This is a genomic window from Cellulosimicrobium sp. SL-1 (genome assembly GCF_011033075.1).
In the GTDB taxonomy this organism is placed as follows: Bacteria; Actinomycetota; Actinomycetes; order Actinomycetales; family Cellulomonadaceae; genus Cellulosimicrobium; species Cellulosimicrobium funkei.
This window is the reverse complement of record NZ_JAACJC010000003.1, coordinates 1-57,671: the sequence shown is the minus strand read 5'-3', so window position 1 is coordinate 57,671 and position 57,671 is coordinate 1. Positions and strand designations below refer to the sequence as shown.

The 57,671-nt window shown below is 73.7% G+C and carries 46 protein-coding genes (1 of these 46 running past the window's edge); 23 read left to right on the top strand and 23 right to left on the bottom strand.

What is annotated here, in order from left to right; genetic code table 11:
- Nucleotides 1-123: the 5' portion of a sugar ABC transporter permease gene (locus GWJ10_RS04955; RefSeq protein ID WP_061266633.1), read on the bottom strand. Its footprint begins 816 nt before the window's first position; the window shows 123 of its 939 coding nt (coding positions 1-123); it begins with the start codon at nt 121-123; its stop codon lies beyond the left edge, outside the window.
- A 174-nt stretch (nt 124-297) separates the two neighbouring features.
- Here GWJ10_RS04955 and GWJ10_RS04950 point away from each other — a divergent pair, with 174 nt between their 5' ends.
- Nucleotides 298-1,365 carry a LacI family DNA-binding transcriptional regulator gene (locus GWJ10_RS04950; RefSeq protein WP_241005672.1) on the top strand — a complete coding sequence of 356 codons (1,068 nt, stop codon included), beginning with the start codon at nt 298-300 and terminating at the stop codon, nt 1,363-1,365.
- A 102-nt stretch (nt 1,366-1,467) separates the two neighbouring features.
- Here GWJ10_RS04950 and GWJ10_RS04945 read toward each other — a convergent pair whose 3' ends face one another.
- The gene (locus GWJ10_RS04945) at nt 1,468-2,697 is read right to left on the bottom strand and encodes an ROK family transcriptional regulator (protein ID WP_144681749.1); all 1,230 of its coding nucleotides are present in this window, start codon (nt 2,695-2,697) and stop codon (nt 1,468-1,470) included.
- Nucleotides 2,698-2,798: 101 nt separating this feature from the next.
- Here GWJ10_RS04945 and xylA point away from each other — a divergent pair, with 101 nt between their 5' ends.
- Together xylA and GWJ10_RS04935 are read left to right on the top strand one after the other, a co-directional pair.
- Entirely contained in the window at nt 2,799-3,980 is a 1,182-nt protein-coding gene (gene xylA, locus GWJ10_RS04940; RefSeq protein ID WP_163185732.1) for a xylose isomerase, read from the top strand.
- 1 nt (nt 3,981) lies between these two features.
- Complete coding sequence (locus tag GWJ10_RS04935; protein ID WP_163185729.1) at nt 3,982-5,577, top strand: FGGY-family carbohydrate kinase; 1,596 nt, start codon at nt 3,982-3,984, stop codon at nt 5,575-5,577.
- 79 nt (nt 5,578-5,656) lie between these two features.
- Here GWJ10_RS04935 and GWJ10_RS04930 read toward each other — a convergent pair whose 3' ends face one another.
- From GWJ10_RS04930 to GWJ10_RS04920, 3 genes are all read right to left on the bottom strand, one after another.
- Entirely contained in the window at nt 5,657-5,989 is a 333-nt protein-coding gene (locus GWJ10_RS04930; RefSeq protein ID WP_163185726.1) for a hypothetical protein, read from the bottom strand.
- 120 nt (nt 5,990-6,109) lie between these two features.
- A complete protein-coding gene (locus tag GWJ10_RS04925) occupies nt 6,110-6,571 on the bottom strand; it encodes a tRNA (cytidine(34)-2'-O)-methyltransferase (protein ID WP_163186302.1) in 462 nt (153 codons plus the stop codon).
- Between the two features lie 269 nt (nt 6,572-6,840).
- Nucleotides 6,841-7,752 (bottom strand): LysR family transcriptional regulator, encoded by a 912-nt coding sequence (locus tag GWJ10_RS04920; RefSeq protein ID WP_076403349.1) that lies wholly within the window; start codon nt 7,750-7,752, stop codon nt 6,841-6,843.
- 82 nt (nt 7,753-7,834) lie between these two features.
- Between GWJ10_RS04920 and GWJ10_RS04915 the strand changes: the two genes are divergently transcribed.
- Complete coding sequence (locus GWJ10_RS04915) at nt 7,835-8,833, top strand: DMT family transporter (RefSeq protein WP_206158346.1); 999 nt, start codon at nt 7,835-7,837, stop codon at nt 8,831-8,833.
- A 33-nt stretch (nt 8,834-8,866) separates the two neighbouring features.
- Here GWJ10_RS04915 and GWJ10_RS04910 read toward each other — a convergent pair whose 3' ends face one another.
- The 13 genes from GWJ10_RS04910 to GWJ10_RS04850 form a co-directional block, all read right to left on the bottom strand.
- Nucleotides 8,867-9,931, bottom strand: coding sequence for a hydroxyacid dehydrogenase (locus tag GWJ10_RS04910; protein ID WP_163185723.1), 1,065 nt, complete (start codon nt 9,929-9,931; stop codon nt 8,867-8,869).
- The gene (locus tag GWJ10_RS04905) at nt 9,928-11,115 is read right to left on the bottom strand and encodes a dihydrodipicolinate synthase family protein (protein WP_206158345.1); all 1,188 of its coding nucleotides are present in this window, start codon (nt 11,113-11,115) and stop codon (nt 9,928-9,930) included. Before GWJ10_RS04905 ends, GWJ10_RS04910 begins: the two co-directional genes overlap by 4 nt.
- On the bottom strand, nt 11,115-12,173 hold the full coding sequence (locus GWJ10_RS04900) for an NAD(P)H-binding protein (RefSeq protein ID WP_206158344.1): 1,059 nt from the start codon (nt 12,171-12,173) through the stop codon (nt 11,115-11,117). The genes GWJ10_RS04905 and GWJ10_RS04900 overlap by 1 nt, the downstream gene beginning before the upstream one ends.
- Before the next feature lie 8 nt (nt 12,174-12,181).
- The gene (locus GWJ10_RS04895) at nt 12,182-13,102 is read right to left on the bottom strand and encodes a carbohydrate ABC transporter permease (RefSeq protein ID WP_232422954.1); all 921 of its coding nucleotides are present in this window, start codon (nt 13,100-13,102) and stop codon (nt 12,182-12,184) included.
- Nucleotides 13,099-14,055, bottom strand: a complete 957-nt coding sequence (locus tag GWJ10_RS04890; protein WP_081895826.1) for a sugar ABC transporter permease — start codon at nt 14,053-14,055, stop codon at nt 13,099-13,101. Before GWJ10_RS04890 ends, GWJ10_RS04895 begins: the two co-directional genes overlap by 4 nt.
- 73 nt (nt 14,056-14,128) lie before the next feature.
- Nucleotides 14,129-15,403 carry a sugar ABC transporter substrate-binding protein gene (locus tag GWJ10_RS04885; protein WP_163185718.1) on the bottom strand — a complete coding sequence of 425 codons (1,275 nt, stop codon included), beginning with the start codon at nt 15,401-15,403 and terminating at the stop codon, nt 14,129-14,131.
- A 103-nt stretch (nt 15,404-15,506) separates the two neighbouring features.
- On the bottom strand, nt 15,507-16,928 hold the full coding sequence (locus GWJ10_RS04880) for a Gfo/Idh/MocA family oxidoreductase (protein WP_163185715.1): 1,422 nt from the start codon (nt 16,926-16,928) through the stop codon (nt 15,507-15,509).
- Nucleotides 16,929-17,310: 382 nt separating this feature from the next.
- On the bottom strand, nt 17,311-19,530 hold the full coding sequence (locus tag GWJ10_RS04875; protein WP_206158343.1) for a peptidase C14: 2,220 nt from the start codon (nt 19,528-19,530) through the stop codon (nt 17,311-17,313).
- Nucleotides 19,531-19,616: 86 nt separating this feature from the next.
- Nucleotides 19,617-21,887 carry a peptidase C14 gene (locus tag GWJ10_RS04870; RefSeq protein ID WP_206158342.1) on the bottom strand — a complete coding sequence of 757 codons (2,271 nt, stop codon included), beginning with the start codon at nt 21,885-21,887 and terminating at the stop codon, nt 19,617-19,619.
- Nucleotides 21,888-22,774: 887 nt separating this feature from the next.
- On the bottom strand, nt 22,775-23,839 hold the full coding sequence (locus tag GWJ10_RS04865) for a GNAT family N-acetyltransferase (RefSeq protein WP_163185713.1): 1,065 nt from the start codon (nt 23,837-23,839) through the stop codon (nt 22,775-22,777).
- A gap of 164 nt (nt 23,840-24,003) precedes the next feature.
- The gene (locus tag GWJ10_RS04860) at nt 24,004-24,156 is read right to left on the bottom strand and encodes a hypothetical protein (protein ID WP_163185710.1); all 153 of its coding nucleotides are present in this window, start codon (nt 24,154-24,156) and stop codon (nt 24,004-24,006) included.
- A gap of 251 nt (nt 24,157-24,407) precedes the next feature.
- On the bottom strand, nt 24,408-24,965 hold the full coding sequence (locus GWJ10_RS04855; RefSeq protein ID WP_163185707.1) for a hypothetical protein: 558 nt from the start codon (nt 24,963-24,965) through the stop codon (nt 24,408-24,410).
- A gap of 606 nt (nt 24,966-25,571) precedes the next feature.
- Nucleotides 25,572-26,261: a GntR family transcriptional regulator gene (locus GWJ10_RS04850; protein ID WP_163185704.1), complete on the bottom strand. Its 690-nt coding sequence runs from the start codon at nt 26,259-26,261 to the stop codon at nt 25,572-25,574.
- Nucleotides 26,262-26,409: 148 nt separating this feature from the next.
- On the opposite strand from GWJ10_RS04850, the gene GWJ10_RS04845 reads away from it, so the two are divergent.
- From GWJ10_RS04845 to GWJ10_RS04815, 7 genes are all read left to right on the top strand, one after another.
- Nucleotides 26,410-28,086: a hypothetical protein gene (locus tag GWJ10_RS04845; RefSeq protein WP_163185701.1), complete on the top strand. Its 1,677-nt coding sequence runs from the start codon at nt 26,410-26,412 to the stop codon at nt 28,084-28,086.
- Complete coding sequence (locus tag GWJ10_RS04840) at nt 28,083-28,880, top strand: SDR family NAD(P)-dependent oxidoreductase (RefSeq protein WP_061266643.1); 798 nt, start codon at nt 28,083-28,085, stop codon at nt 28,878-28,880. Before GWJ10_RS04845 ends, GWJ10_RS04840 begins: the two co-directional genes overlap by 4 nt.
- The gene (locus GWJ10_RS04835) at nt 28,877-30,193 is read left to right on the top strand and encodes an enolase C-terminal domain-like protein (protein WP_241005671.1); all 1,317 of its coding nucleotides are present in this window, start codon (nt 28,877-28,879) and stop codon (nt 30,191-30,193) included. Before GWJ10_RS04840 ends, GWJ10_RS04835 begins: the two co-directional genes overlap by 4 nt.
- Nucleotides 30,190-31,029: an SDR family oxidoreductase gene (locus tag GWJ10_RS04830; RefSeq protein WP_163185698.1), complete on the top strand. Its 840-nt coding sequence runs from the start codon at nt 30,190-30,192 to the stop codon at nt 31,027-31,029. The genes GWJ10_RS04835 and GWJ10_RS04830 overlap by 4 nt, the downstream gene beginning before the upstream one ends.
- 431 nt (nt 31,030-31,460) lie before the next feature.
- The gene (locus GWJ10_RS04825; RefSeq protein ID WP_163185695.1) at nt 31,461-32,003 is read left to right on the top strand and encodes a SipW-dependent-type signal peptide-containing protein; all 543 of its coding nucleotides are present in this window, start codon (nt 31,461-31,463) and stop codon (nt 32,001-32,003) included.
- A gap of 95 nt (nt 32,004-32,098) precedes the next feature.
- On the top strand, nt 32,099-32,650 hold the full coding sequence (locus tag GWJ10_RS04820; protein ID WP_163185692.1) for a signal peptidase I: 552 nt from the start codon (nt 32,099-32,101) through the stop codon (nt 32,648-32,650).
- Nucleotides 32,647-33,153: a hypothetical protein gene (locus GWJ10_RS04815; protein ID WP_163185690.1), complete on the top strand. Its 507-nt coding sequence runs from the start codon at nt 32,647-32,649 to the stop codon at nt 33,151-33,153. The genes GWJ10_RS04820 and GWJ10_RS04815 overlap by 4 nt, the downstream gene beginning before the upstream one ends.
- 9 nt (nt 33,154-33,162) lie before the next feature.
- Here GWJ10_RS04815 and GWJ10_RS04810 read toward each other — a convergent pair whose 3' ends face one another.
- Nucleotides 33,163-33,495 (bottom strand): nuclear transport factor 2 family protein, encoded by a 333-nt coding sequence (locus tag GWJ10_RS04810; RefSeq protein ID WP_076403330.1) that lies wholly within the window; start codon nt 33,493-33,495, stop codon nt 33,163-33,165.
- A 72-nt stretch (nt 33,496-33,567) separates the two neighbouring features.
- Nucleotides 33,568-34,380, bottom strand: coding sequence for an SDR family oxidoreductase (locus tag GWJ10_RS04805; RefSeq protein ID WP_163185687.1), 813 nt, complete (start codon nt 34,378-34,380; stop codon nt 33,568-33,570).
- 70 nt (nt 34,381-34,450) lie between these two features.
- Between GWJ10_RS04805 and GWJ10_RS04800 the strand changes: the two genes are divergently transcribed.
- A complete protein-coding gene (locus tag GWJ10_RS04800; RefSeq protein ID WP_163185684.1) occupies nt 34,451-35,455 on the top strand; it encodes a C-terminal binding protein in 1,005 nt (334 codons plus the stop codon).
- A 38-nt stretch (nt 35,456-35,493) separates the two neighbouring features.
- Entirely contained in the window at nt 35,494-36,348 is an 855-nt protein-coding gene (locus GWJ10_RS04795) for a fumarylacetoacetate hydrolase family protein (protein ID WP_163185681.1), read from the top strand.
- A 15-nt stretch (nt 36,349-36,363) separates the two neighbouring features.
- Here the strand turns inward: GWJ10_RS04795 and GWJ10_RS04790 are convergent, their stop codons facing one another.
- Nucleotides 36,364-37,236: an SMP-30/gluconolactonase/LRE family protein gene (locus GWJ10_RS04790; protein ID WP_346773822.1), complete on the bottom strand. Its 873-nt coding sequence runs from the start codon at nt 37,234-37,236 to the stop codon at nt 36,364-36,366.
- Nucleotides 37,237-37,444: 208 nt separating this feature from the next.
- On the opposite strand from GWJ10_RS04790, the gene trpS reads away from it, so the two are divergent.
- From trpS to GWJ10_RS04770, 4 genes are all read left to right on the top strand, one after another.
- Nucleotides 37,445-38,578 carry a tryptophan--tRNA ligase gene (gene trpS / locus GWJ10_RS04785; RefSeq protein ID WP_163185652.1) on the top strand — a complete coding sequence of 378 codons (1,134 nt, stop codon included), beginning with the start codon at nt 37,445-37,447 and terminating at the stop codon, nt 38,576-38,578.
- 235 nt (nt 38,579-38,813) lie between these two features.
- Nucleotides 38,814-45,533 carry an RHS repeat-associated core domain-containing protein gene (locus GWJ10_RS04780; RefSeq protein ID WP_163185650.1) on the top strand — a complete coding sequence of 2,240 codons (6,720 nt, stop codon included), beginning with the start codon at nt 38,814-38,816 and terminating at the stop codon, nt 45,531-45,533.
- Nucleotides 45,534-45,603: 70 nt separating this feature from the next.
- The gene (locus GWJ10_RS04775) at nt 45,604-45,999 is read left to right on the top strand and encodes a hypothetical protein (protein WP_163185647.1); all 396 of its coding nucleotides are present in this window, start codon (nt 45,604-45,606) and stop codon (nt 45,997-45,999) included.
- A 1,006-nt stretch (nt 46,000-47,005) separates the two neighbouring features.
- Complete coding sequence (locus GWJ10_RS04770; RefSeq protein WP_163185645.1) at nt 47,006-47,392, top strand: hypothetical protein; 387 nt, start codon at nt 47,006-47,008, stop codon at nt 47,390-47,392.
- 72 nt (nt 47,393-47,464) lie between these two features.
- Here GWJ10_RS04770 and GWJ10_RS04765 read toward each other — a convergent pair whose 3' ends face one another.
- Nucleotides 47,465-49,405: a phosphoenolpyruvate carboxykinase (GTP) gene (locus tag GWJ10_RS04765; protein WP_163185642.1), complete on the bottom strand. Its 1,941-nt coding sequence runs from the start codon at nt 49,403-49,405 to the stop codon at nt 47,465-47,467.
- 116 nt (nt 49,406-49,521) lie between these two features.
- On the opposite strand from GWJ10_RS04765, the gene GWJ10_RS04760 reads away from it, so the two are divergent.
- On the top strand, nt 49,522-51,018 hold the full coding sequence (locus GWJ10_RS04760; protein WP_085388488.1) for an XRE family transcriptional regulator: 1,497 nt from the start codon (nt 49,522-49,524) through the stop codon (nt 51,016-51,018).
- A 21-nt stretch (nt 51,019-51,039) separates the two neighbouring features.
- Here GWJ10_RS04760 and GWJ10_RS04755 read toward each other — a convergent pair whose 3' ends face one another.
- Nucleotides 51,040-52,110 carry a hypothetical protein gene (locus tag GWJ10_RS04755; protein WP_163185639.1) on the bottom strand — a complete coding sequence of 357 codons (1,071 nt, stop codon included), beginning with the start codon at nt 52,108-52,110 and terminating at the stop codon, nt 51,040-51,042.
- A 161-nt stretch (nt 52,111-52,271) separates the two neighbouring features.
- Here GWJ10_RS04755 and GWJ10_RS04750 point away from each other — a divergent pair, with 161 nt between their 5' ends.
- The 5 genes from GWJ10_RS04750 to GWJ10_RS04730 form a co-directional block, all read left to right on the top strand.
- Entirely contained in the window at nt 52,272-53,528 is a 1,257-nt protein-coding gene (locus tag GWJ10_RS04750) for a hypothetical protein (RefSeq protein WP_163185638.1), read from the top strand.
- Between the two features lie 52 nt (nt 53,529-53,580).
- Entirely contained in the window at nt 53,581-53,796 is a 216-nt protein-coding gene (locus tag GWJ10_RS04745; protein ID WP_043653789.1) for a hypothetical protein, read from the top strand.
- 181 nt (nt 53,797-53,977) lie between these two features.
- Nucleotides 53,978-56,323, top strand: a complete 2,346-nt coding sequence (locus GWJ10_RS04740) for a chemotaxis protein CheW (RefSeq protein WP_241005690.1) — start codon at nt 53,978-53,980, stop codon at nt 56,321-56,323.
- Entirely contained in the window at nt 56,320-56,733 is a 414-nt protein-coding gene (locus GWJ10_RS04735; protein ID WP_076403319.1) for a chemotaxis protein CheW, read from the top strand. Before GWJ10_RS04740 ends, GWJ10_RS04735 begins: the two co-directional genes overlap by 4 nt.
- A 55-nt stretch (nt 56,734-56,788) precedes the next feature.
- A partial coding sequence (locus GWJ10_RS04730; RefSeq protein WP_163185632.1) for a methyl-accepting chemotaxis protein occupies nt 56,789-57,671 on the top strand: 883 nt, incomplete at its 3' end.

Sequence of the window (57,671 nt, the reverse complement as noted above, 5' to 3'; positions counted from 1 at the left end):
CGCCATGAACGGCCCCACGAAGCCCCAGCCGGTCCACGAGCGCCGTCGGCGCCGCGCCGGGAGGGACGAAGGAGCGCCGACCGGTGGCCGGAGCGCTGCCACGGGTGGGGACGTCGTCGTCATGCTGTGGTCCTCGTCATCGGGGGACGGCGACGTCCGTCGTCGCCGTTGTTTGCGTAAACATGAGCATGGCACGAGGTTCGGTGTTTACGCAAACATCGCCTACTGTGGGTCCTGACCGGCCACGACACCGGTCCGGCACGGGTACTGTGCCGACACCACGAGGACGAGGACGCCATGACCGACGGGCTCGACGACGAGACCCCCGCCCTGACGCGCACCGGGGGGGCTGCCGTCCGCACGGCACGGCGCGTCTCGATGGCCGACGTCGCGCGCGTCGCCGGGGTCTCCGCGCAGACCGTCTCCCGCGTCTCCAACGGGCACCCGGGCGTCGTCGAGAGCACGCGCTCGCGCGTCCTCGAGGCGATGACCGAGCTCGGCTACCGGCCCAACAGCGCGGCCCGCGCGCTGAAGAGCGGGTCGTTCCGCACGATCGGCGTCATCCTCTTCTCGCTCGCGACCACGGGCAACGTCCGCACGCTCGAGGCCATCGCGACCTCGGCCGCCGCCGAGGGCTACGCCATCACGGTCATCCCCGTCGCGGCGCCCACCCAGGACGGCGTCCACGGCGCCTTCACGCGCCTCGGCGAGCTCGCGGTCGACGCGATCATCCTGCTCATGGAGGTGCACCTCCTCGACGTCGCGCAGGTCAGCCTGCCGCCCGGCGTCCAGGTCGTCGTCGCCGACTCCGACGCGGGCGAGAGCTACGCCGTCGTCGACACGGACCAGGCCGACGGCACCCGCCAGGCCGTGCGGCACCTGCTCGACCTCGGGCACCGGACCGTGCACCACCTCGCGGGGCCCGCGCTCTCGTTCGCGGCCGAGCGCCGCACCTCCGCCTGGCGGGCGACCCTGGAAGAGGCGGGCCGCGAGGTCCCGCCGATCGAGCGGGGCGACTGGTCGCCGTCGTCGGGGTACGAGGCCGGGCTGCGCCTCGCGCGCCGCGACGACCTCACCGCCGTGTTCGTCGCCAACGACCAGATGGCCCTCGGGCTCGTCCGGGCCCTGCACGACTCCGGCCGCCGGGTCCCGCAGGACGTGAGCGTCGTCGGGTTCGACGACCTGCCCGAGTCCAGCGAGTTCCTGCCCCCGCTCACGACCGTCCACCAGGACTTCGCCGAGGTCGGGCGCCGGCTCGTCGCGCAGGTGCTCCGGCAGGTCCGCGAGGGCGTCCACGAGGCCGGCACCCGCCTCGTCCCGACCCGCCTCGTCGAGCGAGCGAGCACCGCCCCGCCCCCGAGCTAGGTCCCGGGTTCGGCGCGTCCCGGCCGCCGAGCAGGTGGTCCGGGCTCGTCCTGGTCGCGGGACGCGCGGGGACGGCCTGCTCGGCCCGCCAGGATCACCTGGTCAGTCGTCGGCGACCCAGGCGCTCGGGTCCTCGACGACCCCGCGCAGCACCTCGCGCGCGCCGCCCGTGAGCGCGGCGTGGTCGCCGACGGGCGCGGGCAGCAGCACGACGTCGGTCCAGGGGGCGGCGAGGACGCGGGCCCGGAGCTCGGCCTCGGCGGCGGGGCGCAGGTAGGGCAGGAGCGCGGGGTAGATGCCGCCGAGCAGGACGGTGTCGATGTCGACGAGGTTGACGTAGTCGGCGAGGGCGCTGCCGAGCGCGGTCCCGGCGCGCTCGACCGCGGCGAGCGCGTCCGGCTCGCCTGCGTCGAGGGCGGCGACGAGCGCCCCGGTGGGCGCGTCGACGGGAAGGCCCGCGCCGCGCAGGAGCGCGTCCTTGCCCGCGTACTGCTCCAGGCAGCCCGTCGCGCCGCAGCGGCACCGGGGGCCGTGCGGGTCGACGACGACGTGCCCGACCTCGCCCGTCCAGCCGTGGCGGCCGTGGAACAGGCGGCGGTCGACGACGATCGCGGACCCGATGCCCACGTCGCCCGACACGTAGAGGTACGTCGAGGGCGCAGGCCCGGTCGCGTCGTCGGGCACGACGCCGTGGCTCGCCTGGGCGAGCGCGGCGAGCTTGGCCTCGTTGCCGATCTCGACGGCGACGTCGGGGCCGAGCCCGAGGAGGCGGACGGGGTCGAGGTGGGACCAGCCGAGGTTCGGTGCGACCTCGAGCCGGCCGGCGCGCGGGTCGACCAGGCCGGGCAGGGCGAGGCGCGCGCCCGCGACCGTCATGCCGTCGGCGCGGACCTGGGCGAGGAGGTCGTGCGCGATGCGGCCGAGGCGGGCGAGCACCTCGGTGGGGTCGCTGTCGTGGAGGTCGTCGGGGTCGACCTGCTCGGCGACGACGGCGCCGGTGAGGTCGAGCACGCGCCCGCCGAGGTAGTCGACGTTCACCTCGAGCCCGAGGCCCACGAGGGTGCGCGGCGCGGGGGCGAGCGGCACGGCGGGCCGCCCGGCGCGCTGCGGGGTGGCGGGCGGCAGCTCGGCCACGATGCCGGCGGCGACGAGGCGGTCGACGAGCGTCGAGACGGTGGCGCGCGTGAGCCCGCTCGCGCCGGCGATGTCGGCGCGCGAGCACGGGTGCGACGCCTCGAACACGGCCCGCGCGACCAGCGCGAGGTTGTGCTCGCGCAGCGTGGCCTGGCGGGCTGCTGGGGGACCCGTCCGGGTCGCGACGCTGCGGTTCACGGTCTTGACCTTACCGACCCGGACGGATAAGTTCAGCCGTACGACATAAATAGGCCGGGGTCGACCGACGTCGCTCCGGCCCTCTCGACGAGGAGACCACCGTGGCCGACGAGACCACCCAGGACATCAACTTCTCCTTCGGTCTGTGGACCGTGGGCTGGACCGCGCAGGACCAGTTCGGCAGCGCGAGCCGCCCGGCGCTCGACCCGGCCGAGTCGGTGCGTCGTCTGGCCGACCTCGGCGCGTGGGGCTTCACGTTCCACGACGACGACGTCGTCCCCTTCGGCGCGGACGACGCCGAGCGCGCCAAGCGCCTCGACGCGGTGCGCCAGGCCGCCGAGGACACGGGCCTCGTCATCGAGATGGTGACGACCAACCTGTTCAGCCACCCCGTCTTCAAGGACGGCGGCCTCACGTCGAACGACCGCGGCGTGCGCCGCTACGCGCTGCGCAAGGTGCTGCGCAACGTCGACCTCACCGCCGAGCTCGGCGCCAAGACGTTCGTCATGTGGGGCGGCCGCGAGGGCACCGAGTACGACGGCGCGAAGGACCTGCACTCCGCGCACGAGCGCTACGCCGAGGGCCTCGACCTCACCGCGGCGTACATCAAGGAGAAGGGCTACGACCTCAAGATCGCGCTCGAGCCCAAGCCGAACGAGCCCCGCGGCGACATCTTCCTGCCGACCATCGGCCACGCGCTCGGCCTCATCGCGAAGCTCGACAACGGCGACATCGTGGGCCTCAACCCGGAGACGGGCCACGAGCAGATGGCGGGCCTCAACTACACGCACGGCCTCGCGCAGGCGCTGTGGGCGGGCAAGCTCTTCCACATCGACCTCAACGGCCAGCGCTCGATCAAGTTCGACCAGGACCTCGTGTTCGGCCACGGCGACCTGCTCTCCGCGTTCTTCACGGTCGACCTGCTCGAGAACGGCTTCCCGAACGGCGGCCCCACGTACACGGGCCCGCGTCACTTCGACTACAAGCCGTCGCGCACCGAGAACGAGGTCGGCGTGTGGGACTCCGCGCGCGCCAACATGGAGACCTACCGCCTGCTCGCGCGCAAGGCCGCGGCGTACCGCGCCGACTCGCGCGTCCAGGAGGCGTTCGCGCACTCCGGCGTGTTCGAGCTCGGCCAGTCCACGCTGGGCGAGGGCGAGTCCGTGGCCGACCTGCTCGCGGACCGCAGCGCGTACGAGGAGTTCGACGTCGACGCCGCGGCGAACCGCGACTTCGGCTTCGTGCGCCTCAACCAGCTCGCGCTCGAGCACCTCATCGGCTGAGGTGGCCGCCGACGCCAGGACGTCCGACGCCGGCGGCGAGCGCACGCTCGTCGCCGGCGTCGACACGTCCACGCAGTCCTGCAAGGTCGTCGTGCGCGACGCCGCGACGGGCGCCCTCGTGCGCACCGGCTCGGCCAAGCACCCCGACGGTACCGAGGTCCACCCCGACGCGTGGTGGGACGCGTTCCGCGAGGCCGCGTCCGCGGCGGGCGGGCTCGACGACGTCGCGGCGCTCGCCGTCGGCGGCCAGCAGCACGGGCTCGTCGCGCTCGACGCGGACGGGCACGTGGTGCGCGACGCGCTCCTGTGGAACGACACGCGCTCGGCCCCGGCCGCGCGCGACCTGATCCGTGAGCTCGGCGAGGCCCGCCTCGCCGAGGGCGTCCCTGACGCCCAGGACCGGGTCGAGTCCGCGACCGAGGCGGGCGCGCAGGCGTGGGCCGACGCGATCGGGTCCGTGCCGGTCGCGTCGCTCACGGTGACGAAGCTGCGCTGGCTGCGCGACGCCGAGCCGGAGAACGCGGCGCGCGTCGCCGCCGTCGCGCTGCCGCACGACTGGCTCACGTGGCGCATCGCGGGGTACGGGCCCGCGGGCGACGAGTCCGCGCCGCTCGGGCCGGACCTCGACGCGCTCGTCACCGACGCGTCCGACGCGTCGGGCACGGGCTACTACGACGCGACGAGGGACGACGGGCCCGACGGCCGGGGCGCGTACCGCCTCGACCTGCTGGAGCTCGCCCTCGGACGGACCGACGTCGTGCTGCCGCGCGTCGTCGCGCCGTCGGCGACGGCGGGCGTCGCGCACGCCTCGGTCGCCGGGAGCGCGGTCGAGGGCGGCACGCTGCTCGGCCCCGGCGCGGGCGACAACGCCGGTGCGGCGCTCGGCCTCGGCATGGTCGCGGGCGACGTCGCGGTGTCGATCGGGACGTCGGGCGTCGTGTCCGCCGTGACCGACGACCGCACGGCGGACGGCTCCGGGCTCGTCAACGGGTTCTCCGACGCGACGGGCCGGTACCTGCTGCTCGCGGTGACGCTCAACGCGAGCCGGGTGCTCGACGCCGCGCGCGCGGTGCTCGGGGTCGACCACGCGGGGCTGTCGCGGCTCGCGCTCCAGGCACCCCCCGGCGCTGACGGGCTCGTGCTCGTGCCGTACCTGGAGGGCGAGCGCATGCCCAACCGCCCCGACGCGTCGGGCACGCTGCACGGGATCCGGCTCGGTACGTCGACGCCGGAGCACCTCGCGCGCGCGTACGTCGAGGGCATGCTGTGCGGCCTCGCGGACGGGCTCGACGCGCTGCGGGCGCTCGGCGTCCGGGTCGAGCGCGTGCAGCTCATCGGCGGCGGTGCGCAGTCCGAGGCGGTCCGGCGCATCGCGCCGCAGGTCCTCGGCCTGCCCGTCACGGTCCCCGAGCCCGGCGAGTACGTGGCCGACGGCGCCGCACGCCAGGCGGCGTGGGTCCTCGCCGCGCACGAGGCGGGCGGCTCCGGGGCGGACGTCGCCCCGCCCACCTGGGCCGCGTCGTCGGCCACGGTGGTCGAGGCAGACCCGGTCCCGGCCATCCGCGAGCAGTACGCGGCGGTCCGCGACCTCGTCTGACACGACCTCGCGACAGCAGGGAAGGGCCCGGCCCCCGTGAGGGGGTCGGGCCCTTCGCCCACGACGGTGGGCAGGAGGGTCAGAGCACGCGGACGACGGGGCCCGTCACGCCGGCCTTGCGGCCCACCGCGGCGGCGCCGGTCACGCCCCAGACCGGTCCGGCGATCTCCACCGACGCGACCGACGTCGTCGAGACCGACCGGTTGAGGTTCGTCCCGTACGCGTTGCCGTAGACCTCGAGCAGCACCCAGTCGCACGTGCCCGCGCTGACGGTGAAGACGTTCCCGGTCCGGGTCACGTCGAACGAGCACACGCCGCCGTCGTAGGGGGCCGCGCTCGCCGAGGGTGCGATCGCGACGGCAGCGGCAGCGAGGGCGGAGACCGCCAGGGCGCGCAGTCGGAGAGTTTGCATGGAGCTCCTTTGCTCAGGTGTGGGGGCCGGGATCGGCCCGGCCACAGTCCACCGTGGCGCGGCCCTGCCAGCAACTCGAGGACTACGTAATTTTGACCTCTACCAGGTACGTGCTTTCCCTTATGCGCCGCCCGCGAAGCCCGTCTGGCGCCACGCCTCGTAGACGGCGATCGACGCCGCGTTGGTGAGGTTGAGCGAGCGGCGCCCAGGCAGCATGGGGATCTTCAGCTGGTCCGTGATCCGCTCGTGGGCCAGCACGTCGTCGGGCAGGCCGGTGGGCTCCGGGCCGAACAGCAGGACGTCGTCCGGCCGGTATGTCACGTCGGTGAACGACGTCGTCGCGCGGGTCGTGAACGCGAACACCCGGCCCGGGAGGGTCGCGAGCGCGGCGTCCAGGTCCGCGTGCACCTCGACGCTCGCGAGGTCGTGGTAGTCCAGCCCCGCGCGGCGCAGCCTGGGCTCGTCCAGGTCGAAGCCCAGCGGCTCGACCAGGTGCAGACGCGCCCCGGTCACCGCGGCGAGGCGGATCGCGTTGCCCGTGTTCCCCGGGATGCGCGGCTCGAAGAACACCACGTGGGGCAGGGTCGACGGCGGTCGGGCGGCCGGGTCGGCGACGTGCGGCCGCCAGTCGGTGCGGGGGTCGGGGGTCTCGCTCACGCCCCCGATTCTCGCAGCGCCGCGGGGCAGGTGCGCCCCCGCGAGGTAGAGCCCTAGTTCCCCGGGGAGTGGGCTGGTCCCGCGAGGTAGAGCCCCGGTGGCGCGAGGTAGAGGTGTGGTGGCCCGCCGCGGGCGACCACGCCTCTACCTCGGCGGACCAGGGCTCTACCTCGGCGGCCGGGAGGTGTCGGGCCTCAGCGCGCGGCCGGGACGACGGCGCCCGCGCGCGCGACCGCGCGCAGCTCGTCGAGCACCGCCCGGGCGGGCGGCGTCGAGGCGGCGGCGTCGCGCACGACGGCGTAGACCGACCGGACGGGCGCGGGCCGCACGACCGGGACGGCGACGAGGCCGGGCGGCAGGTGCACCGCGCCGAGCCGCGGCAGCACCGTGATGCCGATGCCCGCGCCGACGAACGCGACCGCCGTCGGGTAGTCGTGGGCTTCGACGTGGAACGGCGGGCTGAACCCCGCCGCGGTGCACGCCTCGACGAGGTTGCGGCGGCACCACCCTCGCGCGAAGTCGTTGTCGACCCAGCGCTCCGTCGCGAGCGCGGCGATCTCCACCTCGGGCTGCCCGGCGAGCGGGTGGTCGGCGGGGAGGACGGCGACGTACGGGTCGTCCAGCAGGTGGTGCGCCCGGAACCCGGTGCCGGGGACGAAGGCGGGCGACGCGACGGCGACCTGCACGTCGGCGCGGGCGTCGGGATCGTCGGGGATCGCCTCGCCGAGGGCGAGGTCGAGCCGGACCCCGGGGAACTCGGTCGTGAGCCGTCGGACGACGCGCGGCAGCCACGCGGACCCCGCGGAGGCGAAGTACATGAGCGACAGGGTCCCGGTCCGCCCGGCGCGCAGGTCCGCGACGACGGCCTCGACCTCGCCGAGCCGGGCGAGCACGCGGTCGGCCTGCGCGGCGAGCTCGAGCCCGGCGGCCGTCGGCCGCACGCCTCGCCCGGCGCGCTCGAGGAGCGCGAGCCCGGTCTCGCGCTGGAGCGCGGCCACGTGCTGGCTCACCGCCGACGGCGTGTACCCGAGGTTGGCGGCGGCGGCCTGGACCGAGCCGCTCGCGACGACGGAGCGGAAGATCCGGAGACGGTGCACGTCCAGCATCCCCTCACGCTACAGCCGTACTGCATCGAACGGTAGGAACACGTGCTGGTGCTGAACGGTGCGGCGGGGCGACGATCGACCCGTGACCGCACCCGAGACCTCGACGACGACACCCGTCGGCTCCGCCCGGCCCGGCCTGCCCTCCGCCCGCGGACCGGCGCGTCGCGCCGGGTTGCCCGTCGTCCTCGCGGTGGCCGTGACCGTCGTGCTGTGGGCGTCGGCGTTCATCGGCGTGCGCGCCGCCGGGCACGACTACGCGCCCGGGTCGCTCGCCCTGGGCCGCCAGCTCGCGGGCAGCCTCGGGCTCACCGCCGTCGTCGCCGTGCGGTGGCTCCGCAGCGGGCACCGGCCCGTGCTGCCCCGCGGCCGGGTGCTCGCGGGCGTCCTCGCGTGGGGCGTGGGCTGGTTCAGCCTCTACAACCTCGCGCTCAACGCGGCCGAGCAGCACCTCGACGCCGGCACGACGGCGCTCCTCGTCAACGTCGCGCCCGTCCTCGTCGCGGTGCTCGCCGGCGTCCTGCTCGGCGAGGGCTTCCCGCGGCGCCTGCTCGTCGGCATGGCCTCGGCGTTCGCCGGGGTCGCGATCATCGCGGCCGCGACCTCCTCGGGCGAGCGCGACGTCGTCGGCGTGGCGCTCGGGCTCACCGCCGCCGTCCTCTACGCCGCGGGTGCGACGTCGCAGAAGCGCCTTCTCGCGCACCTCGACGCCCTGACGATGACGTGGGTCGGGTGCCTCGCGGGCACGGTCGCGCTCCTGCCGTTCGCCCCGGCGCTCGCGGCCGACGCCACCGCGGCGCCGCCGTCGTCGACGTGGGCGGTCGTGCTGCTCGGGCTCGGCCCGACGGCCGTCGCCTTCACGACGTGGGGCTACGCGCTCTCGCGGCTCAGCGCGGGCCGGGCCGCGGCGACGACGTACCTCGTGCCGCCGCTCGTCGTCGTCCTGTCGTGGCTCGTGCTCGCGGAGGTCCCGGCGCCGGTCACCTTCGCGGGCGGCGCGCTGTGCCTCGCCGGGGTCGCGGTCGCGACGCTCCCGCGGCGGCGGGTCGCCCCGGTGCCCCCGGTGCCGGCCGCGCGAGCCTGACCCGGCCCTGCCCCGGCCCCGCCCGCCGCGGGCTCAGCCCATGCGGTCGAGGTCGGCCTCGCGCACCTCGTGGACGAGCGGCTCGCCCGCGCGGAAGCGCTCGAGCTCGTCGACGACGATCGCGCCCTGCGCGAGCCGGCCCTGCACGGTCGCGGCGGCGTGGTGCGGCGTGAGGAGCACGTTCCGCAGGCGGCGCAGCGGGTGGTCCTCGGGCAGCGGCTCGGCGTCGTAGACGTCGAGCGCGGCGCTGATCCGGCCGCTCGCCAGCTCACGGACGAGGGCGTCCTCGTCCGTGAGCCACGACCGTGCGGTGTTGACGAGCCCGGCGTGGTCGGGCAGGAGCGCGAGCTCGCGCGCGCCGAGCAGGTGGTGGGTCTCGGGCAGCACGGGCGCGTGCAGCATCGTCACGCGGCTCGTCGCGAGCAGCTCGTCGAGCCCGACGAGGGTCGCCCCGAGCGCGGCGGCGTCGGCGGGGGAGAGGGTCGGGTCGGCGACCACGACCTCCGCGCCGAGCGCACGGAGCATCGCGATCGCGGCGCGCCCGGTGCGCGACGCCCCGACGACGCCGACGCGCGTGCCCGCGATCTCGTACCGCGGGGGTGCGGCCTCGGCGTCGGCCCACGGGACGCCGTCGTGCAGGGCGTTGTGGAACGCGGGGACCTGGTGGAGCAGCGCGAGCGCGAACGTCACCGAGACCTCGGCCACCGGGCGTGCCATCGCCTGGCCCGCCTGCGTCACGCGGACCCCGCGCTCCCACAGCGGTGGCGTGACGAACGGCTTGACGGAGGCGCCCGTGTGCGCGACGAGCCGCAGGCCGGGGAGCCGGTCCAGGAGGTCCGCGTCCAGGGGCGGCGTGCCCCAGGAGACGACGAGCGCGTCGACGCGCTCGCGCGCCGCGGGGCTCAGCCGGTCGAGCGCGGCGCCGAGCGTGCGCGGGTCGTCGACGACGTCGAACGGTCCCGCGCCCGCCAGGCGTTCCCAGACGTCGGGGGCGAACAGCTCGGTGCGCAGCCACGGCGCGACCGCGACGACCGCGCGCGCGGCCCCGGCACCCGGGCCGGGCCCCGCGGCGGTCCCCGGGTCGGGCGTGCCGGTCACCGCAGCCAGTCCTCGAGGTGCTCCGCGACGAGCGCATCGTCCGCGGCGGCGAGCCACGGGTACGACGCCGTCACGCGCGTCAGCTCGTCGGCCTGCCCGGGGGAGAGGGTCTCCTCCGGGTCGAGGCACCAGATGCCGTCGAGCAGGCCCTGGCGGCGCAGCACCTCGTGCACGCCCGCGATGACGCCCGCGAAGTCGTGCGCCGCGTCGAAGACGGCCGCGTTCGCGTCGGTGAGGCCGGCCGCGCGCGCGGTGAGGGTCGCGAGGGCGGCGGCGTCGGGCACGGCGGCCCCGCCGTCGGGGCCGATGCCGTGCGCGGCGTGCGCGAGGGCCAGCGTCTCGACCGCCCCGCGGGTCCAGACCGCCCACTGCCCGAGCAGGCCGCCCACGAACCGCGCCGTGAAGGTCGAGGCGCGGCCCTCGGCGTCGGTCACCGGGACGTCGAGGCGCTGCGTGAGGTCGGCGACGATCGCGTCGTCGTTGCCCGTGTACAGCGCGATCTCGTCGCCGCGACCCGACGCGGCGACGCCGCGCAGCACGTCGATCGTCCTGTAGCGGTGGAACGGCGCGGCCTTGATCGCGACGACCGCCTCGATCGACGCGTACTCGCGCCAGAAGCCGACGGACAGGCGCGGGCCGCCGATCGCCTCCTGGAGGTAGAACCCGATGACGGGCAGCACCTCGCCGACGGCGCGGGCGCGGTCGAGCAGCACGCGCTCGACCTCCTCGCGCGAGCCGGCGAGACCGGGCACGCGCGGCGCGAGCAGCACCGCGTCGTAGCCGAGCGACGCCGCGAGCTCCGCCTCCGCGACGGCCTGCCGCACGTCGCCGGCCGCGCCCGCGACCTGGACGAGCGGGCGGGGCCCGGTGCGCAGCGAGCCCGCGGGCGCGTCGCCCGCGGCCGTCGCGCGCGAGACCTCGGCCGCGAGCTCGAGCACGGGCCGCAGGAGCCCGTGCTCGCGGATCTCGAACTGCGTCGTGTGGACGCCGACGGCCACGCCGCCCGCGCCCGCCGCGTGGTAGTACCGCGTGAGCGCGCGCTGGCGGCGCTCGTCGAGGCGGCGGTCCGCGTCGAGCGCGAGGGGCTGGGCCGGGATGACTGTCCCCGCCCGCAGGAGCGCGGCGACGTCGTCGGCGAGGCGCGGGGCGGCCGACGTCGCGGCGGGGGCGGTGGGGGCCGTCATCAGAACGCCCCGTCGCGCACGGCGAACTTCGTCGGCTTGCCGCTCGTCGGCAGGCCGGCCGCGAGCCACTGCGCCTGCCAGTCCACGAGCGTGCGCAGCGGCACCTGCGGGTAGCCGAACAGCTCGTGGCAGCGCGTCGCGTCGTTGAGCAGCGCCGTCGGGGCGGGCTCGCCCGTGAACGACACCTCGCGGTCGAGGCCGCGGCCGAGGAGCTCCGCGAGGCGCCGCACCGACGCCGTCTCCGGGCCGGTGAGGTTGATCGCCGTCGCGGGCGACGACGCGAGGGTGAGCGAGCGCAGCGCGACCTCGTTCGCGTACCCCTGCCACACGACGTTGACGTGCCCGGTGGTGAGGTCGACGGGCTCGCCCGCGAGGATCGGCGACGCGACGTCGAACAGGACGCCGTAGCGCAGGTCGACGGCGTAGTTGAGGCGGATCGTCACGACCTTCGTGCCGCGCGAGAGCGCGGCGTGCTGGAGCACGCGCTCGCGGCCGAGGCAGCTCATCGCGTACTCGCCGACCGGCCCGACGGGGTGCTCCTCGGAGCACCCGCCCGACTCGACGGGCACGAGCGGGTAGACGTTCCCGGTGGAGAACGCGGCGATGGTCGAGTCGGCGTAGCGGCGCGCGACGTCGTGCACGAGGGCCGCGTTCGCGGCCCACGCGAGCGACGGCGCGGACGACGTGCCGAACTTGGCGCCCACCATGTAGACGACGTCGGCGCCGTCGGGCAGCGCGGCGAGGTCCGCGTCGGGCGCGAGCAGGTCGGCCGCGACGACGTTCACCCCGGCGTCGCGCAGACGGTCGGCCTGCTCGGGGTCGGACCACCGCGAGACGGCGTGCACGGCGTCGCCCGTGCGCCCGGCCGCGTCGAGCGCCCGGCGGGCGAGGACGGTGAGGCTCGGGCCCATCTTGCCGCCCGCGCCGAGGATGACGAGGTCGCCCGAGCGGGCGGCCAGGTCCTCCACGAGGGCGGGCGACGGCGTCGTGAGCAGCTCCTCGAGCTCCGCGACGGACGTCGGGGCCTTGAGGGCGGTGGTGCTGGTCTGCGTGGTCATGTGGTGAGTCATCCCTTGATGCCGGACGAGGTGACGCCCTCGACGAAGAAGCGCTGGGCCACGAGGTACGAGGCGAAGATCGGAACGAACGAGATGGTGGCGCCCGCGAGCACCATGTTGAGCGGCACGTCCTGCTGCTGGAGCGAGGCGATGCCGACGGTCAGCGTCCAGTGGTCGGTGCCCTGGCCGATGATGAGCGGCCACAGGAAGTCGTTCCAGTGCCACAGGAAGACGAACGTGCCGAGCGTCGCGAGGATCGGCTTGCACAGCGGCAGCACGATGCGCAGGAAGATGCGCCACTCCGAGGCGCCGTCGAGCTTCGCGGCCTCGAACAGCTCGTCGGGCAGGTCGAGGATGAACTGCCGCATGAGGAACACGGCCTGCGCGTTCGCGAGCGTCGGCAGGATCAGGCCCCAGTACGTGTCGAGCCCGCCCGCCTGCGCGATGAGGATGAACGTCGGGATGAGCGTCACGTGGTACGGGACCATGACCATCGCGAGGAACGACCAGAACATCGCCTCGCGCCCGGGGAACTTCTTCTTCGCGAACGCGTAGCCGGCCATCGACGCGAGCAGCAGCACCGCGACCACGGAGACGACGGAGTACACGAGCGTGTTGACGAGCCAGGTGCCGATGTTGCCCGCGCCGAGCACGCGGCCGTAGGCCTCGGTCGTGAGGTTCGTCGGCAGGAGCGACGCGGGGAAGTCGATCGCGGCGGCCGGCTTCAGCGACAGCACGACCATCGCGTAGAACGGGAAGATCGTCACGACGGCGGCGAGCGAGAGCACGACGTAGCGCAGCACCTTGCCGCGCAGCGACAGGTCGCTCGCGCCCTTGCGGCCGCGCCGGCGGCGGGTCGCGGTGGGGCGCACGGGCATCGCGGCGCCCTCGAGCACCCGCCCGGTGGTGGTGGGGTCGACGGCGGTCACTTGTCCCTCCCGATGGCGTAGCGCTGGATCAGGGCGACGACCAGCGTGACGACGAACAGCGCGACGCCGAGCGCGCTCGCGTAGCCGAGGTCGAAGTACTTGAAGCCCTGGTCGTAGATGTAGAAGACGAGGTTGTAGCTCGCCCGGGCGGGCCCGCCCGCCGTCATCACGTAGACGAGGTCGAAGATCTGGAACGACGCCGTCGTCTCGATGACGGCGAGGAAGAAGAGGGTCGGCTTGAGCTGCGGCGCGATGATGTGCCAGAACCGCTTCCACGGCCCGGCGCCGTCGATCGCGGCGGCCTCCTCGAGCTCGCGCGGCAGGTCCTGCATGCGCGCGAGGAGGATGAGCATCCCGTAGCCGAAGCGCGACCAGATCGCGACCATCGCGAGCGCGGGCAGCACGAGCAGCGTGTCGCCCAGCCAGGAGTCGGTCGAGAACCCGAGCGCCCCCATGAGCTTCGACCACGGGCCGTTCGTGGAGAACACCCACGTGAACACGGTCGCGGCGAGCACGAGGCTCGTGACCACGGGCAGGAAGAACACCGAGCGGTAGAAGCCGGAGCCGCGGAACGAGCGGCGCACCATGAGCGCCATGAACGTCGAGATCGCGAGCGACACGGGGACGATCAGCACGCTCAGCACGACCGTGACGCGCAGCGCCGACCAGAAGATCGGGTCGTCGACCATGCGCCGGAAGTTCTCGACGCCCGTCCACTCGGCACCGACGCCGATGGTGTAGTCGAAGAAGCTCAGCGCGACGCCGGCGATCGCCGGGCCGAAGCGGAACAGCAGGAACAGCAGGAACGCGGGGAGGGCGAACAGCAGGCCGATCCTCGCCTCACGGCGCTCCAGGACGCGGCGGGTCGTGCCGCGCGAGGGCCTCGACGGCGTCGGGCGCCGGTCGGGCCCGTCGGCGGTCAGCCCGTCCGAGGTGGGGGCGGTCGCGGTCATGGGTTCTCCTCTCGTACCGCGAGGTACCGCGGCGCGGGCAGCAGGGGGACGGCTGCCCGCGCCGCGGCGTCGGTCAGCCGAGCAGCGGGTTCGCCGCCGCGGCCGCGTCCTTCAGGGCCTGCTCGGGCGTCTTCTCGCCGATGAGCGCGGCCTGGAGCTCCGGGGCGAGCACGCCCATGACCTCACGGGACTTCTCGTTGACCTCGCCGGCCGTCGTGTACTGGAGCGTCTCCTCGAGCGCGGACAGCACCGGGTCGTCGGCGTAGAGGCCCGACTCGCTCTCGTACGGCGAGAACCAGCCGGCGGCCTGGGCGTACTCGGCGCTCACCTCGGGCGAGGTCGCGAACGCGGCCCACTTGCCCGCGGCGTCGAGGCTGTCGGCCGTCTTGAGCACGGACAGCGAGCCGACGGTGCCGAACGCGACCGCCTCGGCCTCCTTGAGCGGCGGAAGGACGACGACGTTCTCCTCGCCCCAGAAGCCCGCGACGTCCGCGGGGCCCTGCTGCCAGGTGCACGCGATCTTGCCCTTGGCGGTGTTCGTCTGCTCGAACGCGGGGATGGTCGTCAGCAGGTCCTTCTCGATGTACCCGCCCTCGGCGAGGTCGACCGCGAACTGCAGCGCCTCGACGCCCTCGGGGGAGTCGAACGCGACCGACGAGCCGTCCTCGGAGAAGACGGACCCGCCCGCCTGCCACAGCAGCGGGTAGAAGGACTCGTTGAGCGTCGCGTCGACCGAGCCCCAGTAGTTGGTGACGTCGTAGCCGGCGGCCTGGAACGTCGGCGCGAGCGCCATGAGGTCGTCCCACGTCTCGGGGTAGTTCCCCGCCTCGCCGACGGCCTCGAACGCCGCGGCGTTGCACACGAGCGGCTTGCTGTTCATGATCAGCGGCGAGCCGAGCATCGCGCCGTCGACCGTGACGGCCTTCGACGCGTTCTCGCGCAGGTCGCCCACCTGGTCCGTGACGTAGTTGTCCACGGCGGCGAGGGACTTGCCGTACTTCGGGATCTGGTCCGGGATGAGGTAGACGACGTCGGGGCCCTTGTTGCCCGCGATCGCGGTCGCGAGCGTCTCGTCGCGGCCGGCCCACGGGTAGATCTCGACCTTGACGTCGACGTCGGGGTTCTCCTCCTGGAACGCGGCGACCTGCTCGTCCCAGAAGGCCTTGTGGGCGGCCTCGTCGGCGATGACGGGGTAGGTCCACATGGTGACGGAGCCGGACGCGGTGCCGTCCTCGGGCGTGGGGGTGGAGCTGCCGGCGCCGGCACCGCCGGCGCAGGCGCTCAGCGCGCCGAGCGTGCCGACCGCGAGCGCGGCGGTCCAGAGGCGCTTCGTCGTGCGCAGGGTCATCGACGTGTCTCCTTGGTGAGGTCCCGCCCGGGTGGGCGGGTGGGGGTGGGGGTGCTGCTGGGCGGTGTGGTGCTGTGGTGGTGCGGTCGTCGGGCCCGGCGCGTCAGCGCGCCGGGACGTCGACGACGGTGCGCCGGTGGCGCGACTCCTCGGCCGCGAACACGGCGAGGTGGCTCTGCAGGGACTCGACGGCGCCCGACCGGACGTGGCTCGGGTCCCCCGTCGCGACGGCGCGCACGAACGCGTCCATCACCCCCGAGTCGCCGCCGCCGTGGTCGTCGGCGGCGTTCGTGGCGCCGTGGTGGCCGCCGTCGTGCACGGTGACGCTGCCGTCGCGGAAGTCGGTCACGCGGACCTTCTCCCCGTCGCCGTCGAGGCACCCGTGGGTGCCGAAGATCTGGGTCTTGCGGTGGTCCTGCTCGGAGAACGCGGTCATGGTGAACGTCGCCGCGCCGCCGCCCTCGAGCTCCATGGCGACGACCTGGTGGTCGACGACGTCGTTGTCCGAGGCGTAGACGCAGCGGCCGTAGTCGGTCGTGCGCAGCGCCTCGACGACGCCCGCCTCGTCGGTCGCGTCCGTGATGACGGAGACCGGCCAGATCGGGCCCTTCTCGCGCAGCGTCGACAGGTACAGGCGCGGGGCCGAGTACGGGCACGTCGGCTCGAGCGGGCAGTCCAGGCAGCGGTCCGCCGCGCCCACGGGCCGCTCCTCGGGCCGGAAGTGCTTCAGGGAGCCGAAGCTCGCGACCGTCGCGATCCGCTTGCCCGTGACGTAGCGGATCCAGTCGAGGTCGTGGCTCGACTTCGCGAGGAGCATCGGGCTCGACGTCTTCTCGGAGCGCCAGGGGCCGCGCACGTAGGAGTGGGCGTCGTGCCACCAGCCGACGGGCTCGAGGTGCTGGACGTTGACGATCTCGCCCAGGACGCCCGAGTCGACGACGGACTTCACGAGGTCCGTGTACGGCATGTAGCGCATCACGTGGCAGACGCCGAAGAGCACGCCCGACGCCTCGACCGCGTCGACGACGTCCCGGCACTCCTCCGGGCTCGGCGCGAGCGGCTTCTCGACGAGGATCGCGTACCCCTGCGGCGCGAGCGCGACGACGGGGTCGCGGTGCTCGCGGTCCTGCGTCGCGACGATCACCATGTCCGCGACCCGGCCCGTGCCCCCCGCGGCCCGGTCGGCGTCGCCCGCGGCGACGAGGTCCTGCCAGCCGGCGAACTCTGCGACCTGCGGGCGCGCCGCTCCTAGGCCGACGGCGGGCGCGGACGTGTCGGCGGCGAGCGCGGCGGCGGTGGTGGCGGCCGGCGTGACAGCCGGGTCGGCGGGGCCGCCGGTCTGGGCCGCGGCGGTCTGGGCCGCGACGGCCTGGTCGACGACGAGCCCGCGCTGGTGCGCCCGAGGGTCGGCGACGGCGACCAGACGGGCGCGCTCCGGGTGCTCGGCGATCCAGCGCGCGTACGTCTGTCCGCGGTTCCCGGCGCCGACGAGGGCGACGGTGACAGGCTGGGGGGTGGGGGTCACGTGTGCGGTCCTTGCTCCGTTGCGATGGTCCTGCGGGGCGGGGGTCTCCCGGCCCTGGCAGGCCTCGTTTGCTATTTGCTATAGCAAGCCTGCCATGCCGATGTTACGCCAGATCGGCGCTCGTGTTAACTCGCGCACGACGCGATGCGGAGTTGTGACCTTTCGTGCCGCGGCTCGGGGTGCCGGCGCGGTGGTCGTCGTGGGCCGGGGCCGGGGGTGGTGAGTGCGGGTCTACCATCCGCGCTGCTCGTTCCTCGCGGCGCTCCCGCCAGGCCCGCCACGACCCGCACTCACCACCCCCGGCCCCTTCGTCGTCCCACCTCGCGCGCTGCTCCCGCGCCGGGGTGCGCCCGGCGGGGAGAGCGGCGTGGGTGCGGGCGCGTCAGACGACGAGGTTGCCCGTCGTGACGACGCGGTCGCCGTCGTCGGGGAACGCCGTGCGGGTGACGTCCTGCTCGACGTTGCCGCTGTGGAGGACGAACGAGTCGCCCCCCAGGGCGGACGGTGCGAGCGCCAGGGTGCCGCCCGCGAAGGTCGAGCCCGTGGCGGACCACTTGTTGATGCCGGCGTCGAGGTTCACGTGCCCAGTGTCGCCCGACGGCGCGGTGCTCCGGACGCCGTCCAGCGCCCAGGTGACCGGCTTGTCCGCCTTGGCCCTGCGCAGGAAGCTCCCGCCCGCCGGCTTGCCCTCGAGGCGGGCGCCGCCGTCGAGCCGGACGGTCTGCTCGGCCGCGCCCGCCGCGACGAGGGCGACGCTGCGCACGACGCCGCCGCGCACCGTGAGGTCGCCGCTCACCGTCACCGTGCCCTCGCCCTCGGCCGCCTCGAGCGTGCACGTGTCCAGCACGACGGCGCCCTTCCCGGCGAACGACGCGTTCTTCAGCCCGTTCAGGGTCGTGCGCACGAGGTGCACCGGGTTCGTGACGTTCGCCTGGGTGATCGCGGTGTCCGGCAGGACCGCGAAGCGCGACCCCTCGATGACGTTGGGCCGCTTCGACAGCGCCGAGGCCTGGGAGATGATCAGGGTGTCGTCGGCCTGGCAGCCGCGGAGCTGCACGCCGTCGGCGTTGACCCACAGCATCCCCGAGCCCGCGAGGCCGTCCTTGCGGATGACCTGCACGTCCTCGAGCGTGAGGTCGGTGACCTTGACGCGTGCGACGAACCACGAGCACACGTGCCGCGTCACCGTGATGCGCTTGGCCGCGCCACCCCAGGCCGCGCCCGAGTTGGCGAACGTCATGAGCCCCGAGTTCCCCACGTACGTGAGGTCGTGCTCGTACTGGCCGTGCGTGACGAACGGGCCCTGGTCGTCGCCGTCGCCGTGGCAGTTCTCCACGAGCCCGTACGACGACGCGGTCCAGTCGTTGAGGTGCCGCGCGTTGGTCGTGTGGCAGTCCACCACGTGCCCGTAGTTGCAGTAGATCTGCTGCGTCAGGTAGCCCGCGCCGCCCCACGTGACCGACGCCGGGTTGGTCAGCGAGCAGCCCGCCGTGCGGAAGAACGTGCTCCACCGGCGCATGACGAGCGGCCAGAACGTCGCGACGCCGTGCACGTTCTCCACGTCGCAGCGCACCGCGTACTCGTAGGCGATCGGGTGCGAGCCCGTGTACTGGTCGCCGTCGGGCCGGCCGCGGAAGGCGAGGTTGCGCACGTGCACCTGCTCGACGGGCTCCACCCGCGTCCACGTGAGCGTGCGGCCCTTCGCGAGCGACCAGCCCGCCTTGTAGTTGACGCGCACGTGGGTGGCGTCGACGATCTGCGTGATCTGGACGAGGCGCTGGAGCTCGCGCTCCCACCGGCCGGCGAGCGCGTTGACCTCGACCGCGTACCACTGGCCCACCTCGAACTGCGAGGAGTCCGCGACCTCGTAGTCGTCGCGCAGCTCCGGCATCGTCGCCGTGAGGGTGTTCTTCCGGACGTCCTCCGTGACCTTCCCGCGGAAGAACAGCACGGCCGCGAAGGGGTCGTCCTGCCCGGCGTCCTCGATGCCCTCGGTCGTCATGAGGTGGTTGCCGAAGTCGAGCTCGAGGTTCGAGCGCGTGAACGTGTGGCGCCGCGTGAAGTTGAGGTCCGTGTGCGCCTCGATGCGGGTGACGCTCGGGTCGTTCACGAGGGCGTCGAGCGCGTCGTCGGCGGGGTTCTCGGGGCCGAAGAGGCCGAACCAGCGGAAGTCTCCGGTGCCGGTGTGCAGGGTGTGCCAGCGGCCCTTGGCTCCTGCGTCGGTCGGGGCGAGGACGGTGCCGCCGTTGGCGGCGGCGGTGGACCTCGCGTCGTAGCGCAGGAGCCGGGCGGCGCCGTCGCCCGGGGTCGCGTGGCCGAGGAGCTGGGCGACGGCGCCGTCGTCGAGCTTCTTGGCCTTCCAGCCCGTGAGCTCGGCGACGGTAGCGGCGACGAGGACCTCGGCGTCGGGCTTGTCGTCCTTCTTCGCCGCGAGCGGCGCGCCGACGAGGGGCGCCGCGTGGGCGCTGCCGCTGCCGAGGGCGACGGCGCCCGCGGCGAGGGAGGCGATGCCGGCGACGCGCAGCAGGTTGCGCCGCGAGGGCGGCTGGGCGGCCTCGCCCGGCGCGGCCGTCGTCGGCTCGGTCGTGGTCTCGAGGGTCATGGGGGTGTCCTTTCGTCGGCCCGGCGCGACGGCGCGGGTGTCGGTGGGGAGGCGGGAACAGGGTGCCCGGGCGTCGCCCGGGCGGGTCACAGGGTGAGGTTCGCGTCGACGAGCACGCCGTCGCCCGCGGTCGGCAGGCCCGCGCGGTCGACGCCGGTCTCGACGTTGCGGGCATGGAGGACGCGCACGCCGTCGGGCAGGTCGAGGCGACCGCCCGTGAACCGCGACCCGGTCGCGGCGTAGCGGTCGCCGGAGCGCAGCGCGACGTGCGCCGTGCCGTCGGCGGCCCGCAGGTCGGCGCCGCGGAGCGTGACGTCCACGGCCCCCGCGCCGGTGCCGCGCGAGACGAGGGCCCCGGCCGTCGTCGTGCCGGCCGCCCGGACGCCGTCGAGCACGAGCCGCTGGTCGCGTGCGCCGCTGAGCCGCACGCCCACGCCCTGCCACGACCCGCCCGTGACGGTGACGTCCGCCGAGCCGAGGTCGACGGGCGCGGCCGGGGCGTCGTCCGTGCCGCCGACGAGCTCGCAGTCGGTGAACGTCACGGGGCCGGCGCCGCGCAGGATCGTGCCGTCCACGCCGGTGATGCGGGTGCGCACGAAGTGCACGGGGTTCGTCACCGGCGTCTGGTGCAGCACGGACCCCGCAGGAAGCGCGAACGCGCAGTCCTCGACGACCGTCAGGCGCCGCGACAGCGACGACCGCTGCCCGACGGCGAAGAAGCCGGCCGTGCAGCCGCGCACCTGCGCGCCGTCGGCGTTGATCGTGAGCGTCGCCTGCGGGTCGAACGTCGACCGCGCGACCAGGTGCACGTCCTCGAGCGTGAGGTCCGTGATCTTGGTGCCCGCGACGAACCACGAGCACGTGTGGTGCTTGACCGTGATGCGCTTGGCCGCCGTGCCCCACTGACCGCCCGAGTTGGCGATGTCCATGAGCCCGCTGTTGCCGACGAACACGAGGTCGTGCTCGTACTGGCCGTGGGTCGTGAAGGGGTTGCCGCCCTGGTCGTCCCCGTCGCCGTGGCAGTTCTCCACGAGGCAGTACGCCGACGCCGTGAGGTCGTTGAGGTGCCGCGCGTTGTGGCTCGTGCAGTCGGAGACCCGCCCGTACAGGCAGTAGATCTGCTGCGTGAGGTAGCCGGCGCCGCCGTAGAACACCGTCGGCGGGTTGGCGACCGAGCACCGCTCGGTGACGAAGTGGGTGTTCCAGCGCCGCATGATCACCGGCCACCACGTGCGGTGGCCGTGCACGTCCGAGACGTCGCAGCGCACCGCGTACTCGAACGCGACGGGGTGCGAGCCGGTCATCTCGCGGTCGTCGGGCAGCTCGCCGTTCGCCGGGCCGTCGAAGGGCCCGGACCCGTGGAACGTCATCGCGCGCACGTGCACCTGCTCGACGGGCTCGACGCGCGTCCAGGTGAGCACGCGCCCGGCGGGCAGCTCCCAGCCGTTCTTGTAGTCGACGCGGACGTGCGTCGCGTCGACCACCTGCGTGACCTGGACCAGGCGCTGGAGCTCGCGCTCGTCCCCGCCGCCGCCCGGGCGCTCGTCCGAGCGCAGCGCCCACCACTGCCCGACGGCGAACGCGCCCGCGTCCGCGACCTCGAAGACGTCCGTGAGGTCGGGGAGCGTCGTGGCGAGCGTGCGCTGCTGCGTCTCGTCGGTCACGCGACCCTGGAAGAACAGGACCGCGCCGAACGGGTTGTCGTGGGCGTTGCGCTCGATGCCCTCCGTCGTGACCGTGCGCCCGCCGAAGTCGAGCTCGAGGTTCGAGCGGGTGTAGGTGTGGCGTCGGGTGAAGTTGAGGTCGGTGCGGGCCTCGATGCGGGTGATGCTGGGGTCGTTCACGAGGGCGTCGAGGGCGTCGTCGGCGGGGTTCTCGGGGCCGAAGAGTCCGTACCAGCGGAAGTCCGCGGTGCCGGTGTGGACGGTGTGCCAGCGGCCGGTGGCACCGGCGTCGCTGGGGGCGAGGACGGTGCCGCCGTTCGGGGCCGCGGTGGACCGCGCGTCGTAGCGCAGGAGCCGGGCGGCGCCGTCGCCCGGGGTCGCGTGGCCGAGGAGCTGGGCGACGGCGCCGTCGTCGAGCTTCTTGGCCTTCCAGCCGGTGAGCTGCGCGACGGTGGCGGCGACGAGGACCTCGTCGTCGGGCTTGTCGTTCTTGCTCGCGGGGAGCGTGCCGGCGAGGGGCGCCGCGTGCGCGCTGCCGGCGCCGAGCGCGACGGCGCCCGCGGCGAGCGAGGCCATGCCGGCGACGCGCAGCAGGTGGCGGCGCGAGGGCGACGACGCCGCCTCGGCGGTCGTGGGGTCGGTCGCGCCGAGGTCGTCGGACGCGGGGCGGGTCTGGGATCGGGGAGTGGACAACGGGGGCACCCTTCGTGACGTCGGGAGGACGCCGTGCGGGCGGGCGACGCGGTGGCTCCGGCGGCCCGGGGCTGCGGGGTGTTCCGGGGGAGCGGTGCTGCGGGGGTCGTGCGGTTCCGGTGCTGGGTCGGGGGTCAGCGGGTTCGTGCGCGTCGTTGCGACGGTGAACCGGACTCTCGGAGAGTAGCGGGATGCTATGGCATCGTCAAGGGCAGATCGAAGGGCGTCGGCGCAGGTCAGAGCGGTTGCCGAGCAAGAACGATTGCCATAGCAATTGAACAGAGGCGGAGCTCGGCACGCAGGCCGCGCCGAGGTAGAGCCGTGGTCGCGCGAGGTAGAGCCGTGGTTGCGCGAGGTAGAACTCCGGTCGCGCGAGGTCGAACCGTGGTTGCGCGAGGTAGAGGTCTGGTCACGCGAGGTAGAGCCGTGGTGTGACCCGCGGCGCGCGCGGGCTTGGGTCGGCGCGCCGTCGGTCGGTCTGGCGGTCGTGGTCCGGGAGGCCCGGCTCGATCGCCTCTTCACCTCCATGTCCGCCCGCCACTCTGCGACCGCCGGGCCTGGGGGCTCCCTGTGGCGGCCCGGCGCCTCGTCGACCAGGCCGTCCCGGCGGGTCGAGCAGGCGAAACGGGTGCGTGAGGCGACCTGGACGCGCCCGGACCGCCTGATCGACGTAGCGGTGCCATGCTGCGACACGGAAATGTCGCATGCGTGCACAGCGACGACCTGGACCGATCCCCCCGTCCCCAGCACGCGCCGTCGGGCGCCAGAGCGGGGTTCTCCGTTTCGGCCCACCATGGCTCTACCTCGGCGAACCGCGGCTCTACCTCGTTGACCTGCGGCTCTACCTCGGCGGGCCGGGGCTCTACGTCGAGGGGTGGGTCAGCGGGTCAGAGGTAGTCGCCGGGCCAGTGGAAGGCCACCCCGGCCGCGGCGGCGTCGCGGAGGTGCGCGACGACGTCGGCCGCTGCGTGGACGGGCCGGAGCATGCCGGTCGTGTCGGTCGCGGCGACGGGCGCGTCGAGCACCGCGGCGGCGAAGCGGTCGGTCAGGGCGTGCGCGGGGAGGCGCACCTCGACGGCGGGGGAGCCGTGCAGGTGCGCGCGGTGGAGCATGGTGCGCGCGAGGGCGTCGACGACGTCGTGCGCGCGGTCCGAGGCCGGGTCGACGCCGAGCTCGCGGACCTTCAGCACGCCTGGCTCGGGCTCGAGGACGAGGTAGCCCACGACCTCCCCGTCGGCTGCCCGTGCGGTGAACACCTCGGCGCCTGAGTACCAGAGCGGGATGCGCCGCTCCCAGTGCTCGGCGGTGCGTCGGACGGCGAGGGGGCGCGGCCCGTCCGCCACGGTGTCGAACGCGTCGTGCAGCGCGGCGAGCTGCTCCCACCGCAGCGCGACCGACCACGCGGGCCACGGGACGCCGGGCAGGCGTTCGGTGCGGGTCCGCACGGGGGCGTCGCCCACGAGGTCCGACGGCGCGGCACCCGTCGGGAGCCCGTCGTCGTCGAGGTCTTCCCGTCCGGTGTCCGGCTCGTCGGCCGGACGCGGTGCACCGCGCTGGAGCGGCACGTCGAACGTCTCGAAGCCGCTCGACCGGTAGACGTCCGGGGTGCCGGTGAACAGCAACGCGACGTCCGCGCCGTCCTGCTCCATCTGCTCGACGGCCCGCGCGAGCAGCGCGCGGACGAGGCCCCGGCCCCGCGCCTCGGGGGCGGTCGCGACGTTCGCGACGCCGCCCGCCCGGAGGGTGCCGCCGTCGGGCCCGCCGAGCTCGCGCGGGGTCCAGTACACCGAGCCCACGACGCGGCCGTCGTCCGGGTCGACGGCGACGTGCGTGCGGTCGAGCCGGCCGTCGTCCGTCTCGTAGACCGACACCATGAGCGGCGCGTCGAACGCGCGGTCCCACAGCGCCAAGAGCGCGGGGACGTCGTCGGGCGTGGCGGTGCGCAGGTGCATGGCAGTCCAGGGTCCGGGCCGGTGTTGACGGGATGCTATAGCAAAAGTAGGGTCGCGGGACGACCGTCGGCGTGCGACGCGACGGACCGTGCGGGCCGGGCTGGGCGCGCACGAACGCCCCGGATGGCGGCGGTGCCGCCATCCGGGCTCCTGCCCGCCTGAGCTCAGGCGAGCCGACGGGCCGCCTGCCGGACGGACGGGCGCGGGTCGTCCGCCGCGAGCGCCGCGTACGTCGCGAACCGGGGAGACCCCACCTCGTGCAGGACGTGCAGCGCGACGATCTGCTGGTGCTCGAGGCTGGACGTATTGGCATTCAAGGGCTGGCGGCAGATCCTGCAATCCCACCATCACCTCTGGGCATCACCTCGCGGGAAAGGACGCACAGAGAGCATTGGTGATGCGATCAAGTCCGAATTGCTCCCCCCGCAAGCTCTGGCGTGGACCCATGCGCACGCCTCGCTCGATCGAGCAGGACGGCGGCCGCATCCCGATGTGGGCCGAAACCATGACCCGCCGCGACTGAGCCCGGTAGCCGTGCCGCCGACCGGCACGCCGGTTCGGGCTCTTGCTACCCCGTATAGCAGGAGAAGTCGTTGCCGAGGAACGAACTCGTCGTCACGGAAGCGTTGACATAGCTGCCGCCCCGACCGAGGCACTCCTCCACCTTAGGTACCCACCACCTGCTGTCCTCGCTCGAGTTGAGAACCGTAGAGCGCTGCTCGATGTCTGCCTCTCGCGCAGCCACCGCGTCCTCGCGAGCCTTGATGTCGGCCTCGCGCGGCGACACCTCGTTCTCTCGGGTCGCGACTGCCGCCTCTGCCGCCGCGAGGTCCGCCTCTCGAGACTTGCGGTCTTCGTTCTCCGAAGAGACCTCTGCGAGGCGAGACTGCGCGATCTCCAGCTCATCTTGAAGATCGTCGCGCGTCTCGCGAAGATCGAGCACCTTCTCCGCTTCCTGAACGGTGACCTGGTGCTGCGCGATCCAGGCACTGACAGCACCGAGGAGGAGTACCGCCATGGCGGCGATGATGATCAGGAGCATCCGGTTCTTCGTGATGTACGCCCCCGTGCGGTTCTGCGGGGTGCCTGCCGTGGCAGGGGGCGGGGGTACCGGAGGGGTGCTCATGGGGGACTCTTCTCTCGCGCGATGGATCAGGACGAGGATCCCCCACGAACGGGCCGGCGGACGAGTCGCTATGGGGTGAAATCGTCTGCGAGGTCGATTCGCCACCTCGGTGGCTCCGCCGCTGCTGAGGTCTGCGTGAGTAGCATGGCGCGCCGCCGTGAGGCAGGGGATCGTGCCCGCTGGTTCCCCTGAGCGTCTAGCCAACGAGCGCCTTCAGCAAGGTCGAAGCGCCAGGCCCCGCCAACTCCGTTACGGGGACAGCTTCTCCGCGCGGGCCGCCGTATCCACCCTCGCCCGAGAGGCTCCCAGTAGTTCAGCAAGTTTCTCGCGGTGGCCAGTCGTTCCTCTGCCATACGCGCCACAATCGTGGCGCGGTCAAACCCGGTCCGAGCACTCTGCCCGGATAGGCATAAGTCGCCGCCGGCAGACCGCCTTCGGTGTGTGCAGAACTCGAGAGAGCCCACTCCCCAGTCCGCAGAGGGACCGCAAGAGGGCCCACGGTGCCACGCTATGGCACGCACGGGTCAACGGCGGATCAGCCGGACGATCCGAACGCCCTCCATCGACGCCCAGCCCTCAGGCGGCGCTGCGCGGACGCCGCGGCCCTCAGCCGTTCGCCGCGGCGGGCTCGGCCTCGTCGTCCGTGTGGCTCGCGAGGCGCGCGGCGGCCTCGCCGATGTGCTCGGCCATGACGCGCTGGGCCGTGTCCGGGTCGCCGCCCGCGATGGCGTCGACGATGAGGTCGTGGGTGCGCGCGTGCGCGACGCGGGCCTCGGGTTCGAGCGCGGCGTTCGCGGCGCGCAGGAAGCCGGTGATGCGGCTGCGGAGCTGCGCGTTGAGCGTCATGAGCATGCGGTGGTCGGCCATCTGCCAGAGCTGCTCGTGGAAGCGCCGGTCGAGCTCGAAGACGCGGGCGTTGCTGCCCTTCTCTGCCGCCTGGACCATCTGCTGGACCGTCTTGCGCAGCTTCGCCTCCTTCGCCGGGTCCCAGGCGTCCTGGACCCGCACGACGGCGAACTGCTCCAGCAGGGTGCGCAGGCTCGAGATCTCCTCGAGGTCGCGGCTCGTGAGCGCGGCGACGCGCGCGCCACGGTGGGGGAGCCGTTCGACGAGGCCTTCCTGGGTCAGGCGCGTGAGCGCCTCGCGTACCGGGATGTGGCTCGTGCCGAGGCGTTCGGCGAGCTTGCGCTCGACGAGCCGCTCGCCCGGCGCGAGGTCGCCGCTGAAGATCGCCTCGCGCAGCTCGACCGTGACGCGGTCGGCGACGTTCTGGTCCGGCACGCTCTTGAGCGCCATGGTTTCTCCGTGGTGTCGTGGGGGCGGCGGGCTCGGATCGTCGAGGGTCGGGCGCCGCTGAAGGATAGCGGCCACGGTGCCGTCCCGGGGGCGTCTCGACGAGACAACATGCTATAGCATCGGCACTCCCGAGCCCAGAGGAGGTGCGATGGTCGCCCTGCACACGCGGGCCCCCGTCCCCGCGTTCGTCGGCCTGGCCGGCGTCGCCGTCCGCGACGTGACGCCCGCCCCGGGCATCCGGGCGCGCAACTGGGGCCCGGCGGACTGGGACGTCTCCGAGGGCGCCCACCGCGCGATGACGCTGACTGCCGTCGCGCTCGCGGAGGAGCGCCCCGACCCCGGGGCCTCCGAGCCCTTCGTCCTCGTGACGATCGACGGCACGTGGTGGCGCCGGGTCGACGACGAGGCGATCCTGCGCGCGACCGTCCTCGACGCGACCGGGCTGCCCGTCGAGCGCCTGCTCGTCTCCCTCTCCCACACGCACGCCGGGCCGGTCCTGTGCTCGGGCGACGCCGACCTCGCGGGCGGCGACCGCGGCGTCACCTACCTGCACGACCTCGCGCGCGCCGCGGCCGACGCCGCCGTGGAGGCGGTCGCGTCGCTCCGGCCCGCGACCCTCGAGTGGACGACCGGCCGCTGCGGCCTCGCGTCCAACCGCGAGGCGCTGCTCGACGGCTGCGCGGCCGGGGATGCGGGCACGACCGCGGGAGCCGCTGCGGCGAGCAGGCCGCCCCGGCCGCTCGTCGGCTTCAACCCCGACGCCGGCACCCCGCGCTCGCCCGGCGCCGACCCCGCGGACGACACGGTCGTCGTCGGGCGCCTCACCGCACGCCCGGCGCCCGCCGGGGAGACGCGGCCCGACGGCGCCGCGCCCGCAGGCGAGGACGTCACCCTCGCGACGATCGTCAACTACGCGTGCCACCCGACGACGCTCGCCTGGCAGAACCGGCTCGTCTCGCCCGACTACGTGGGCGCGATGCGCGACCTCGTCGAACGCGAGACGGGCGCTCCCGTCGCGTTCCTGCAGGGCGCGTCGGGCGAGCTCGCGCCGCGCGAGCAGTACACGGGCGACACCGCCGTCGCGGACCGGCACGGCACCTCGCTCGGCCATGCCGTGCTCGCGGCGCTCGCCGAGCTCCCGCCGCCGGGCACGGAGCTGGAGCTGACCCACGTCGTCGAGTCCGGCGCGCCGCTCGCGGTCTGGGAGCCCGCGCCGTCGGCCGCGCTCCCGGGCATCGGGACCGGCCCCGGCACCGGCACCGATGCCCGGCCCGACGCACGGACGCTCGCCGCCGTGGCGGAGCCCGTCACGCTCGACCTGCGCGACCTCCCGACGTGGGACGAGCTCGAGGCCGAGTGGGCCGACATCGACCCGCGCTCGCGCGAGGAGCGCCTGCGCCGCGCGCGGAACCTGCGCGACGGCTACGTCACCGGCCCGACCGTCCAGCACCCCACGTGGGTGTGGCGCGTCGGTGAGGCGCTGCTCGTCGCGCACCCGGGCGAGGCGTACTCGCGCCTCCAGCGCACGGTGCGCGCCCATGCCGGGACGCGGCCGGTCGTCGTCGCGAACCTCACCAACGGGCCCGGCTTCGTCTACCTGCCCACCCGCGAGGCGTACGACGTCGGCGCCTACCAGGCGTGGCAGTCGCCGCTCGCGCCGGGCTCGCTCGAACGCCTGGAGCGGCACGCGTGCGCCGTCGTCGACGACGTGCTCGCCGATGCCGCCGCCTGGCCGCCCGGCGTCGCCGCACCCGCCGCACCGCCACCCGCCGCACCGACGTCCGCCGCGCCCCCGACCCGTCCCGTCCCCGAGGAGGACCAGTGACCACCCCCGCCCTCGACGCCCCGCGCGTCCCGCTCGCCGTCGTCACCGGGGGAGCGGCCGGCATCGGCCGTGCCGTCGCCGAGCGCCTCGCGACCGACGGGTTCCGGGTCGTGTGCGCGGACGTCGTGCAGCACGACCTCCCCGCGCTCGACCTCGGCGCCGTCCCCGACGCGCCCGGGCTCGTGTGGGCCCCGCTCGACGTCACCGACCACGCCGCCGTGCGCGCCGCGTTCGACGGCCTCGCCGCGGCGTTCGGCGGGATCGACGCGCTCGTCAACAACGCGGGCATCCAGCGCCACCGCGCGCTCGAGGACCTCACGTGGGACGAGTGGTCGGCCGTCGTGGACGTCAACCTGCACGGCGTCTTCGCGTGCCTCCAGGCCGCGGGTCGCCACATGCTCGCGGCGGGCCGGGGCGCCGTCGTCAACATCTCGTCCGTCTCGGCCCGCGGCTCCGCCGGCCGGGCTCCGTACTCCACGACCAAGGCCGCCGTCATCGGGCTCACCGCGACCGCGGGCGCCGAGTGGGCCGCCCGTGGTGTGCGGGTCAACGCCGTCGCGCCCGGGTACATCGACACGGGCGTGTTCCGCCAGGGCGTCGCCCAGGGCACGCTCTCGGAGGAGACGATCCTCGCGCGCATCCCCGCCCGCCGGCTCGCCCAGCCGGAGGAGATCGGCAACGCGGTGAGCTGGCTCGTGTCCGACCAGGCCGCGTACATGGTCGGGCAGACCGTGTACGTCGACGGCGGGTTCCTCGTCGACTACGGCGTGCCGCTCGCCAAGAAGCCGGAGTGAGCGTGGGGTCCGCCGCGCGCGTCGTCGCCGTCCGCACCGCGACGACGGTCGTCCCGCTGCCGCAGCCGCTGCGCCTCGGCGCGATGACGGTCGAGCGCCGCGAGTACGTCGGCGTGCGCGTCGTCGCCGAGACGGACGACGGCCGCACCGTCGCCGGGGAGTCGTACGCGCTCACGCGCGAGGCACCCATGGCCGAGCTCGTGGACCGGCTCGTCGCCCCGCACGTGGTGGGCCGGGAGGTCGTCGCGTCCGACGGCGTCGCAGCACGTCAGAGCGTCGGCGCCGCCTGGGACGCGGCCCTGCGCGGGTCCGCGATCGTCGGCCGCGTGGGCCTCGTGCGGCGCGCGATCGGCCTGGTCGACGTCGCGCTGTGGGACCTCGCGGGCCGCCTCGCCGGTCGTCCCGTGTGGTCCCTGCTCGACGACGGCCCGCACCTCGCGGGGTCCGCGGAGCCGGGTGTCGGCGGCGACGACCGGGACGTTCCGGCACGTGCCGTCGCCGGGAGTCCCCGCGACGTCTCATCCGGGGCGGCCGTCGCAGTGCCACGCCCCGCGATCCTCGTCGCCGCCTACCCGACGCCCGGCCGCACCGCGCGCGACGTCGCGGACGAGGTGCTCGCGCACGCGCGCGCCGGGTGGCCGCTGCTGAAGATCTCGCGCTCGCCCGACCGCGCGCTCATGCGCGACCTGCTCGCGATCCTGCGCGCCGAGCTGCCCGACGTCACGGGCCGGCCGACCGTCGCAGCCCGCAGCGGCGTCGTCGTCGACGTGGGCTTCGGCTGGCGCGACGCCGACGAGGCGCTCGCGGATCTCGACGCGTGGGGCGTCACGGGTGCGGCGGGGGAGAGCGCGCCCGCGCTCGCGTGGCTCGAGGACCCCCTGCTGCCCGAGGACGCGGTCGGCGCGGCGCGCGTCCGCGACGCGTCCGGGCTGCCGCTCTCCGTGGGCGACGAGGTCACCGACCCCGAGGTCTTCGCCCGGCTCGACGCGCTGGGCGCGCTCGACGTGCCGCGCGTCGACGTCGTCGCGATCGGCGGCGTCACGGCCGCCGACCCGCTCGTGCGCGCGTGGGCCGCGCGGGGGAAGGTCGTGTCCAGCCACGTCTACCCGGAGGTGAGCGTGCACCTGGGCGGAGCGGCGGGCATCGGCGTCGAGACGTTCGACCGCTCGCCCGCGGGCAACCCCTACGACCCCGCGCCGCTGCTCGTGCGCGGCGGTCCCGTGTTCGACGTCGGCCACGCCACCCCGCCCGAGGCGCCCGGCCTGGGCTTCACGCTCGACCCCGACCGCTTCGACCTGGAGGCGACCCCGTGACCGGAACCACGGACGGACCCGCGAGCGAGCACCGCAGCGTCGTCGTCACCGGCAGCGGCAAGGGCATCGGCCGCGCCGTGGCCGCGCGCCTCACCGCCGACGGGTGGACCGTCGTCGGGCTGGAGCGCACCCCGGGCTCGGGGACGGTCGAGGAGGGGGTGTGCGCCGCCGTCGTGCTGGGGGACTCGCGCGACCGCGAGGCCCACCGCGAGGCCGCGCGGACCGCGCGCGACCTCGCGCCGCTCGCCGGATGGGTGAACAACGCGGGCATCACCGTCCGCACGCCGCTGCACGCGCTCGCCGACCCGGAGCGGGCGGCGCAGGTCGAGCAGGACGCGCGCGACGTCGTCGAGATCAACGGTCTCGGCTACCTGTGGGGCTGCGCCGCCGCCGTCGAGGCGTTCACCGACCAGGTGAGCGGCGGGTCGATCGTCAACATCGGCTCGATCCACGGCCGCGCGGCGTTCGCCGACCACGCCGCCTACGAGCTGACCAAGGGCGGCATCGACGCGCTCGCGCGCTCCGTCGCCGTGACGTACGGGCGGTACGGCATCCGCGCCAACACCGTCGCGCCGGGCGGGGTGCGCACCCCGCACCTCGACGCGCAGATCGCCCGCGCCGCCGACCCGGCCGCCGAGGAGCGTGCCCTCGCCGAGGGCCCGCCGCTCGGCCGCATCGCCGAGTCCGCGGAGATCGCCGCGCTCGTCGCGTTCCTGCTGTCCGACGAGGCGGGCTACGTCTCCGGCCAGTCGATCGCCGCCGACGGCGCCTGGACCGCGTCGTTCGGCGACCCGCCCCACGACCCCGACCTCGACGCGCGGTACGGCCTCGCCTGACCGGGCACACGGACCCGACGAGCCCACAGCGTTCGGCGCGAGAAGCGAGTCGTGGCCCCTGGCGGGCTGGCGAAAGAGGCCATTTCTCGCTTCTCGTCCCGTCGTCGCGACGACCGAGCGGACTGCCCACGGCCCGCCGAACGCTTTTTTACGCCCGCCGAACGCTCGTATAATGGCGATCGGTCGACTGGACATCTGGACACCTGTCCAGGGCGCAGTCCCGGCGTGCGGATACCGCTGGGCGAAGGCGCCACGACCGCAGCCAGGGCCATCAGGGCCCGGCGTGACGACATCGCGGGGCGAGGGCGCCACAACCGGTGCCCGGTCCACCTGTGCCCGTGCCCGGCGAGGCGTCCAGCGCTGAACGCTCCCCGCATGACGCACGCGACCGTCCCGCCCGACAGGGCGCTCATGTGGGAGAGGAGCACACTGTGTCCAACATCGAGACCGCCGTCGAGACCGAGCGCCGCGATCGCAAGACCTCCCTGCGCTTCGGGCTCGCCGCAGTCGCAGTCCTCGGTATCGGGACCGCGGCGACGAGCGCCTCGTGGACCGACCAGGCGTGGTTCACCGGCAGCGCCGGGGCCGCCCAGGTCGAGCTGCAGGCGAGCAGCGACGGCACGTCGTGGGTCGACGCCGACACCGTCGGCGACGGGGTGGCCGTCGCGATCGACGAGGCGGCGTTCGCTCGCATGAACCAGGGGGAGACGCGGCAGGTGACGCTGCATCTCAAGAACTCCGGGTCGGTCGACCTCAGCCTCGGCGGGCAGGCCGAGGTCAGCGCCACCGGGTCTCTGTTCGAGGGGTCCGATCCGGCCAGCGCGACGGTGAGCGTCCCGGCCGACGTGCTGTTGTCCCCGGCGGAGACCACGACCGCGACCCTGACGATCACGACCCCGGAGGACTGGGACCCCTCGTACCAGGGTGCGACGGGTGCCCTGACGGTGTCGTTCACCGGCGTCAGCCAGGCGTAGGCGTCGGCTGCCTGCGCTCGGCGCGACGGCTGGGGAGGCTCGGGATCTGCCCAGCCGTCGCGCTCGGTCCTACGTGCTGTTGGAGGTGATGATCCTTGCGCGCGCTGAAAGCCCTCGCTGACGTCCTGGTGTGGACGCTGGCCGTGATCGGCGTGCTCTGCGGCGCCCTGTGGGCGGCCGGCCAGGCAGGCCTGGTCCAACCTCTCGTCGTGGTGTCAGGCTCGATGGAACCGGCGATCATGACCGGCGACCTGCTCCTGGACACCCCCGTGCCTGTGGAGCAGGTCGAGGTCGGCGACGTCGTGTCCCTGCCGAACCCGGTCACCGGGGTGCTGGTCACCCATCGCGTGATCGACATCGCCCAGCAGGAGGACGGCACCTGGCGCGTCCGGATGCAGGGCGACGCGAACGACACCGAGGACGGCGGCGCGTACGTCATCACCGACGACACCGTCCTCAGCCCGCGGTGGCAGGTTCCCGGCGGCGGGGACTTCATCACCCGCCTGACCCGCCCGAGCACGGCCGTGCCGCTGCTCGTCGCCCTGGCCGCGCTCCTCGCGCTCAGCCGGATGCCCGCCGCGCGCACCGAACACGAACCCGCACGCGACCGGCGCCTCAGCCCCCAGCCCTCGCGGAGCGAGCCGTGACCCGGACCCTCCGACGGCTCGCGGGCGCCGCCGCCGCCCTCCTGGTGTGCCTGCTCCTCGTGCAGGTGACCGCTCCCGCCACGACGGCCGCCTGGACGGACGGCGCCACGTTCTCCGCGACGGCCACCGCACGCGACTGGTCGACCGGGAACGGCTGCGAGATCGTCAGCGACGCGTCGGGCGAGGTGGTCGGCAGCTGTGAGGTCTCGGCGGTCGACGTCGCGTATGAGTGGGGAGACCCCGGCGTGGACGGGTACGTCCGTGACGGCGGGATGGTGTTCACCGTCGAGGTCGACGGCTACCAGGGCGCGGAGGGGACCTCCGCGCGCATCACGGTCGACCTCTCGCGCGTCACCGGCACGACGCGGTCGTGGCCGTGGGCCGAGGGCACCGTGCGCATGTACGACGGAGTCGTCGACTCGTGGGACGCGCCGCGGGTCACCTTCACCACGCACGAGTGGCACCCCTCACCGTTCCAGGGGCAGTTCACCGTCGGCGCCTAGGCCGGGGCGTCAGCCCTTGACCATGCTCGCGCGGGTGATGAGGCCGTCGCGGACCTCGAACGTCGCGATGGTCTCGCCGGTGCCGTTCGACGTCGTGACGAGCTCGCGCGCGACGAGCCAGCGGTCGCCGAACGTCACGGACGCGTCGACGACGCAGTGCAGCGCGGTGTCCTCGAACCGGCTCGCGTAGAACGCGCGCAGGGCGTCGCGGCCGACGATCGGCTCGGGGGTCACGCCGCTCACGACGGCGTCGGGCGCGTACGTCGCGCAGAAGCCGTCGAGGTCGCGGACGTTGAAGGCGTCGACCTGGGCGGTGACGACGGCGGACGGGGACGTGCTCATGGGTGCCTCCTCGGGCAGTGGTGGGCGAGTGTCGCGGCGGACCGGCGGACCGGCGGACCGGCGGACCGGCGGTCAGTCGATCCGGACGCCGCCGTTGACGTCGTACGTCGCGCCCGTGACGAACCCGGCGCGCGGGGAGGCGAGGGACGCGACGACCCAGGCGACGTCGTCGGGCGTGCCGAAGTCCCCGAGGGGGATGGACGCGGTGAGCCCGGCGCGCGCGTCGGGGGCGAGCTGGTCGGTGATGGCGCTCGTCACCGGGCCGGGCGTCACGGCGTTCACGCGGATGCCCTCGCTCGCGAGGATGCGCGCGAACGAACGCGTGATCGCGAGGATCGCGGCCTTGCTCGCGGCGTAGTGCACGCCGGTCTTGAGCGCGCCCTGCTCGCCCGCGATGGACGAGAGGTTGACGATCGTGCGGTCGCGCGCGGCACGCTCGTCGGGCGTGACGGTCGCGCCCACCGGCTCGGGCCGGTCCGCGCGCAGCAGCGGGAGCGCGGCGCGCGACAGCACGAACGTGCCGCGCGCGTTCGTCTCCATGACGAGGTCCCACTCGTCGAGCTCGATGTCGTCGAGCGTGCGGTAGGGGCACACGCCGCCGTTGTTGACGAGCACGTCGAGGCGTCCCCAGGCGTCGGTGACCTCGGCGACGAGCGCCTCGACGGACGCGGTGTCGCGCAGGTCGAGGCGCGAGACGCGCGTCGCGGCGCCCTCCTCCTCGCAGCGGGCGGCGGTGGCGCGCGCGCCGGCCTCGCCGCCGGTGTACGTGAGCCAGACGTCGTGCCCGTCGCGCGCGAGCTGGAGTGCGGTGGCGGCACCGATGCCGGAGCTGGCGCCGGTGACGAGGGCGAGGCGGCGGCGGGCGCCGTCCGGGGCAAGGGTCATGAGCCCACGCTATAGCATCCGATCGGCCCGAGGGTTGGTTGAGGGTGCTATTTGCTATAGCATTCCTCGCATGACAGCCGACACCGTCGTCATCACCGACTGCGACCTGCCCGGGACCGCGTGCGAGGACACCCTGACCGCCGCCGGGCTGCGGGCCGTGCGCGCCGCCGCGCGCACCGAGGACGAGGTGATCGCCGCCGTCGAGGAGGCCGCCGCGAGCGGGTCCGCGCCCTCCGCGCTCGTCGTGCAGTGGGCCCCGATCACGGCCCGCGTGCTCGACGCCGTCGCCGGGCCGGGCGGGGTGCGCATGGTCTCGCGCATGGGCATCGGCTACGACATGGTCGACGTCGCGGCCGCGACCGAGCGCGGCGTCGCCGTCGCGAACACCCCGACCTACTGCATCGAGGAGGTCGCGAGCCACACGGTCGCGATGATCCTCACGCTCGACCGCGGCCTCGTCGCCTACGACCGCGCGCTGCGCGCGGGCACGTGGGCCCCGACGGCGCAGCACGCCGCGCGCCTGTCCAGCACCGTCGTCGCCGTCATCGGGTACGGGCGGATCGGCTCCGAGGTCGCGCGCTCCGCCCGCGCGCTCGGCTACCGCGTGCTCGTGCACGACCCGTTCGTCGACCCGCAGGCCGTGGCGTCCGACGGGCACGAGGCCGTGGGGATCGACGAGGCCGTCGCGCGCGCCGACGTCATCACGCTGCACGCGCCGCTCACCGCCTCGACGCGCCACCTGCTCGACGCCCGCACGCTCGCCGCCGCGAAGCCGGGCGTGCGGGTCGTCAACACGTGCCGCGGGCCGCTCATCGACGAGGACGCGCTCGCCGACGCGCTCGCGTCCGGCCACGTGGGCTCGGCCGCGCTCGACGTCTACGCGACCGAGCCGCTGCCCGCCGACTCGCGCCTGCGCACGCTGGACAACGTGCTGCTCACCCCGCACGCCGCGTGGTTCTCGCCCGAGGCCATGCAGGACCTTCCCGTGCACACCGCGCGCAACGCCGTCGACTTCCTCGCGGGCCGCCCCGTGCCGTCGATCGTCAACCCGGACCACGCGCGCGCCCTCGCCTGAGGAACCGCGCCACCCGCCCCGACCTAGGAGACCCACCCGTGCAGCTCGTCCGACTCGGCCCCCTCGGCCAGGAGCGTCCCGCCGTCCGCGAGGACGGGGTCGTGTACTCCCTCGACCCGCTCACCCGCGACATCGACGGCGCGTTCCTCGCGGCCGACGGCGTCGGCCGGGTCCGCGCGGCGCTCGCCGCGGGCGCGCTGCCCGTGCTCGACGGCGCGGACGAGCTGCGCATCGGTGCGCCCGTCGCCCGGCCGACGGCCGTCGTCTGCATCGGGATGAACTACGCGGAGCACGCCGCCGAGTCCGGCTCGACGCCGCCCGACGTCCCGATCGTCTTCTGGAAGCACTCGAACACGGTCGTCGGCCCGCACGACGACGTGCTCGTGCCGCCCGGGGCGACGACGGTCGACTGGGAGGTCGAGCTCGGCGTCGTGATCGGCCGCCGGGCGCGCTACCTGTCGTCCCCGGAGGAGGCGCTCGAGCACGTCGCGGGCTACGTCCTGTCCCACGACGTCTCCGAGCGCGACTACCAGATGAAGGTCTCCGGCGGTCAGTGGTCGAAGGGCAAGAGCTGCGAGACGTTCAACCCGCTCGGCCCGTGGCTCGTCCCCGCCGACGAGGTGGACGTCCAGAACCTCGGGCTCCGGTCCTGGGTCAACGGCGAGCCCCGCCAGGACTCGACGACGGCCGACATGATCTTCGACGTCGCGTACCTCGTGCACCACCTGTCGCAGTACATGGTCCTCGAGCCGGGCGACCTCATCAACACCGGCACCCCGCAGGGCGTCGCCCTGTCCGGGCGCTTCCCCTACCTGCGCGCGGGCGACGTCGTCACCCTCGAGATCGACGGCCTGGGCCGCGCCGAGCAGCGCGTGCGCGACGCCGTCCGCTGACGACCGCGGGGACGCTCAGCCCGCGAACGGCAGGGCCGGGAGCCCCCGGACCCCCGGGTCCGCCACGAACAGCGACCCCGACGCGGCCTCGTCCGCGTCGGGGTCGTCCAGCCCTTGGCGCGAGGTCGTGACGAACAGCCGGTCGAGGTCGTCGCCGCCGAACGTGCACGCGCTCACCTTCGACACCGGGAGCGGGACGACGGCGTCGAGCGTGCCGTCGGGGGAGTAGCGCCGGACGGCCCCGCCGCCCCACAGTGCCACCCAGACGCCACCCTCGGCGTCGACCGTGAGGCCGTCCGGCATGCCGTCGTCGGGGTCGATCTCCACGAACGCGCGACGCCGCACGAGACCGCGCGAGTCCTCCGCGGTGGGCACGACGTCGAGCACGTCGATCCGCTGCGTCGCGGAGTCGACGTAGTAGGCCCGCGACCCGTCGGGCGAGAACCCGAGCCCGTTCGACACCTCGACGCCGTCGAGCGCGACGCGCGACGACCCGTCCGACTCCACCCGGTACAGCGCGCTCGGCCGCTCGCCCTCGGCCTGGCCGCCCACGTAGAACGCGCCGTCGGGCGCCGTCGCCCCCTCGTTGAGGCGGACCGTCGGGTCGTCGACGAGCGACGCCAGCGGGCGGACCGGGGCGTCGTCGCCGTCCGCCACCGCGACCGACCGCGCGAGCCCGACGACGAACCCGCCCCCGGTCCGCGGCCGCACCACGGCCGCGTGGTCGCCCACGTGGAGGCGGTCGACGCCGCCGTCGGGCCGCAGCGTCAGGAGGTCGCCCGCGAGCATGTCCACGTACCGCAGGCCGCCCCAGCCCGGCCACCACACCGGGCCCTCCGCGTGGTAGGCGACGGGACCGGTGACGTTCTCGACGGAGATCTCAGGCATCCGACCATTCTCGCCGAGGGCCGTCGCCCCGCGCGGCGGGCGTAGGGTGGACGCATGATCACGCAGAGCTGGTGGTGGCTGCCTCCGCAGCCGTGACCAGTCCTGCCCACGTCCCGAGCTGCGCGCCGCAGCCGGGACGTCGTCATGTCCGGGCCGGTCCGGTCCTCGACCGGGCGTGGTGCGTGGCTCCCCACCGAAGGAGAGCACCATGACCACGACCCTCGACCCCGCGCCGTCGGCCCTCTCGTCCGCGACGCCGTCCGGGCTGTCGGCGTCGACCGCGTCCGTCGCGGCGGCCCGCGAGCGGTCCGCGCAGATCGAGGCCCGGCTCGCGACCGACCCGTCCGGCTTCCGCGTCCTCACCGGCGACCGCCCGACGGGCGCGCTGCACCTCGGGCACTACCTCGGCACCCTCGCGAACCGCGTCCGGCTGCAGGACGACGGCGTCGAGGTCGTGCTCGTCGTCGCCGACTACCAGGTCATCACCGACCGCGACGACGCGGGGGACCTGCGCGCCACCGTGCGCGAGGTCGTCCTCGACTACCTCGCGGCCGGGATCGACCCCGCCCGCACGACGGTCTTCGCGCACTCCGCGGTCCCGGCGCTCAACCAGCTCCTGCTGCCGTTCCTCAGCCTCGTCACGACCGCCGAGATCGAGCGGAACCCGACCGTCAAGGCCGAGGCCGTCGCGGCCGCCGCACGGCAGGGCCGCCCCATGAGCGGCCTGCTCTTCACCTACCCGGTGCACCAGGCGGCCGACATCCTGTTCTGCCACGGCAACCTCGTGCCCGGCGGGCAGGACCAGCTCCCGCACGTCGAGCTCACGCGCACCGTCGCACGACGCTTCAACCAGCGCTACGCCGCCGCGCAGCCCTACTTCCCCGAGCCCGACGTCCTGCTCGCCCCCGCGCCCACCGTGCTCGGCACCGACGGGCGCAAGATGAGCAAGTCCGCGGGCAACGCGCTCGAGCTGCGCGACGACGAGGACGCCACCGCGCGCTTCGTCCGCCGCCATCGCACTGACTCCGAGCGGCACGTCACGTACGAGCCCGAGCGCCGACCCGAGGTCGCGAACCTCCTCACCCTGGGTGCGTTCGCCGCCGGGACGACGCCCGAGGCGCTCGCCGACGAGGTCGGTGCCGCCGGGGCGGGCCGCCTCAAGCAGGTGGTGACCGAGGCGCTCGTCGAGCACCTGCGTCCCCTGCGCGCCCGCCGTCGTGCCCTCGCCGCGGGGGACGGGCCCGACCCGCTCGACGTGCTGCGCGAGGGCAACGCCCGCGCGAACGCGACCGCCGAGCGCACCCTGGCCGAGGTCCGCGAGCTCATGGGCACCGCGTACTGACGCAGGACGTCGCTCGCGCGGTGGGCCGCCGGCAGAGTGGCGCCTCGCGCGAGCGTCGTCCCGGCGGGACCGTGGCGCAGGACTCTCGCCGTGCGCTATGGTCCGTGCACCTTCGCTGGTTGTGAGCTCGCTGAGAACCAGGCTGGGGCCTGCCCGCAGGGGGTGTGGGCTTCGGTTTCCGGTGCGCGCTGGTGCGTGCCGTGACAGATCGGGCTGGTTCGCGATGGCGTTCTTGGTGTCGTTCTCTGGTGTTCCTGGTGCGTGGCGGGCGTCGATCGCCGCCCTCGCGGGGGCGGTCGCGCTGAGCGTGGGAGTGGTCTCGCTCCCTGCGCCGGCGGTCGCCGCGTCCCTCCCGGCGGAGGCCGCCGCCGAACCCGCGGCGGTGGACCCGGCACTCGTGCCGCGGACCGCCCCGGACTCCGGGTCCGCGATGGTGAACGCGCGACTTGCCGGCGCGCCCGTGGAGGACCTGTCCCAGCGCACGGAGTCCGGTTCGGTGTGGGCGTTGCCGAACGGGCAGTGGACGGCGCAGCAGGGGTCGGGGCCGGTGTGGGTGCAGACCGGCGGTGACGGCACCGCGGAGGAGGACTGGGCGCAGGTCGACCTCACGCTCGAGGCCGGCGAGGACGGGGTGGTGCGCCCGGTCGCCGCGGTCTCGGGGCTGGAGATCTCCGGTGCCGTCGAGGTCGCTGACGACGCTCCGGTCGAGCTGGCCTCGGTGACGGACACCGAGACCGGTGTGGTCTCCGCGATGCACTGGACGGGCGCGTTGCCGGAGCCGGTGCTGGAAGGCCGGCGGGCGACGTACCAGGGCGTCTCTGAGGGCCTGGACCTGGTCGTCGAGGCGACGAACAGCGGGTTCGAGCAGTTCTTCGTCGCGCACGACGCGGAGGCGGCGCGAGCGGCGATCGAGGATCCGCTGGTCGTGACGGCCGAGGGCGGCACGGTGGCGGCGACCGCTGACGGTGGGTTCGAGGTGAGCGCGCCGTCGGGCGAGGTCGTGGGCGTGGGGGCGACGCCGTTGGCCTGGGACGCGCAGGTGGAGGAGCACCGTCCGGACTCCCTGCTCGAGCCCGCGGTGTCGATCGACCCGGAGGCGCCGCGGTTGGCGCCGCTGCCCGAGCTGGACGTGCTGTACGGCAAGGAGGCCGAGGGCGGGCAGGCGCCCGCGGCGAAGACGCCTGCCGGGACGCCGACCGCCGGTGGCAGCGGCCCCGTGGTCCCCGTGGAGGCCGACCCGTTGTCGGAAGCGGTGACCCTGGAGGAGTCGGTGACGATCGCCGACGCCTCGACCGCGCAGGTCGAGCTGTCCGGGGTGGAGGCCCTGATCACGGATGCGGGGACGCAGTTCCCCGTGGTGATCGACCCACAGGTCAACCTGAACAAGGGGCTCGACCTGTACGTGCAGACGGACACGACGGTCGACACGTCGGCGCGCACGTACATGCAGATGGGCACCTACAACGGCGGTGCGGTGAAGGCGCGCGGGATCATCAACTTCCCGACGTCGGCGATCGCCGGCAAGGTCGTGTCTGCGGCGACGATGGAGCTGTGGAACTTCCACTCCTACTCGTGCCAGGCACGGAACTGGGAGCTGTGGCACACCGGGGGGATCTCGACCGCGACACGGTGGTCGAACCAGCCCGGGTGGTTGACGCGGCAGCTGACGACGTCGCAGACCAAGGGGTACGCCGACTCGTGCGGTGACGGCTGGGTCACGATGGACGTCAAGGGTGCGATGACCTACGCCGCGAACCGGGGGGACTCCCAGATCACGCTCGGGGTGAAGGCGGAGAACGAGTCCGACTCCTACGGGTGGAAGAAGTTCAACTCCGCCGACGCAGGTTCCTACGTCCCCTCCATCTGGGTCACGTACAACTCCTACCCGAACGTGTCCACGAACTCGGGGCACAGCGCGGGGGAGTACGCCTGGTGGCCGAGCTCGACCGCTGCGAACCGCGTGCTCTACGTCAAGGTCGCCAAGCCCAAGTTCTACTCGGTGGTGACCGACCCCGACGGCGGCAACGTCAAGGGCTTGTTCTCCGTGCTCAACCCTGCCGGGACCGCGGTCTGGAACCAGCTGCCCGGATCGAGCGTCGCGTCGGGCGGGCGGTCGCAGTTCGTGCCCGCCACGTCGACCCCCGCCCTCGTCAACGGGACCGCCTACACCACACGAGTGTGGTCGAGCGACGGTGCGCTGACCTCGAAGACCTACTCGAGCTGGGGTTTCACCGTCGACACGAGCGCGCCGACGGCTCCGACGATCACCGCGTCGGGATACACGAACGGCCAGTGGAAGGACACGCCGCCGTCGTCGAACGCCTTCACGTTGAAGTCGACCTCGACGGACGTCGTCCGGTTCGAGTACTCCCTGGACGGCGGGGCATGGACCTCGATCGCCGCGACGGGCACGACACCGACGGCGACGATCAGCTGGAACCCCGTGAACGGGGCGCACACGCTGAAGGTGCGTGCGATCGACAAGGCCGCGTGGGCCTCGGCCGAGACGACGTTCGGGTTCGGCTCCGGTGGCGCGGCGCTGGCGTCGCCGGTCACGGGGCTCAAGTCGACGGACACCTTCCAGGTCAAGGCCAGCAGTCCTTCGACCGCGTCGGGAACGGTGACGCCGTCGATCTGGTGGCGGGCCGCGGGCACGGCGGAGCCGGCCAACTACGACGCCTCGAAGGGCTCGACCACCGGGTGGACGAAGGCGACAGATCTGCCCGCCGTCGCAGCGAATGCCGCGGTGGCGGTGAACAAGCAGTGGTCGGCGGCGGAGGCAGCGGAGGCCCTGGGGAAGTCGCGGGTCCCGGTCCTGCTGGACGTCCAGGTGTGCTTCACCTACTCCGCCTCCGGGATCGTGCGCTGCACCTGGAACCAGGACACGACGTCGCGCTCGTCCGTGGTGCGCGTACCGCACGCGTTCGGTGACAACTACCCGGTCGCTGACGCCGGTCCGGGGCAGGTCGCGCTGTGGACGGGGGAGTTCAACACCTCCGCGACGGACGTCTCCGTGCCCGGGTACGTGGGTGACCTGTCGGTCTCGCGGTCGTACTCCTCCCAGGCCGGTACCGACGACACGTCGGTGTTCGGGCCGGGGTGGAAGGCGTCGTTCGACGGCACCGACATCGGGATCGCCGGGTTCGAGGTCGTGGACTCCACCGACGTGGACGGCACGATCTCCCTGATCGACGACGAGGGTGGCGCACTCGTGTTCCGTCAGCCCGACGGCACGAAGATCGCGATGAAGCCGGGCCAGTACACCGCGGTCGACGAGGACACCGCCACGGTCGGCGCCAAGCTCAGCCTGACCGGCACCGGCACCGCGGCCACGCTCGACTTCACCGAGGAAGACGGCACCGTCACCCGGTTCACCTACTCCCACACCGCGGGGGGTGACCGGGTGTGGCTGCCTGCATCGGTGACGGAACCGGGCACTGCCGGAGCGACGTCGTTCACGCGTGACGCCACGACGAAGAAGATCACCCGCATCCTCGCCCCCGTTCCCCCCGGGGTCACGTGCCCGGCCACGGGCGCGCTGAACCCGGGATGCCGGGCTGTCGACATCACCTACGCCGCCACCACCGCGGGCACCGATGTCGCCGGGCAGGTCAAGCAGATCTCCTACACCGCCTACGACCCGGACAAGGCCGGGGGCGCAGGCATGAGCACCGTCGTCGTGGCGACCTACGAGTACGACTCCGCGAAGCGCCTGGCGAAGGTCACCGACCCGCGCGCGGGGCTGTCCACGAGCTACGCCTACGGCGGTCCCTCGACGTCCGGGCAGCCTCTGCTGACCACGGTCACCCCGTCCGGCCTCGCTCCCTACACCCTCGCCTACGGTGCCTCGTCCCAGGACGCGAAGTCTCTGCTGACGGTCGAGCGGGCGCCCGCCACGACGGGCGGGGCCGCGGCACGGCTGTCCCGGTTCGTGTACGGGATCGACCCGGCGACGACGAACACGGCGCTGCCCGACCTCAAGGCCGCCGCCACGACCACCTGGGGCCAGGAGACGCCTCCGTCGTACGGGGCCGCGGTGTTCTCCGCTGACAGGCAGCAGGTCGCCGGCTCCGGACCTGGTGACGTGACTGCGGCCGACTGGCCGTACGCGGACCTGCAGTACACCGACGCCGAGGGTCGCGTGGTCAACACCGCCGCGTTCGGGGCCGGGGACTGGCAGGTCACCGCGACCCGGTACGACTCCGGCGGACGCACCGTGCACGAGCTCGACCAGAAGGCCACCGCCCAGCTGCGCGCCCTGACCGCAGCCCAGGGCCAGCTCGCGACCGAGGTCATCGACTCCTACGCCACCATCACCCGTTACAACGCCGACATCACCGCAGCCACCGCGATCACCCACGACGGCGGCACCATCGCGGCCGGGACCGTGCTGACCCCCGCCGGGACCGTCGTCACCGACGTGTGGGAACCTGCGCGGGAGACCAGCAACGGGCTGCTGCGCAAGCACACCCGCACCGACTACGACCAGGGCGCGCCCAACGGCGGCGTGAACCCCAAGACGGGGATCGCCTACCGCCTGCCCACGGCCGTCACGGTCACCGAGGCGGACGCGCTCACCGGCAGCAGCGACACCAGCGTGCCGGTAGCGACCGGTGAGACGGTCGTGTCGCAGGCGCTCTCCGGGTACGACGCCATCGACGGAGTCCCGCACACCGACAAGACCTCCGGCTGGTTCCTCGGGCAGGCCACGACGTCGACCACGGTGATGGACGACCCTGCGCAGAACATCGTCACGAAGACCCGGTACGACGTCGAGGGCAAGGTGGTCGAGTCCCGCAAGCCCGGCGCCACCGGCAGCGATGCCGCGACGACGCGCAACGGCTACTACACCGCGGCTGCCCAGACCGGCGTCTTCGCCGCTTGCGGGAGCAAGCCCGAGTGGGCGGGTCTCGCCTGCTCCACCCGCACCGGCGAGTCCACGCCCACCCTGCCTGTCGAGACGACGACGAAGTACTCCTACTACCTGGCACCGCGCGAGTCCGTGGAGTCGCTCGGTGCGACGACGCGGACCACCACGACGACGTACGACGCCGCCGGGCGCACCGTCCGGGTCGGCACCGTGGCGACGGGTCTCGCCGGGTCGACCCCGGTCCCGGCGACGCGCACGGACTACGACGCCGCGACCGGACAGGTCGCCGCGACCGTGACCCTCGGTGCGACGGGGGCCGAGACCGGGCGCATCTCCACGCGATACGACGCCTGGGGGCGCCAGACGACGTACACCGACTCCGACGGCGCCGTCACCACCACGACCTACGACGCTGCTGGGCGGGTCGCGAAGGTCACCGACCCGATCCGGTCGGTCGAGTACGGGTACGACGCCGAGGGCGAGCGCCGCGGTCTGCCCACCCTGGTCAAGATCCCTGGCACCGGGCAGTTCACCGCCACCTACGACGCCACCGGCGCCATGACGAGCCAGGCCCTGCTCGGTGGCCGTGTCACCCAGCGGCTGACGTACGACCGTGCCGGCGAGCTCACCGAGCTCGCCTACACGGGTGCCGCCATGCCTGGCGACCCCGAGCAAGACCTGCTCGCCTGGTCGATCGACTCCGACGTCCTCGGGCGGACCACCACCCTCACGTCGACGGCGGGGACGGGCGACACCGGCATCGCCCGCACGCAGTCCTTCACCTACGACAAGGGCGAACGCCTCACCGCGGTCTCCGACACCACCGGCGGGACCTGCACCACCCGGACCTACGGGTTCGACGTGCGAGGCAACCGCCTCGCGCAGAACGCGACCGCGTACGACACCGACTGCGCCAGCGTTCCGGCGAGCGCCGTCGGCAAGACCTGGAACTACGACGGCGCCGACCGCGTCCAGAAGGGGGCGAACGGGGCGGGGAGCTACGTCTACGACCTCCTCGGACGCCAGACCACGCTGCCCGGTGCCGACACCCCCGCAGGGGCCGGGGCCGGTGACCTGACGGTCGGTTACTACGACACCGACGCCGCGCGGAGCCTGACCCAGAACGGCACCACCACCACCTACACGCTCGACCCCGCCGGGCGCCGCCACACCGCGTCCACGGTCAGCGGCACGACCACGACCAGCACGGTGCGGCACTACACCGACACCAGCGACAACCCCGGCTACGCGACCAAGACCGGGACCGGCAGCCCGGTCACCACCTGGTACGGCGCCTCGATCGCCGGCGACCTCGGCCTGGAGATCACCGGCACCACCGCCACCCTGTCCCTCATCGATCCGATCGGCTCCATCGCCACGACCGTCGCTCTGCCAGCGGTCGACCAGCCGCTCCAGCTGGGTGCGCTCGGCACCTGGGACGAGTACGGCAACCCGATCACCACCCCGACGCAGACCGGCGCGATCACCTACGGCTGGCTCGGCGGCAAGGAACGCGCCCTAGACACCACCGGCCTCACCCTCATGGGCGCGCGCCTCTACAACCCCACCACCGGCCTCTTCACCAGCACCGACCCCGTCGAAGGCGGTAACACCACCGCATATACCTACCCCCAAGATCCCGTAAACGACTGCGACGCGAGCGGACTTGCGTCTTGCCGCCAGTTGATCGCGAGCATTAGGTCGCGGATGGATCTGGTGGCGAGGCGACAGCGGCAACTGTACGAGAACAAGGGAAACCTCCCTCTATATGGGTCGAACTCCATCAGTGGACACCAAAGAGCAGTGCGCGAAGCGCAGAGCGGCGGGCGGCGCTTTCTCAATGACTTTGCTGCGCAAGGTTGCGCGAGGAAGGGCTATCGGCTTCCCGCCGGCGCCTGGCGATCCATGACAGCGCGACCCAATGTTCCGAGAAATATTTCGCTCTACCGCAACGGACACTACCGCGCTCCTGCGCCCGCGCCGAGGACTCCTCCGCGGGTTAGGGGCGGGGGTGGTGGTGGCCTCGGTGGGCTTCGCGGGTTCATACCGGGGGGAGGTGGCGGTTCGAAGCACTACTATCGATAGGTCAGAACGTCCGGTGAAGCGGCGAAGCGATGGGCAAGGGCCTAGCGTCCACGCGCGGAGGGTATTGGTGATGACGAGAGACCAGGAGGGCGTTTGGGACCGCCGCATCGCTGAGGACTACATCGACTTCCTCATAGCGATGGGCGGGGCGCATTCAGATCGCGTGAAGGCGGAGAGTCTTAGCCATTCCTACAATGCGTTTCTAGACGGCGTCGAGTTCGGTGATGATCCCGTGGGATTGACGGATCATGTACTCTCCTCTTCGCGGGGTCTGGAGGTCGCATCAGCTGTGGGCTCAGGCGTTCTACAGGAATTGCTCGAGCGGCGACCCGAGTTTTGGGATGCGATAGATGAGAAGGCCGAAGCGAGTGAATCCTGGAGGGTTGCTCTGGAGAACGTGTGGCTAGATTCTAAGACTCTTGAAAGCATGCCATCCAATTTGCGTGTCAGATTGAAGCGCAGCTAGATCTTCAGTATGTGAAGTGGTCAACTCAGCCTTGGTGTGTCCGGTTCGGTGGTGTGGACTGCTCCCCCCGGTTCGAACGGGCATACGGGACTGCTGCAGGGTCGGTTGACTCGGGGTTAGTGGTGATCATGCCGCAAGGTCGGCGTTCTGGGCGGTGAAGGTGAGATCGTCCTCGACCGGGGTGACTTGCCAAGCGTGCGCTGGTGCTGCTTGTGGGTGCGTTCGATCCAGACACGATCGCGTCGTGCAGCTAGTCGCGGGTGGCCCGGCGGCGACGGTTCGGCACGTTCTTCTGCAGTAGCGCGTTCCAGGACTCCATGGCCGCGTCGTCTCCGCGGAGGCGACGCGACGTGCGATCTGTGCCAAATGCAACAACACCAACGGGGAAAGTGATCTTCGGCTCTGGTCGCCACGCCAACCTAAATGATAGTGATGGCGTCGTCGCTAGCCTCGAAGTGGCGCAACTCAATCTTCCGGTCACCAGGACTGTGCGGTGACGGTGAAGTTTGGGTGTTCTTGTCGGGTTTCGAAAATATAGCGAAACGTCGGAGCCGGTGGAGGTTCATTTCGAGCACTTGGTCGCGCGCAACCCCGATTTGACAAGCGTCTCGTTCAAGCCTGGCGAGTCCCCGGCAGGCACATTGAATCGCTCATGGGCGACGGGACGATGGTGCACCAGCAGGAGGGCCTCTCTCCGGCGTTCCGTGAAGGTGCGGTAGTGAAGGCAACGATCCTTCACGGCTGGCCCGGCGCCCCGGCGCCCCGACGTCCTTACGCCGGACGTTCGGTTCTTGCTGTTGGCAGTGGGACCAGGGCGGCGTGCGCGAGCGGCGTCCCAGCGGCGCCGTGGCGCCGTGGCACCAGGCTCCCGCCGTGCGCTACGGTCCGCGCACCTCGGCTGGTCGTCAGCGGGTCAGGTCGGTGCGCGTCGCGAGGGACCGCGAGCAGATGTCGTCCACCACCGCATCGGTGTGGACAGCAACGTCTGACGGACGGGAAGGCTCGCGTGAGGGCGACTCCGCTGGGGTTAGCGGCGCTTGCTGTCGTGGTCACCCTGGGTGTCTCTGGGTACGGCTTGGTCCCGAGCGGTGAGGAGCGGAACGCTGCGGTCCTCCAGACGCGGCGGGTGTCGTCGAGTCGTCCGGAGCCGCTCGCTCTCGTCGAGGCGCACGACGCCTGCGGGGACTCCGACCGGACCATGGTCCGCATGCGGTACGAGGTCCCGGCCGGTGCAGGGGACGCGGTGTCGGACGCGCTGGGCGCGGCGGGGTGGGGCCGCTCTTCGCAGGAGGACGGCGTCTGGATCGTCGAGGAGCCCGGAGTCCGGGTCTTCGCCGAGCAGGTCTCCTCGGTCGAGGTGGTGGTCTCGGCGCATTCGCTCACGGAGAGCTGATGCCGGCGCCGGTGCCCGGTGCGTCGCACCGAGCACCGGCGCCCGAGGGGTGTGCTCCGCTCGGGTGTGGCGTCAGGCCCCGAGGCGGTCCCGCAGGCGGGCGAGCTGCGCCCAGAGCTCGTCGGGCACGCGGTTGCCGAAGGTGTCGAAGAACTCGGCGGTCAGCTCGGCCTCGGCGAGCCACTGCTCGGGCGAGACGTCGAACAGGGCGTCGAGGTCGGCGTCGTCCAGGTCGAGGCCGCCGAGCTCGAGCGCGCCGGGCGCGGGGAGCAGGCCGACGGGGCTCTTCACGGCGCCGCTGTCGGTGCGGACGCCGCGCGAGCGGTCGACCTGTGCCGCGATCCACGCGACGACGCGCGCGTTCTCGCCGAACCCGGGCCAGAGGAACCGGCCGTCGGCGTCCTTGCGGAACCAGTTGACCTGGAAGATCTTGGGGCGCTTCTCGGGGTCGAGGGAGGCGCCCACGCGGAGCCAGTGCGCCCAGTGGTCGGCCATGTTGTAGCCGCAGAAGGGCAGCATCGCGAACGGGTCGCGGCGCAGCGCGCCGACGGTGCCCTCGGCGGCGGCGGTCTGCTCGGAGGAGATGGTGGCGCCCATGAAGACGCCGTGCTCCCAGCCGTACGCCTGCGCGACGAGCGGGACGTTGGTCGCGCGGCGTCCGCCGAAGACGATGGCGTCGATCGGGACGCCGTCGGGGTCCTCCCAGGAGTCGGCGATCGTCGGGCACTGCGCCGCGGAGACGGTGAACCGCGAGTTCGGGTGCGCGGCGGGGCGGCCGGCGTCGGGCGTCCAGTCCTGGCCGGTCCAGTCGATCAGGTGCGCGGGCGGCTCGGGGGTCAGGCCCTCCCACCAGACGTCGCCGTCGTCGGTGAGCGCGACGTTCGTGAAGATCGTGTCGCGCGCGAACGTCTCGACGGCCGCGGGGTTGGTCTCGACGCCGGTGCCGGGCGCGACGCCGAAGAAGCCGGCCTCGGGGTTGATCGCGCGCAGGCGGCCGTCGGGGCCGGGGCGCAGCCACGCGATGTCGTCGCCGATGGTCTCGACGGTCCAGCCGGGGATCGTCGGTCGCAGCATCGCGAGGTTGGTCTTGCCGCACGCCGACGGGAAGGCCGCGGCGAGGTGGTAGGCCCGGCCTTCGGGCGACGTCGCGCGGATGAGCAGCATGTGCTCGGCGAGCCAGCCCTCGTCGCGCGCCATCGCGGACGCGATGCGCAGCGCGAAGCACTTCTTGCCGAGGAGGGCGTTGCCGCCGTACCCGGAGCCGTACGACCAGATCTCGCGCGTCTCGGGGAAGTGGACGATGTACTTCGTGTCGTTGCACGGCCACGGCACGTCCTCGGAGACCGCCCCGGTGTCGTCGACGAGGGGCGCGCCCACCGAGTGCACGGCGGGCACGAACGCGGCACCGGCGTCGATGAGGTCCATGACGGCCGTCCCGACGCGCGTCATGATCCCCATGCTGACGACGACGTACGGCGAGTCGGTGACCTGGATGCCGACCTGGGAGATGGGGCCGCCCACCGGGCCCATCGAGAACGGCACGACGTACATCGTGCGGCCGCGCATCGAGCCCTCGAACACGCCGCGGAGCTCGGCGCGCATGGCGTCCGGCTCGCGCCAGTTGTTGGTCGGGCCGGCGTCGACCTCCTCGCGCGAGCAGATGAACGTGCGCGACTCGACGCGCGCGACGTCGCTCGGGTCGGAGCGCGCGAGGTAGCTCCCGGGGCGCAGCTCCGGGTCGAGGGGCAGGAGCGTCCCGGCGTCCACGAGGAGGTCGGTCAGGCGCTGCTTCTCCGCCGCGGAGCCGTCGCACCAGACGATCGCGTCCGGCTCGGTGAGGGTCGCGATCTCCCGCACCCAGGCGCGCGCGTCGCGCGGACGAGGGTCGGCCGTGCCGCCTCGCTGCCCCGGCGACCGGTCCGTCGTCAGCCCGGCGAGGTCGGTCTCGACGTCGTCGAGCAGCGCGGCCTGGCGGGTGCGGCGGGTCTGGCGGGGGCCTGCGGCGGTGGTCATGGGTTCTCCTCGCTCGGCGGGTGGGCGGTGCTGTGCCTCCAGCGTCACGCCGAACCGGCGTGGATTTCGCCTCAGGACGCTGTGAAGATTCGCCGATCTTGACGTACTGTCAAGCCATGGCCAGCACGACGTCGTCCAGCCGTCCCGGGGACCGTCCCGAGGCTCAGCCCGCGGCCCAGGCGGACCTCATCACGCTCGGTCGGCGCGTGCGGCACTTCCGCACGGCGCGCGGCCTCACCCTCGACGCGCTCGGCGAGGCCGTGGGCACCGCGCCCAGCCTGCTGTCGATGATCGAGAACGGGCGCCGCGAGCCGCGGCTGTCGCTCCTCCAGCAGCTCGCCCAGGCGCTCGACGTCCCGGTCACGGACCTGCTCACGGACGAGCCGCCGTCGCGCCGCGCCGCGCTGGAGATCGCGCTCGACCGCGCCCAGCGCGGCCCGCTGTTCGCGGGCCTCGGGCTGCCCGCCGTGAAGGCGAGCCAGAAGCTGCCCCTGCCGGTGCTCGAGAACCTCGTCGGCCTGCACGCCGAGCTCCAGCGCCGCGCGACCGAGGCCGTCGCGACCCCCGAGGAGGCGCGCCGCGCCAACACCGAGCTCCGCCTCGAGCGACAGGCGCGCGACAACTACTACCCGGAGATCGAGGCGCTCGCCGAGGAGATGACGCGCAAGGCCGGCTACACGGTCGGCGCGCTCACCCACCGCACCGTCGCGCGCATGGCCGAGCAGCTCGGCTTCACCATCTGGCACGTCGACGACCTGCCGCACTCGACGCGCACCGTCACCGACCTGGAGAACGGGCGCATCTACCTGCCGCCCGCGTCGATCCCCGGCGGCCACGGGCTGCGCTCGCTCGCGCTCCAGGCCATAGCGCACCGCGTGCTCGGGCACGAGCGGCCGCGCTCGTACGCGGAGTTCCTGCGCCAGCGCGTCGAGATCACGTACTTCGCCGCGTGCTGCCTCATCCCGCAGAGCGCGGCCGTCGACTTCCTGGAGCGCCGCAAGCGCGAGAAGGACCTCGCCGTGGAGGACCTGCGCGACGCGTTCGGCGTCACCCACGAGGCCGCCGCGCAACGCTTCACGAACCTCGCGACCGTGCACCTCGGCATCCCGCTGCACTTCCTGCGCGTCGGCGACGACGGCGCGCTGTTCCGGGGCTACGAGAACGACGGCCTGCCCCTGCCCGCCGACGTCACGGGCTCGATCGAGGGCCAGATGGTGTGCCGCAAGTGGGCTGCCCGCGAGGCCTTCACGCGCCGCGACCGCGCGCAGGAGTCGTACCAGTACACGGACACGCCCGCGGGCACGTTCTGGTGCTCCACGCAGACCGGCACGACGACGTCCGGCCAGTTCTCCATCGCCGTCGGGGTGCCGTTCGCGTCGGCGAAGTGGTTCCGCGGCCGGGACACGACGGTACGGCGGCAGTCGTCGTGCCCGGACGAGTCGTGCTGCCGCCGCCCGGCCGCGGACGCGGCCGCGCGCTGGGAGGACGCGTCGTGGCCCAGCGCGCGCATGCACCAGCACGTGCTCTCCGCGCTCCCGAGCGGCGCGTTCCCCGGCGTCGACGCGACGGAGGTCTACGCGTTCCTCGCCAAGCACGCCCCGCGGGACGCCTGACCGGGCGCCGGCGAGCGCGCCTCAGGCGACCGGCCGGCCCGAGAGCGCCGCGACCTGCCGGTGCACCTGCGCCGTCTCGATCTCCGACCGCAGCGCGACGCGGTCGAGCCCCACGGCCGCCGCCTGCGCGACCGGGCCGAGCACCATGCGCAGGTCCGCGACGGCGTCGAGCGCGGCCCGCCTCGTCGTCGCCCGCTCGGCGCTCGCGGTGACGAGCGACAGCGCGAGCCCGAGGTCCTCGGCGACGAGCTCGCGCGGCGAGAGCAGCGTCGACGCGATGCGCGCGAGCGTGCCGACCTGCCGGCCGAGCTCGCGCGCGGTCGCCCGGCCGCGCCCCAGGCGGGCGGCGCGCTCGCCGAGCTCGCGCGCCACGAGGGCCGACGACGCGTCGCGCAGGTCCTCGACGTAGGTCCGGGACTCGCCTGGCCCGGCGAGGGGCCGGTGCACCCGGTCGAGCGACCACGCCGGGTCGCGCCCCTCGGCGTGCAGGTGCCGGTCGAGGTCCACCGCGTCGAGCGCGGCGTCGTCCCCGCCGGCGAGCCATGCCTCGACCCGGGCGACGTCCGCGCGGTCGTCGACGTCGAGCCCGACGGTCGACAGCACGTCGAGCCACGTCCCGGTCGTCACGTCGAACAGCGGGACGAGGTCGTGGTCCTCCGGCCCGGCGGGGCGCACGAACCGGTCGTGCGCCGGGTCGTGCAGCAGGACCCACTCCTGCCCGTCGAGCGTCACCGGGCCCGCCTCGGTGAGCTCCAGCACGACGCGCAGGGCCCACTCGTCGTACGTCTCGCCCCACGTCTCGCCCGTCACCGGGTCGCGCAGGACCCGCGGCGTGCTCAGGCGCTCGGGCAGCCACAGGAGCGGGTGCCACATCGCCTCGGGGCGCACGGTGGTCCACCGCCGTCGGCCCGCGGGCACGGTCCACGGCAGGGGGAGCGGTGACGCGGACAGGGGCGAGAGCAGCACCTCGCCGTCGGCCAGGCCGGCGAACGCCTGCCAGCGGTGCAGGCGGGCCACCGTCTCGATCGCGGACGAGGGGAGCAGGAGGCTCGCTCCCGGTCCGGCGTCGAACGTCCGGCGTCTGTGCTCCACAGGGGTCCTCTCGTCGTGGTGGTCTCCACGCCTATGCGGCGGGGGCGCGCGCCAACCTGCGCGCACCACCGCGCACGAGGCGGCGACGGTGTGACGGACGTCACAGCGCCGTGGGGCTGCGAGCGGCCGATTTTCGCGCGGGCGCCGCACACACCCTCGCCATGCACACCTCGACCGTCGCCACCGACGTCCCCGCCCCCCGCACCCACGACCGCGCGAGCGACGAGCTCGACCGCCTCACCACCGACCTCGCCCTGCGCGTGCGCGCCGGTGCGCTCCCCGAGCGCGAGGCCCGCATGGCGGTCTTCGAGGCCGTCTTCCGGACCGGGATGATCCCGTCCGAGACGCTGCGCTACTGCCACCGGCACGACGTCGCGCGGTTCCTGCACGACGACATGGTCGAGGCGGCCGTCGACTTCTACACCCGCAAGCTCCTCGACCTCCCGAGCGCCGACGGCGCGACCGGTGACTCGACGGGACGCAACGGCACCAAGTTCTTCGACCTCGAGGTGTTCGCCGACGGCGCGAGCGCGGCCGGCTCCATCCGCCAGGCGCTCGGCGACTACACGCTCATGCACCGCACGCTCCTGCGCTCCGTGCGCAGCGCGCGGCGGGTGGGGCAGATCGTGTCGACCGACCTGCTGGAGGGCACGGTCGACGACGAGGGCCGGCTCGCGGGCCTCCTGCACGAGCTGCCGGTCGTCCCCGACCCCGCGACCGACGTCGTCGACGCGGGGCGCTCCGCGCAGCTCGAGCAGCTCTACGAGACGCACGTGAGCGCGGCAGCGCGGCAGCGCGGAGTGCTCCGCACGCAGATCGACGCGGGCGCGATCCGCGAGGCGTTCGACCTGCCCGAGCTCGACCGTCCGCTCGACCCGGACGTGCGCGCCCGGATGCTCGGGTGGGTCGAGGAGGACGAGGACCTCGCGCTGCGCTCGGTCGTCGGGCTCCTCGCCCCGACCGACGAGCGCCGTGCGGTCCTGCTCGGCCGGCTCTGGGCCGCGTTCGACCGCGACCGGCTCTCGACCCTCGCCGACCACGAGTACGGCGCGCGGATCGCGGACCTGCTCGTCCGCGACGCGCTCGCCGACCGCGCGCGCCCCGGCCGGCCCGCCGTCTCCCGCACCCGCGTCGCCGTCAAGCAGGCCGTCGCGGGCTGCGGCGTGGACGCGGCCTGGGTCGCCGAGCTCACCGCCGTCTTCCTCGAGCACGAGCACGAGGCGCGTTCCGCGTGGGACCCCGACCGCGGGACCGGCGAGACGACGCGCGACGCGGCGCGCTACCTCGCCACCCTGACGACGGCCGCGGCGCTGCCCGGCGCCCCGCTGGGCGCGACGCCGCTCGCCGTGCGCCGCGCGCTGGCGGACCTGGTGGCCGCGGCCCGCACGGGTGGCCAGAAGCGCTCGCTCGTCGCATAGGACCTCACGACCACCGACGCGCCTCGCCCGCGAGGCACCGAGAGGAGACCCCATGGCCGCCGTCCCGGCACGCCCGCGCACGACCATCGCCGAACGCTGCGCCCCGCTGAACAAGGAGCTCGCCCGGCGCCGGTCCGGCTCGCCGCTCAACCCGCGCGACGTCCACGAGCTCATCGCCTCGCTGGTCGAGGAGCTCGTCCTGCAGGGCATGACGCGCCCGGAGGCCGCGGGCCTCGTGAACCGCGCCGCGCAGAAGGCCACCGCCTGACACGACCCCGGACGACCCGCACCCCACGAGGCGGCAGCGCGTACCGAGAGTACGCCGTGACCGCCCGTGCCGAACGGGTCGGCCACCCGGGCACCCGCGGGGGTACCCGGGCCGCACGCCGGACACCGGCGACGAGACAGACACACGCCAGACATGGCGGGGAGGTACGGACGTGGACGAGATGGACGAGATCGTCCACGAGTTCCTGGTCGAGTCCTACGAGAACCTCGACCAGCTCGACCAGGACCTCGTGGCGCTCGAGAGCGACCCGTCGTCGCGCGCGCTGCTGAGCAGCATCTTCCGCACCGTGCACACCATCAAGGGCACGAGCGGCTTCCTCGGCTTCGCCAACCTCGAGCGCGTGTCCCACGTGGGCGAGTCGCTCCTGTCCGAGCTGCGCGACGGCGAGCGGGCGATGGACCAGCCGACGGCGGACGTGCTGCTCGCGCTCGTCGACACGCTGCGCGCCATCCTCGCGAAGGTCGAGTCCGGTGCCGGGGACGACCTCGACGTCGACCCGATGGTCGCGCGCATCGTCGCGGTCCAGGACGGCACGGCGGCGCCGGAGCCGGACCTCGCGACCGCCGTCGCGGGCGGTACCTCGCCCGACGCTGCGGCCGGCACCGCGCCCGAGACCGACCCCGAGACCGCTCCCGAGCCGGAGCCGGAGCCAGAGCCCACGCCCGCGGCAGGCCCCGCGCCCGAGCCGGCTCCCGCACCCGAGCCGGCTCCCGCGCCCCGGACCGCCCCGGTGCTCGCCGCCGAGCCGGAGCCCACGCCCGCCGTCGGACCGGCGCCCGCGCCCGAGCCGGCACCCGAGCCCGAGCCGCACACCCGCAACGCTGCGGACGGCTCGATCCGGGTGGACGTCGACCTCCTGGACACGCTCATGCGGCAGGTCGGGGAGCTCGTGCTGGTGCGCAACCAGATCGACCGGATCGCCGGCGCGGGCGAGGACCAGGAGACCAAGCGGTCCGCGCAGCGCCTCAGCCTCATCGCGTCCGAGCTGCAGGAGGGCGTCATGAAGACGCGCATGCAGCCGATCGAGCACGTGTGGTCCAAGATGCCGCGCGTCGTGCGCGACCTCGCGAAGATGCTGGGTCGCGACGTCCGGATCGAGATGACGGGCGGCGACACCGAGCTCGACCGCTCCCTGCTCGAGGCGGTCAAGGACCCGCTGACGCACCTGGTGCGCAACGCCGTCGACCACGGGATCGAGGCGCCCGAGGACCGGCGCCGCGCCGGCAAGCGGCCCCAGGGGCTCGTGACGCTGCGCGCGTACCACTCGAACGGCCAGGTCGTCGTGGAGATCACGGACGACGGCGCGGGCGTCGACCCCGAGAAGGTCGGCCGCACCGCCGTGGCCAAGGGGCTGCGGACGGCGGGCGACGTCGCCACGATGGCCCCGTCCGAGCTGCTCGACCTGCTGTTCCTGCCCGGCTTCTCGACGGCGGCGAAGGTCACGAACGTGTCCGGGCGCGGCGTCGGGATGGACGTCGTCCGCACGAACATCGAGGCGATCGGCGGCTCGGTCGACGTCGAGTCGACGGTCGGGACCGGGACGACGTGGCGCATGCGGATCCCGCTGACGCTCGCGATCATGCCCGCCCTCACGGTGATGTGCTGCGGCGCGGTCTACGCGATCCCGCAGGTCAGCCTCCTGGAGCTCGTCGCCCTCGGCGACCAGCACGGCGAGATCGAGCACGTCGGCACCGCCCCCGTCTTCCGGCTGCGGGGCACGTTGCTCCCGCTGCTGTCGCTCTCCGAGGTGCTCGGGCTCGACCCGGAGTCCGAGGGCCGCGTCATCGCGGTCGTCGAGGCCGACGACCAGCGCTTCGGCGTGATCGTCGACCGCGTCCTCAACATGGAGGAGATCGTCGTCAAGGCGCTCGCGAACCGGCTCAAGCAGATCGGCATGTACTCCGGGGCGACGGTGCTCGGCGACGGCGGGGTGGCGCTCATCCTCGACCTCCAGGCGATCGCCCGCAAGGTGCTCACGTCGGACGCCGCGGACATGGCCCGCGCGTACGCGCAGGACACGACGGAGAGCGCCACGACCGTCGAGCAGATGCTCGTCGTCGGGGCGGGCGACCGCCGCGTGGCGATCCCGCTCTCCGCGGTGACGCGGCTCGAACGGATCCGCGCCGCCACGATCGAGCAGGTCGGCTCGCGCGAGGTGCTCCAGTACCGCGGCGCGCTGCTGCCGCTCGTCCGGCTCGACCAGCTTCTGGGCGCGGCGGGCGGCCCGCCCGCGGACGAGCTCGACATCGTCGTGTACACCCGCGCGGGGCGCAGCATCGCGATGGCGGTCACGGAGATCTTCGACATCGTCGAGGACGACGCGCGCCGGCGCAGCGACATCGACGGCCACGGGCTCACCGGGTCGACCGTCCTCAAGGACCGCGTGACGGAGCTGCTCGACGTCCGCAGCGCCGTCCAGGCGGCGGACCCCGGCTTCTACGACGACCTCGACCCCTTCGACGACGCGACGGCCGAGAACGACCTGTCGCTGGCAGGTGCCCGATGACCACGCAGCAGCTCGTGACGTTCACGCTGGCCGACCGGCTCTGCGGGATCCCCGTCGACCGCGTCCAGGAGGTCCTGCCGGGCCGCGCCCGGACACGCGTGCCGCTCGCGCCCGACGACGTCGGGGGCCTCGTCAACCTCCGCGGGCAGGTCGTGCTGTCGGTCGACCTGCGGCGACGCCTCGGCATGGTGGCCCACGAGGGCGACCAGATGATGGTCGTCGTCTTCGTCGGCGACGAGACCGTGAGCCTGCTCGTCGACACGATCGGCGACGTGCTCGAGGTCGACGCCGACCAGTTCGAGACGCCGCCCCAGACGCTCCCCGAGGAGCTGCGCGCCGTGATCCGCGGCGCGTACAAGCTCTCCGACCGGCTGCTGCTCGCGCTCGACGTCGACGCCGCGGCGTCCTGAGCCCGACCGGCTCGCCCCCTTCCTCTTCTCGTCCCCACGTCCCCAGGAGCTCCTCATGTCCACGCTCGAGACCCCGCGGCCCGCCGCGCGCCGGCGTCGCTTCGCCGACTTCTCCGTCCGCACGAAGATCCTCACCGCGCTCGGCGTGCTCGCCGTCGTGCTCGTCCTCGTCGTGGGGTTCGCCCTGCAGAGCCTGCGGTCGACGTCCGACGACACGGCGTCGGTCGCGAGCGTCGCGAGCTCGCTCCTGCGCAGCAACGCGGAGGTGGACCACGGTGCCCAGGAGGCGTGGCGGCTCACCTACCAGTACGACATCGTCCAGGGCGAGGCCCGCGAGCAGACCGTGGAGCAGATGGCCGCGACGGACGCCCTCGTCGAGGAGCAGATCGGCGTGATCGACGCGGTGCTGGCCGCCGACGGGGTGGACGAGCCGAACTGGAACGCGTTCAAGGCGAGCTGGGCCGAGTGGCTCGCCTTCCGCGACGCGACGCTCATGCCGGCCGTGGAGGCCAAGGCGGTGACGCCCGAGATCCAGGCGGCCAACGACGAGATCATCGCGTCGTACCGGACCTCGCTGGCGGCGTCCGGCGACGCGGTGTACGCCTACCTCGACACCGTCGCGGACGACGCCGCGGCGAAGGCCACGCGGGCCTTCCTCCTCATGATCGTCGTCGCCGCCGTCGGGCTGCTGATCGCGGTCGTCGTGGGCGTGCGCGTCGCGAACGGGATCCGGCGCTCCGCCGGCACGGTCCAGCACGCGCTCGGCGCGCTCGCCTCGGGCGACCTCACCGTGCGGGCGCAGGTGGAGGCCCGTGACGAGCTGGGGCAGATGGCTGCGGCGTTGACGAGTGCGCAGGAGAACTTGCGGGGGATCATCGCGGAGGTGGCGGGGACGTCGGAGGCGGTGGCTGCGGCGACGGAGCAGCTGTCTGCGGCGG

Excerpts from the sequence above, each read along its gene's own strand:
- GWJ10_RS04845 (WP_163185701.1), top strand. The coding sequence starts at position 26,410 with ATGGTCGCCCTGCACACGCGGGCCCCCGTCCCCGCGTTCGTCGGCCTG.
- GWJ10_RS04750 (WP_163185638.1), top strand. The coding sequence starts at position 52,272 with ATGCACACCTCGACCGTCGCCACCGACGTCCCCGCCCCCCGCACCCAC.
- GWJ10_RS04930 (WP_163185726.1), bottom strand. The coding sequence starts at position 5,989 with ATGCAAACTCTCCGACTGCGCGCCCTGGCGGTCTCCGCCCTCGCTGCC.
- GWJ10_RS04775 (WP_163185647.1), top strand. The coding sequence starts at position 45,604 with ATGACGAGAGACCAGGAGGGCGTTTGGGACCGCCGCATCGCTGAGGAC.
- GWJ10_RS04790 (WP_346773822.1), bottom strand. The coding sequence starts at position 37,236 with ATGCCTGAGATCTCCGTCGAGAACGTCACCGGTCCCGTCGCCTACCAC.
- GWJ10_RS04800 (WP_163185684.1), top strand. The coding sequence starts at position 34,451 with ATGACAGCCGACACCGTCGTCATCACCGACTGCGACCTGCCCGGGACC.
- GWJ10_RS04740 (WP_241005690.1), top strand. The coding sequence starts at position 53,978 with ATGGACGAGATCGTCCACGAGTTCCTGGTCGAGTCCTACGAGAACCTC.
- GWJ10_RS04890 (WP_081895826.1), bottom strand. The coding sequence starts at position 14,055 with ATGACCGCGACCGCCCCCACCTCGGACGGGCTGACCGCCGACGGGCCC.
- GWJ10_RS04855 (WP_163185707.1), bottom strand. The coding sequence starts at position 24,965 with ATGAGCACCCCTCCGGTACCCCCGCCCCCTGCCACGGCAGGCACCCCG.
- GWJ10_RS04920 (WP_076403349.1), bottom strand. The coding sequence starts at position 7,752 with ATGCTGGACGTGCACCGTCTCCGGATCTTCCGCTCCGTCGTCGCGAGC.
- GWJ10_RS04865 (WP_163185713.1), bottom strand. The coding sequence starts at position 23,839 with ATGCACCTGCGCACCGCCACGCCCGACGACGTCCCCGCGCTCTTGGCG.
- trpS (WP_163185652.1), top strand. The coding sequence starts at position 37,445 with ATGACCACGACCCTCGACCCCGCGCCGTCGGCCCTCTCGTCCGCGACG.
- GWJ10_RS04805 (WP_163185687.1), bottom strand. The coding sequence starts at position 34,380 with ATGACCCTTGCCCCGGACGGCGCCCGCCGCCGCCTCGCCCTCGTCACC.
- GWJ10_RS04950 (WP_241005672.1), top strand. The coding sequence starts at position 298 with ATGACCGACGGGCTCGACGACGAGACCCCCGCCCTGACGCGCACCGGG.
- GWJ10_RS04885 (WP_163185718.1), bottom strand. The coding sequence starts at position 15,403 with ATGACCCTGCGCACGACGAAGCGCCTCTGGACCGCCGCGCTCGCGGTC.
- GWJ10_RS04900 (WP_206158344.1), bottom strand. The coding sequence starts at position 12,173 with ATGACCACGCAGACCAGCACCACCGCCCTCAAGGCCCCGACGTCCGTC.
- GWJ10_RS04875 (WP_206158343.1), bottom strand. The coding sequence starts at position 19,530 with ATGACCCTCGAGACCACGACCGAGCCGACGACGGCCGCGCCGGGCGAG.
- GWJ10_RS04905 (WP_206158345.1), bottom strand. The coding sequence starts at position 11,115 with ATGACGGCCCCCACCGCCCCCGCCGCGACGTCGGCCGCCCCGCGCCTC.
- GWJ10_RS04850 (WP_163185704.1), bottom strand. The coding sequence starts at position 26,261 with ATGGCGCTCAAGAGCGTGCCGGACCAGAACGTCGCCGACCGCGTCACG.
- GWJ10_RS04765 (WP_163185642.1), bottom strand. The coding sequence starts at position 49,405 with ATGACCACCGCCGCAGGCCCCCGCCAGACCCGCCGCACCCGCCAGGCC.
- GWJ10_RS04735 (WP_076403319.1), top strand. The coding sequence starts at position 56,320 with ATGACCACGCAGCAGCTCGTGACGTTCACGCTGGCCGACCGGCTCTGC.
- GWJ10_RS04810 (WP_076403330.1), bottom strand. The coding sequence starts at position 33,495 with ATGAGCACGTCCCCGTCCGCCGTCGTCACCGCCCAGGTCGACGCCTTC.
- GWJ10_RS04760 (WP_085388488.1), top strand. The coding sequence starts at position 49,522 with ATGGCCAGCACGACGTCGTCCAGCCGTCCCGGGGACCGTCCCGAGGCT.
- GWJ10_RS04745 (WP_043653789.1), top strand. The coding sequence starts at position 53,581 with ATGGCCGCCGTCCCGGCACGCCCGCGCACGACCATCGCCGAACGCTGC.